This window comes from Scopulibacillus cellulosilyticus (assembly GCF_042665295.1).
Taxonomy (GTDB): domain Bacteria; phylum Bacillota; class Bacilli; order Bacillales; family Sporolactobacillaceae; genus Scopulibacillus_A; species Scopulibacillus_A cellulosilyticus.
This window is the reverse complement of the sequence record NZ_JBHTCO010000044.1, coordinates 1-57128: the sequence shown is the minus strand read 5'-3', so window position 1 is coordinate 57128 and position 57128 is coordinate 1. Positions and strand designations below refer to the sequence as shown.

At 38.6% G+C, this 57128-nt stretch carries 62 protein-coding genes, 1 pseudogene and 2 riboswitches (1 of these 65 running past the window's edge); of the genes and pseudogenes, 38 read left to right on the top strand and 25 right to left on the bottom strand.

Annotation, left to right across the window (positions count from 1 at the left end; translation table 11 throughout):
- The 9 genes from mdcA to ACFQRG_RS20615 all read left to right on the top strand — a co-directional run.
- On the top strand, positions 1–1121 hold the 3' portion of the coding sequence (gene mdcA, locus ACFQRG_RS20655; RefSeq protein ID WP_380969754.1) for a malonate decarboxylase subunit alpha. 526 nt of this gene lie to the left of the window's left edge; the window shows 1121 of its 1647 coding nt (coding positions 527–1647); the start codon falls outside the window, past its left edge; the stop codon is at positions 1119–1121.
- A complete protein-coding gene (locus ACFQRG_RS20650; protein ID WP_380969752.1) occupies positions 1121–1987 on the top strand; it encodes a triphosphoribosyl-dephospho-CoA synthase in 867 nt (288 codons plus the stop codon). Before mdcA ends, ACFQRG_RS20650 begins: the two co-directional genes overlap by 1 nt.
- A 29-nt stretch (positions 1988–2016) precedes the next feature.
- Positions 2017–2322: a malonate decarboxylase subunit delta gene (locus ACFQRG_RS20645; RefSeq protein WP_380969750.1), complete on the top strand. Its 306-nt coding sequence runs from the start codon at positions 2017–2019 to the stop codon at positions 2320–2322.
- The gene (gene mdcD, locus ACFQRG_RS20640) at positions 2306–4003 is read left to right on the top strand and encodes a biotin-independent malonate decarboxylase subunit beta (protein WP_380969749.1); all 1698 of its coding nucleotides are present in this window, start codon (positions 2306–2308) and stop codon (positions 4001–4003) included. Before ACFQRG_RS20645 ends, mdcD begins: the two co-directional genes overlap by 17 nt.
- Entirely contained in the window at positions 3994–4638 is a 645-nt protein-coding gene (locus ACFQRG_RS20635; protein ID WP_380969747.1) for a malonate decarboxylase holo-ACP synthase, read from the top strand. The genes mdcD and ACFQRG_RS20635 overlap by 10 nt, the downstream gene beginning before the upstream one ends.
- 429 nt (positions 4639–5067) lie before the next feature.
- On the top strand, positions 5068–5613 hold the full coding sequence (locus ACFQRG_RS20630) for a hypothetical protein (RefSeq protein WP_380969744.1): 546 nt from the start codon (positions 5068–5070) through the stop codon (positions 5611–5613).
- A 749-nt stretch (positions 5614–6362) separates the two neighbouring features.
- Positions 6363–7340, top strand: a complete 978-nt coding sequence (locus tag ACFQRG_RS20625) for an ABC transporter ATP-binding protein (RefSeq protein WP_380969742.1) — start codon at positions 6363–6365, stop codon at positions 7338–7340.
- A complete protein-coding gene (gene opuFB / locus ACFQRG_RS20620) occupies positions 7337–8854 on the top strand; it encodes an osmoprotectant update ABC transporter permease/substrate-binding subunit OpuFB (protein WP_380969740.1) in 1518 nt (505 codons plus the stop codon). The genes ACFQRG_RS20625 and opuFB overlap by 4 nt, the downstream gene beginning before the upstream one ends.
- A gap of 90 nt (positions 8855–8944) precedes the next feature.
- A complete protein-coding gene (locus ACFQRG_RS20615) occupies positions 8945–10180 on the top strand; it encodes a multidrug effflux MFS transporter (protein ID WP_380969737.1) in 1236 nt (411 codons plus the stop codon).
- Positions 10181–10254: 74 nt separating this feature from the next.
- Here the strand turns inward: ACFQRG_RS20615 and ACFQRG_RS20610 are convergent, their stop codons facing one another.
- Positions 10255–10911: a DUF975 family protein gene (locus tag ACFQRG_RS20610; protein WP_380969734.1), complete on the bottom strand. Its 657-nt coding sequence runs from the start codon at positions 10909–10911 to the stop codon at positions 10255–10257.
- A gap of 423 nt (positions 10912–11334) precedes the next feature.
- On the opposite strand from ACFQRG_RS20610, the gene ACFQRG_RS20605 reads away from it, so the two are divergent.
- Genes ACFQRG_RS20605 through ACFQRG_RS20595 form a run of 3 tightly spaced genes read left to right on the top strand, consistent with a single transcriptional unit; the run spans position 11335 to position 13655 of the window.
- A complete protein-coding gene (locus ACFQRG_RS20605; RefSeq protein WP_380969732.1) occupies positions 11335–12249 on the top strand; it encodes an ABC transporter ATP-binding protein in 915 nt (304 codons plus the stop codon).
- The gene (locus tag ACFQRG_RS20600; protein ID WP_380969730.1) at positions 12246–13196 is read left to right on the top strand and encodes an ABC transporter permease; all 951 of its coding nucleotides are present in this window, start codon (positions 12246–12248) and stop codon (positions 13194–13196) included. Before ACFQRG_RS20605 ends, ACFQRG_RS20600 begins: the two co-directional genes overlap by 4 nt.
- A gap of 39 nt (positions 13197–13235) precedes the next feature.
- Complete coding sequence (locus ACFQRG_RS20595; protein ID WP_380969728.1) at positions 13236–13655, top strand: DUF4064 domain-containing protein; 420 nt, start codon at positions 13236–13238, stop codon at positions 13653–13655.
- 107 nt (positions 13656–13762) lie between these two features.
- Here the strand turns inward: ACFQRG_RS20595 and ACFQRG_RS20590 are convergent, their stop codons facing one another.
- Positions 13763–14518 carry an SDR family NAD(P)-dependent oxidoreductase gene (locus ACFQRG_RS20590; RefSeq protein WP_380969726.1) on the bottom strand — a complete coding sequence of 252 codons (756 nt, stop codon included), beginning with the start codon at positions 14516–14518 and terminating at the stop codon, positions 13763–13765.
- A 6-nt stretch (positions 14519–14524) separates the two neighbouring features.
- Positions 14525–14923, bottom strand: coding sequence for a MarR family transcriptional regulator (locus ACFQRG_RS20585; protein ID WP_380969723.1), 399 nt, complete (start codon positions 14921–14923; stop codon positions 14525–14527).
- Positions 14924–15201: 278 nt separating this feature from the next.
- Between ACFQRG_RS20585 and ACFQRG_RS20580 the strand changes: the two genes are divergently transcribed.
- Entirely contained in the window at positions 15202–15696 is a 495-nt protein-coding gene (locus tag ACFQRG_RS20580) for a DUF1572 family protein (RefSeq protein ID WP_380969721.1), read from the top strand.
- Between the two features lie 71 nt (positions 15697–15767).
- Here the strand turns inward: ACFQRG_RS20580 and ACFQRG_RS20575 are convergent, their stop codons facing one another.
- Positions 15768–16013, bottom strand: coding sequence for a hypothetical protein (locus tag ACFQRG_RS20575; protein WP_380969719.1), 246 nt, complete (start codon positions 16011–16013; stop codon positions 15768–15770).
- 292 nt (positions 16014–16305) lie between these two features.
- Between ACFQRG_RS20575 and ACFQRG_RS20570 the strand changes: the two genes are divergently transcribed.
- Both ACFQRG_RS20570 and ACFQRG_RS20565 read left to right on the top strand, forming a co-directional pair.
- A complete protein-coding gene (locus ACFQRG_RS20570; RefSeq protein WP_380969717.1) occupies positions 16306–16551 on the top strand; it encodes a hypothetical protein in 246 nt (81 codons plus the stop codon).
- Between the two features lie 33 nt (positions 16552–16584).
- Positions 16585–16830 carry a hypothetical protein gene (locus tag ACFQRG_RS20565; protein WP_380969716.1) on the top strand — a complete coding sequence of 82 codons (246 nt, stop codon included), beginning with the start codon at positions 16585–16587 and terminating at the stop codon, positions 16828–16830.
- A 93-nt stretch (positions 16831–16923) separates the two neighbouring features.
- Here the strand turns inward: ACFQRG_RS20565 and ACFQRG_RS20560 are convergent, their stop codons facing one another.
- From ACFQRG_RS20560 to metE, 3 genes are all read right to left on the bottom strand, one after another.
- Complete coding sequence (locus ACFQRG_RS20560) at positions 16924–17439, bottom strand: hypothetical protein (protein WP_380969714.1); 516 nt, start codon at positions 17437–17439, stop codon at positions 16924–16926.
- A 213-nt stretch (positions 17440–17652) separates the two neighbouring features.
- A complete protein-coding gene (gene sspL, locus ACFQRG_RS20555) occupies positions 17653–17796 on the bottom strand; it encodes a small, acid-soluble spore protein L (protein ID WP_380969711.1) in 144 nt (47 codons plus the stop codon).
- A gap of 128 nt (positions 17797–17924) precedes the next feature.
- On the bottom strand, positions 17925–20222 hold the full coding sequence (gene metE / locus ACFQRG_RS20550) for a 5-methyltetrahydropteroyltriglutamate--homocysteine S-methyltransferase (RefSeq protein WP_380969709.1): 2298 nt from the start codon (positions 20220–20222) through the stop codon (positions 17925–17927).
- Between the two features lie 85 nt (positions 20223–20307).
- A riboswitch (SAM riboswitch) is annotated at positions 20308–20448 on the bottom strand.
- A 375-nt stretch (positions 20449–20823) separates the two neighbouring features.
- Between metE and cobA the strand changes: the two genes are divergently transcribed.
- From cobA to ACFQRG_RS20495, 11 genes and pseudogenes are all read left to right on the top strand, one after another.
- Positions 20824–21597, top strand: coding sequence for a uroporphyrinogen-III C-methyltransferase (gene cobA, locus ACFQRG_RS20545; protein WP_380969707.1), 774 nt, complete (start codon positions 20824–20826; stop codon positions 21595–21597).
- A gap of 20 nt (positions 21598–21617) precedes the next feature.
- A complete protein-coding gene (locus ACFQRG_RS20540; RefSeq protein ID WP_380969705.1) occupies positions 21618–22385 on the top strand; it encodes a sirohydrochlorin chelatase in 768 nt (255 codons plus the stop codon).
- Positions 22366–22986, top strand: a complete 621-nt coding sequence (locus ACFQRG_RS20535; RefSeq protein ID WP_380969703.1) for an NAD(P)-binding protein — start codon at positions 22366–22368, stop codon at positions 22984–22986. The genes ACFQRG_RS20540 and ACFQRG_RS20535 overlap by 20 nt, the downstream gene beginning before the upstream one ends.
- A 141-nt stretch (positions 22987–23127) precedes the next feature.
- Positions 23128–23622: an Lrp/AsnC family transcriptional regulator gene (locus tag ACFQRG_RS20530; protein WP_380969700.1), complete on the top strand. Its 495-nt coding sequence runs from the start codon at positions 23128–23130 to the stop codon at positions 23620–23622.
- Between the two features lie 5 nt (positions 23623–23627).
- Positions 23628–24800, top strand: a complete 1173-nt coding sequence (locus tag ACFQRG_RS20525; protein WP_380969948.1) for an aminotransferase — start codon at positions 23628–23630, stop codon at positions 24798–24800.
- A 391-nt stretch (positions 24801–25191) separates the two neighbouring features.
- Positions 25192–26004, top strand: coding sequence for a serine hydrolase (locus ACFQRG_RS20520; RefSeq protein WP_380969698.1), 813 nt, complete (start codon positions 25192–25194; stop codon positions 26002–26004).
- Between the two features lie 159 nt (positions 26005–26163).
- Complete coding sequence (locus tag ACFQRG_RS20515) at positions 26164–27789, top strand: S53 family peptidase (protein ID WP_380969696.1); 1626 nt, start codon at positions 26164–26166, stop codon at positions 27787–27789.
- Positions 27790–27929: 140 nt separating this feature from the next.
- A riboswitch (SAM riboswitch) is annotated at positions 27930–28073 on the top strand.
- A gap of 257 nt (positions 28074–28330) precedes the next feature.
- Positions 28331–29491: a methionine biosynthesis PLP-dependent protein gene (locus ACFQRG_RS20510; RefSeq protein WP_380969693.1), complete on the top strand. Its 1161-nt coding sequence runs from the start codon at positions 28331–28333 to the stop codon at positions 29489–29491.
- Positions 29448–30632: a cystathionine beta-lyase gene (gene metC / locus ACFQRG_RS20505; protein WP_380969691.1), complete on the top strand. Its 1185-nt coding sequence runs from the start codon at positions 29448–29450 to the stop codon at positions 30630–30632. The genes ACFQRG_RS20510 and metC overlap by 44 nt, the downstream gene beginning before the upstream one ends.
- Before the next feature lie 3 nt (positions 30633–30635).
- A complete protein-coding gene (locus ACFQRG_RS20500; RefSeq protein ID WP_380969689.1) occupies positions 30636–32483 on the top strand; it encodes a bifunctional homocysteine S-methyltransferase/methylenetetrahydrofolate reductase in 1848 nt (615 codons plus the stop codon).
- Between the two features lie 274 nt (positions 32484–32757).
- Positions 32758–32835 (top strand): annotated as a pseudogene (locus ACFQRG_RS20495) (YjcZ family sporulation protein); the annotation flags it as partial.
- Positions 32836–32967: 132 nt separating this feature from the next.
- Here ACFQRG_RS20495 and ACFQRG_RS20490 read toward each other — a convergent pair.
- Positions 32968–33213 (bottom strand): hypothetical protein, encoded by a 246-nt coding sequence (locus ACFQRG_RS20490; protein WP_380969687.1) that lies wholly within the window; start codon positions 33211–33213, stop codon positions 32968–32970.
- Positions 33214–33602: 389 nt separating this feature from the next.
- Between ACFQRG_RS20490 and ACFQRG_RS20485 the strand changes: the two genes are divergently transcribed.
- Positions 33603–33881, top strand: coding sequence for a YqhV family protein (locus ACFQRG_RS20485; protein WP_380969685.1), 279 nt, complete (start codon positions 33603–33605; stop codon positions 33879–33881).
- Positions 33882–33908: 27 nt separating this feature from the next.
- On the opposite strand, the gene ACFQRG_RS20480 is transcribed toward ACFQRG_RS20485, so the two are convergent.
- On the bottom strand, positions 33909–35042 hold the full coding sequence (locus ACFQRG_RS20480) for a zinc-dependent alcohol dehydrogenase (RefSeq protein ID WP_380969682.1): 1134 nt from the start codon (positions 35040–35042) through the stop codon (positions 33909–33911).
- Between the two features lie 209 nt (positions 35043–35251).
- On the opposite strand from ACFQRG_RS20480, the gene ACFQRG_RS20475 reads away from it, so the two are divergent.
- Both ACFQRG_RS20475 and ACFQRG_RS20470 read left to right on the top strand, forming a co-directional pair.
- Positions 35252–35458, top strand: a complete 207-nt coding sequence (locus ACFQRG_RS20475; RefSeq protein WP_380969679.1) for a CDGSH iron-sulfur domain-containing protein — start codon at positions 35252–35254, stop codon at positions 35456–35458.
- 165 nt (positions 35459–35623) lie between these two features.
- Positions 35624–36355 (top strand): DUF421 domain-containing protein, encoded by a 732-nt coding sequence (locus ACFQRG_RS20470; RefSeq protein WP_380969677.1) that lies wholly within the window; start codon positions 35624–35626, stop codon positions 36353–36355.
- A 210-nt stretch (positions 36356–36565) separates the two neighbouring features.
- Here the strand turns inward: ACFQRG_RS20470 and ACFQRG_RS20465 are convergent, their stop codons facing one another.
- The 3 genes from ACFQRG_RS20465 to ACFQRG_RS20455 form a co-directional block, all read right to left on the bottom strand.
- Positions 36566–36805, bottom strand: coding sequence for a hypothetical protein (locus tag ACFQRG_RS20465; RefSeq protein WP_380969674.1), 240 nt, complete (start codon positions 36803–36805; stop codon positions 36566–36568).
- A 229-nt stretch (positions 36806–37034) separates the two neighbouring features.
- Positions 37035–38429, bottom strand: a complete 1395-nt coding sequence (locus ACFQRG_RS20460) for an amidase (protein WP_380969672.1) — start codon at positions 38427–38429, stop codon at positions 37035–37037.
- 4 nt (positions 38430–38433) lie between these two features.
- Positions 38434–38604, bottom strand: a complete 171-nt coding sequence (locus ACFQRG_RS20455) for a hypothetical protein (protein WP_380969670.1) — start codon at positions 38602–38604, stop codon at positions 38434–38436.
- A 273-nt stretch (positions 38605–38877) separates the two neighbouring features.
- On the opposite strand from ACFQRG_RS20455, the gene ACFQRG_RS20450 reads away from it, so the two are divergent.
- From ACFQRG_RS20450 to ACFQRG_RS20435, 4 genes are all read left to right on the top strand, one after another.
- Positions 38878–39705 (top strand): GNAT family N-acetyltransferase, encoded by an 828-nt coding sequence (locus ACFQRG_RS20450; RefSeq protein ID WP_380969668.1) that lies wholly within the window; start codon positions 38878–38880, stop codon positions 39703–39705.
- Between the two features lie 14 nt (positions 39706–39719).
- A complete protein-coding gene (gene menC / locus ACFQRG_RS20445; RefSeq protein WP_380969666.1) occupies positions 39720–40829 on the top strand; it encodes an o-succinylbenzoate synthase in 1110 nt (369 codons plus the stop codon).
- A 174-nt stretch (positions 40830–41003) separates the two neighbouring features.
- Positions 41004–41186, top strand: a complete 183-nt coding sequence (locus ACFQRG_RS20440) for a hypothetical protein (protein ID WP_380969664.1) — start codon at positions 41004–41006, stop codon at positions 41184–41186.
- A 131-nt stretch (positions 41187–41317) separates the two neighbouring features.
- The gene (locus ACFQRG_RS20435) at positions 41318–41587 is read left to right on the top strand and encodes a hypothetical protein (RefSeq protein WP_380969662.1); all 270 of its coding nucleotides are present in this window, start codon (positions 41318–41320) and stop codon (positions 41585–41587) included.
- A 67-nt stretch (positions 41588–41654) separates the two neighbouring features.
- Here ACFQRG_RS20435 and ACFQRG_RS20430 read toward each other — a convergent pair whose 3' ends face one another.
- Entirely contained in the window at positions 41655–41801 is a 147-nt protein-coding gene (locus ACFQRG_RS20430) for a hypothetical protein (protein ID WP_380969660.1), read from the bottom strand.
- A gap of 603 nt (positions 41802–42404) precedes the next feature.
- On the opposite strand from ACFQRG_RS20430, the gene ACFQRG_RS20425 reads away from it, so the two are divergent.
- Complete coding sequence (locus ACFQRG_RS20425; RefSeq protein WP_380969946.1) at positions 42405–43028, top strand: sugar transferase; 624 nt, start codon at positions 42405–42407, stop codon at positions 43026–43028.
- A gap of 511 nt (positions 43029–43539) precedes the next feature.
- On the opposite strand, the gene ACFQRG_RS20420 is transcribed toward ACFQRG_RS20425, so the two are convergent.
- The 4 genes from ACFQRG_RS20420 to ACFQRG_RS20405 all read right to left on the bottom strand — a co-directional run bounded on the left by ACFQRG_RS20420 (position 43540) and on the right by ACFQRG_RS20405 (position 45419).
- Positions 43540–43713, bottom strand: coding sequence for a hypothetical protein (locus tag ACFQRG_RS20420; RefSeq protein ID WP_380969658.1), 174 nt, complete (start codon positions 43711–43713; stop codon positions 43540–43542).
- A complete protein-coding gene (locus ACFQRG_RS20415; protein WP_380969656.1) occupies positions 43677–44588 on the bottom strand; it encodes a hypothetical protein in 912 nt (303 codons plus the stop codon). The genes ACFQRG_RS20420 and ACFQRG_RS20415 overlap by 37 nt, the downstream gene beginning before the upstream one ends.
- 140 nt (positions 44589–44728) lie before the next feature.
- Positions 44729–44986, bottom strand: coding sequence for a hypothetical protein (locus ACFQRG_RS20410; RefSeq protein WP_380969653.1), 258 nt, complete (start codon positions 44984–44986; stop codon positions 44729–44731).
- A 247-nt stretch (positions 44987–45233) separates the two neighbouring features.
- Complete coding sequence (locus tag ACFQRG_RS20405; RefSeq protein ID WP_380969650.1) at positions 45234–45419, bottom strand: cold-shock protein; 186 nt, start codon at positions 45417–45419, stop codon at positions 45234–45236.
- Between the two features lie 250 nt (positions 45420–45669).
- Here ACFQRG_RS20405 and ACFQRG_RS20400 point away from each other — a divergent pair, with 250 nt between their 5' ends.
- From ACFQRG_RS20400 to ACFQRG_RS20390, 3 genes are all read left to right on the top strand, one after another.
- Positions 45670–46371 (top strand): response regulator transcription factor, encoded by a 702-nt coding sequence (locus ACFQRG_RS20400; protein WP_380969648.1) that lies wholly within the window; start codon positions 45670–45672, stop codon positions 46369–46371.
- On the top strand, positions 46368–47732 hold the full coding sequence (locus ACFQRG_RS20395) for a sensor histidine kinase (RefSeq protein ID WP_380969646.1): 1365 nt from the start codon (positions 46368–46370) through the stop codon (positions 47730–47732). Before ACFQRG_RS20400 ends, ACFQRG_RS20395 begins: the two co-directional genes overlap by 4 nt.
- Before the next feature lie 92 nt (positions 47733–47824).
- Entirely contained in the window at positions 47825–48388 is a 564-nt protein-coding gene (locus ACFQRG_RS20390) for a hypothetical protein (RefSeq protein ID WP_380969644.1), read from the top strand.
- Between the two features lie 195 nt (positions 48389–48583).
- Here the strand turns inward: ACFQRG_RS20390 and ACFQRG_RS20385 are convergent, their stop codons facing one another.
- From ACFQRG_RS20385 to ACFQRG_RS20350, 8 genes are all read right to left on the bottom strand, one after another.
- Complete coding sequence (locus tag ACFQRG_RS20385) at positions 48584–49027, bottom strand: CBO0543 family protein (protein WP_380969642.1); 444 nt, start codon at positions 49025–49027, stop codon at positions 48584–48586.
- A 16-nt stretch (positions 49028–49043) separates the two neighbouring features.
- A complete protein-coding gene (locus ACFQRG_RS20380; protein ID WP_380969639.1) occupies positions 49044–49493 on the bottom strand; it encodes a hypothetical protein in 450 nt (149 codons plus the stop codon).
- A 5-nt stretch (positions 49494–49498) separates the two neighbouring features.
- Positions 49499–50287, bottom strand: coding sequence for a hypothetical protein (locus tag ACFQRG_RS20375; protein WP_380969637.1), 789 nt, complete (start codon positions 50285–50287; stop codon positions 49499–49501).
- A 289-nt stretch (positions 50288–50576) separates the two neighbouring features.
- On the bottom strand, positions 50577–52001 hold the full coding sequence (locus tag ACFQRG_RS20370; protein ID WP_380969635.1) for an amino acid permease: 1425 nt from the start codon (positions 51999–52001) through the stop codon (positions 50577–50579).
- 97 nt (positions 52002–52098) lie between these two features.
- The gene (locus tag ACFQRG_RS20365) at positions 52099–53220 is read right to left on the bottom strand and encodes a Ger(x)C family spore germination protein (protein ID WP_380969633.1); all 1122 of its coding nucleotides are present in this window, start codon (positions 53218–53220) and stop codon (positions 52099–52101) included.
- Positions 53207–54325: a GerAB/ArcD/ProY family transporter gene (locus ACFQRG_RS20360; protein WP_380969631.1), complete on the bottom strand. Its 1119-nt coding sequence runs from the start codon at positions 54323–54325 to the stop codon at positions 53207–53209. Before ACFQRG_RS20360 ends, ACFQRG_RS20365 begins: the two co-directional genes overlap by 14 nt.
- A 43-nt stretch (positions 54326–54368) precedes the next feature.
- Positions 54369–55880 (bottom strand): spore germination protein, encoded by a 1512-nt coding sequence (locus tag ACFQRG_RS20355; RefSeq protein ID WP_380969629.1) that lies wholly within the window; start codon positions 55878–55880, stop codon positions 54369–54371.
- A 12-nt stretch (positions 55881–55892) separates the two neighbouring features.
- The gene (locus ACFQRG_RS20350) at positions 55893–56135 is read right to left on the bottom strand and encodes a hypothetical protein (protein WP_380969627.1); all 243 of its coding nucleotides are present in this window, start codon (positions 56133–56135) and stop codon (positions 55893–55895) included.
- A gap of 127 nt (positions 56136–56262) precedes the next feature.
- Between ACFQRG_RS20350 and hutP the strand changes: the two genes are divergently transcribed.
- Positions 56263–56703, top strand: a complete 441-nt coding sequence (gene hutP / locus ACFQRG_RS20345; protein ID WP_380969624.1) for a hut operon transcriptional regulator HutP — start codon at positions 56263–56265, stop codon at positions 56701–56703.
- Positions 56704–57128 lie beyond the last annotated feature (425 nt).

The following is a 57128-nucleotide window of genomic DNA, read 5'->3' as shown; positions in this document are numbered from 1 at the left end:
CAGCAGCTTTTAAAGACGGTATTGTCATTGTTCAAGTTAATGAAATTACTGACGAGCTGCCAAGGGTCGATGTCCCGGGGGACTGGGTTGACTTTATCGTGGAGGCGGACAAACCTTATCAGCTTGAACCTTTGTTTACAAGGGATCCCCGGCATATTACCGAGCTGCAGATTTTAATGGCGATGATGGCAATTAGGGGTGTTTATGAGCGCCATAATGTTCAATCATTAAATCATGGCATTGGTTTTAATACGGCAGCTATCGAGCTATTGCTTCCAACGTATGGTGAAAAGCTTGGTTTGAAGGGGAAAATTTGCAAGCACTGGGCGTTAAATCCTCATCCAACACTTATTCCTGCCATTGAAAGCGGCTGGGTTGAAAGTGTCCACTGCTTCGGCGGTGAAGTGGGCATGGAGAAATATGTCGCAGCCCGGCCCGACGTATTTTTTACTGGCCGGGACGGCACCCTGAGGTCAAACCGGGCCATGTGCCAAGTGGCCGGTCAATACGCCGTTGATCTGTTTATTGGATCGACATTACAGATAGACAAATTTGGCAACTCTTCAACTGTCACTTCCGGGCGTTTGTCCGGCTTTGGCGGCGCCCCTAATATGGGACATGATCCAAGAGGCCGCCGTCATTCAACACAGGCTTGGTTAGATATGATGACAGGTGACGATCCGGTTGGCCGCGGCCGCAAGCTGGTTGTACAAATGGTTGAAACTTATCAATCCGGAAATAGACCTGTATTTGTTGAATCCTTGGATGCAATAGATGTCCGAAAAGAAGCAGAATTAGCAACAACACCTGTTATGATCTACGGAGATGATGTGACACACGTTGTCACAGAAGAAGGCGTTGCTTATTTATATAAAGCACAAAGTTTAGAGGAACGCCGTCAAGCGCTGGCTGCTGTTGCAGGTGTAACACCAATAGGCATTCATCATGATTTCCGTGACACAGAAAAACTTCGTAAAAAAGGGATTGTGGCTCTTCCAGAAGATTTAAATATTCGCCGTACAGACGCAAAGCGTTCCCTTTTGGCGGCAAAAAGCGTAGAAGACTTAGTGGAATGGTCCGGCGGATTGTATCATCCACCTGCAAAATTCCGCAGTTGGTAATGAACGCACAGACTTATGAAATATGGAAGGAAGAGGCCGCTTACGGAGAATATATTGCCCAATTAGCTGTCATGTCGCTTGTTGATGAAGCCGATCTAACGCCAAAACCAGGTCTTGTAGATAGAAATAGTTCAGGTTCGCATTCTGATATGACGATAGAAACGATGCATCGTTCCGCTTATGCTTTGAAAGATACATTTGTAAAAATGGCAGAAGTCAGCTTTTATCAAAAGCCAAGTCAACAATTACGGGAACAATTAGCGGAAATCGGACGTTATGGTGAACAAGACATGTTCAAAGCAACCGGAGGCGTTAATACCCATAAAGGGGCTATTTGGTCATTAGGCTTACTAGCATCAGCAGCGGCCATTAATGGTCCGAATGTCACAGCCTGGCAAATCACGCAAACAGCAGGGGCCATTGCCCGTTATCCTGACCGGAAATCACCGAAACAAGCAACAAATGGGAAGAAGGTAAGGCATCGCTATGGCGTTCCCGGTGCAGTTGGAGAAGCACAACAAGGATTTCCTCACATCATGATATATGCGCTTCCTGCTTTAAAAAAAGCACGGGAAAAAGGAGCATCAGAGCGGCATGCCAAGTTAGATGCCTTGCTGTCGCTGATGGCTTCCTTAGATGATACTTGTATTTTGCACCGCGGCGGAAAAGAGGCGCTTAGCATAACGAAAGCAGGTGCCAGAGCTGTTTTAAAAGCCGGCGGTTCATTAACACCAGCGGGAATGAAAGCATTATCTTTTTTAGATGAAAAGCTTGTGTCGATTAATGCCTCGCCTGGGGGAAGCGCGGATTTGCTGGCCGCTGCTATATTTTTGGATAGACTTAGCAATCTTTCAGCATTTAGATAAATGGATAATGTTTGATGGAGGTGCTTATTTTGGAGAAATTAACGTTTGAATATAAAGCAACGAAGACCATTCCGCAACGCTCCCATGTTGGCGTTGTTGGATCAGGGGATTTAGAAGTATTGCTTGAACCAACAAGCGATAATTTAGCAAGTATTTCAGTCAGAACCGGCAGTGAAGGGTTTGGAGAAGTTTGGAAAGCGGTGATGGATCATTTCTTCACAGTTAATAATATTTCGGCCAAAGTAACAATTAATGATTTTGGAGCGACACCGGGCGTTGTCAGTTTAAGACTGGCCCAAGCACTGGAGGTGAGCCTTCATGGCGAGAATAACTAAAGAAAGCTTTATTGAATTAAATGGACGGGAACGGGCGAAATCATTAATAGATAAAGGGACGTTTCGTGAGTTGTTAGGGCCGTTTGAAGGCATTGAATCGCCTCATTTAGAACCGCAGGGTATTGTTCCGGAAAGTGATGATGGCGTTATCATCGCTCGCGGAACAATAAACGGACAATCCTCAGTTGTGATTTCGATAGAGGGGGCTTTCCAAGGCGGCGGAATCGGTGAGGTATCAGGAGCTAAAATCGCAGGCGCATTAGAGCTGGCTCTTTGTGATAATGAAAATGGAACTAAAACATATCCGGTGATGTTATTTGATACCGGCGGTGTTCGATTGCAAGAAGCCAATTATGGTCTTCTTTCTATTTCAGAAATTGGATCAGCTGTTGCAGCTTTACGACAGCATGTACCGGTTATAGGAGTGATTCCGGGTAATGTCGGCTGCTTTGGCGGTATGTCCATTACAGCTGCGTTATTCAGTCATCTGATTATGACAAAAGAGGCACGGTTCGGGTTAAATGGCCCTGAAGTTATTGAACAGGAAGCGGGTATTGAAGAATTTGATTCAAGTGACCGTCAGTTAATTTGGGGTACCATAGGCGGCAAGCAACGTTATGTAACGGGTTTTGCAGATTATTTAGTCAATGATGATATTCAAGAGATTTTACAGGCTATCCAAAAAACTTTTACAGAAGGCAAAAAAGAAATAAACAGAACTGAACAAGTAGAATTATATCGTTCGCTTTTAAACAAAGTAGATCCGAATCAGTCCATAAACCCGGAAGATTTCCGTCAGCTTTGGAAACAGGTCACTCAAGGTGATCAATCAATACAAACAGCAAATGATTCTCAAAAGAAACTGGAAGGTACACCTGAAAGCCGGGGGAAAACGTGGTTTACTGCACTGACAGGCATTGAGAATCCTATGACTGATATACCATCTGTCCTTTATGGTGATACACAGTTTGGAAATGAGCGTGTCCGTTATATATCAGTTGTTCCTAACCCAAACAATCGTTTTCCGCGTGCCAGAAACGGAGAAGTCGGCTTAGACGAAGGATGGGCGATTGCAAAATGTGTTCGCGAAGCCATTGATGAGGATAAAGATGGAAATCGCCGTGCAATTGTAGCCATTGTAGATGTCCCAAGCCAAGCCTACGGTTATTTAGAAGAGTTGTTTGGGATTCATTATGCTTGCGCCGCTGCTGCAGATGCTTATGCCGCAGCCAGGAGGTCCGGACATCCTGTTATTTCATTAATAGTAGGTAAAGCAATCTCGGGTGCTTTCTTAGCACACGGGTATCAAGCCAATCGTATTTTAGCACTTCATGATAAAGGCGTAAATGTACACGCCATGTCAAAAAGTTCGGCAGCCCGTATTACAAAAAGAAGTATCGAAGAATTAGATGAAGCCACTAAGAAAGTGCCTGCCATGGCGTATGATATTGATTCATACGCGACATTGGGCGCACTAAATGATCTCATCAACGGCATTAACGCGGATTCGCCAAGCAGTCAAGATGTTGAAACGATTAAAGACAAGCTAATGAATGCTATTACTGATGTACGTCATGATTCAACTGATTTAAGTATTCGGCTTCGTACTGAGGCAGCATTGGAAGGCGGACGTAAAGCTTCGATTGTTGTTAGAAAGAAGCTAGCAGAACAATGGAGTTAAAAACACATGATCTCCTTCGTTTGAAAGATATAGACAATATCATATCTTATTCCCCCATTCCAGATTGGGTGGCGACCTCGTTAAGGAGAGCGCCGTTTGTTGTAGTCAGAAGAGCTCCCCTTATGAAAGAAACAGTACCAATTGGTATACGCGGGTCAACAAGAAGTGAACGATTTGCGGCGTTTCTTCCTTATAGTAATATTAAGGAACGCTTTTCACCAGAGAAGCTGGTTATTGATCGGGCTTGGAACAGGTGTGAGAGAAGGATTGAAATGCCTGCGCTGCAAGTTCTTCCTCAAGTTGATCATCTTCTTCAGGATTATCCTGATATCACTTGGGGACCGGGCGGAAGTGCCGGTTTCGAGCTGGCAAGCGGGGTTCATACGGTAAAACTTTCTAGCGATTTGGATCTTATATTTAAGCAATCAAGAGGTCTGACTGTGGAAACTGCCAGAGAGATTTTTAAGAAATTGTCTGATCTGCCTGTTCGGGTTGATGTACAAATAGAAACATCTAAAGGAGCTGTTTCTTTACAGGAATATGCAAAAGGCGTTTCACCAATATTGATGAAAACTGAAAACGGGCCGTATCTTGTTCAACTAACTGAAATTTGTACAAAAGACTGCAGTTTTTAAACAAAACTGCAGTCTTTTCTGTTTTATAACGCTGTGCAAAATATTTTTACGAACCACCTTGGCAAAGCAAAGCCACCCTGCTGAAAAACGCCGTCAAATAAGCAGGGTGGCTTTACTTACATGGAATTAAATCAATCTTTTGGAGTTACATATATGAAATGTGATGCTATAGGGAGTCAGGGGTATCCGCTGCATCACTGATAATGTGCCCCGGCTGGCCAGCGATTATTCCAGAAATCCCAGAAAAAACTAATTTTTAAATTTGGCATAGGAAAACCTTGCCAGTACACGGTAACAGGGCAAGTCCATTTTGAATTGGATTATAAACTAATATTAATTGAATTTCATAATATATAACAACAACCAATGTTATCGGAATTCGTCTGCTTTATAATAAATTCTCCATCTGAAAAGGGGGGTTAAAATAAAATGTCAGGGTCTAATCAGAGTTATATTTTATCTAACGATGATATAAAGCAAATAAATTCATGGGTAAATAAAATAAGAATAATGGATCATTTAAGCAGAAAGCAATGGATCGATAAAGCAAAAAATGAATTGAGGCTGAAATATAAAGTAATTGGTGCGGGCCGTAATAGAATTGTCTTTGATGTTAATAATAAATATGCTTTAAAAGTTGTTATTACTAAAAGAGGATTTATAAACAATGAAATTGAGTTTAAAATATATAAACACTGTCCTGATCATTTAAAAAAACACTTTGTTCCCGTAAGAGAGTTTGGATTTGGTTGGATTATCATGGATAAAATGGAGAAAAAGGTTCCTAGAAATAGTTACTACAAAAGAAAAAAAGAAGAATTAAAAGAAAAATTGCGGAAAAACGGTATTGAACCGAAAGACGTTAAATGGGTGAATTCTGCTTTATCAAAGTCAGGTGAAATTACGGTCTTTGATTATGGAAATTTTAGTATGCCTTCGAAGGGCATAATATATAAGAAAAAACGGAAAAAGTAACCTAATTATATTGTTTGAATAATACGTATGGACTCCCCATTTACAGAAATTTCTGCCTATTAATTGAGGGTAAGAACTTAAAGTCATACTATATATTATTAACTTGGCCGGAATGAGGTTTAATGTAATATATTCCAATTATCAGGTTGAAAATATTATTAAACATCGATTCACTTATAGTTTTAAGGAGAAGAACAGCAATTTACCGGGTGACCGGAAATTGCTGCTCTAAGGTAGTTAAGGACTAATTCCTGCGCCAATTGGATTAGTACCAACTGGAACGATGATGGAATTTAGGACCGGGGCTTTGCTGCAGGTTTGTCCCCGGGGAATAGAAAGCTGTAAATTCATAAAAAAACAGCCGTATCGGAACGAGATACGGCTTTTGTAACAAAAAGAGTGAATGGGTAATGTCACAGGAGTGTCCAAGATTGTTACATGGATAAAGAAGGAGAATCTTAGAACAACTGCAAAATCACAATTGAAAATGATATTCATTTTCAATTGTGATTTTAATTTAACATATTAATTTTAAGTTGTAAATAGCTATTAAAAAGGACATCTAGTTTTTAGATTAAAGAGGGTAATATATTAAAATCCTTTTTAATAATATTCGTACAGATGCCTGTTTCGAGAATAAAAGATTATTTATCATCTTATATTAACAATTAAGGAAATTTGGCTGGCGGTAAGCTGGAAATTTTGTTAATCTCAATAGATAAATATAGCTTTTACAAAGGTGGAGTGAGATGATTCGATTTGAAAAGGTGACCAAGAAATACGATGACGGGACAACAGCTGTTAATTCCCTTGATCTGACTATCAATAAAGGAGAATTTTTTGTTTTTATTGGACCAAGCGGCTGCGGTAAGACAACGACATTAAAAATGATTAACCGTTTAATCGAATTAACAGAAGGAACGATTTACATTAATGAGAAAAAAATAAGTGAGTATGATATTAATGAACTGCGGTGGAATATTGGCTATGTCCTTCAGCAAATTGCATTGTTCCCGCACATGACTATTGAAGAAAATATTTCGATTGTCCCGGAATTAAGAAAATGGAAACGTGATAAGATTCGTAAGCGGGTAGATGAACTGTTAGATATGGTTGGATTGGATCCGGATACTTACCGCAACAGGAAACCGGGCGAGCTATCGGGGGGTCAGCAGCAGCGTGTCGGCGTTATTCGCGCTTTGGCAGCTGATCCGGAGATTATTTTAATGGACGAGCCTTTCAGTGCCTTAGACCCAATCAGCCGGGAGAAACTGCAAAAAGACATATTAGATCTGCAAAAGCGGATTAAGAAGACAATTATTTTTGTCACGCATGATATGCAAGAAGCATTAGCACTGGGAGATCGGATATGTTTGATGAGAAAAGGTGAAATTGCCCAGCTGGATACACCGCAGGCGATTATCGAAAACCCGGCAAATGACTTTGTTAATGAGTTTATTGGATTGCGGGCCCGCCATGATAAGATTAACATATTTGATAAACAAGCCACTTTAGAGGATGTTTTGCAAAAAGCACCTTCTGAGGATTTATCTGTTGGACATATCGAACCTCTTTCATCCCATATAACTTTAGAAGAATCACTTGCCCGCTTAGCAGGAGAAGATGCCATACCTGTTGAAAAGGACGGTAAAATCATCGGGACGATTACTAGACAAATAGTCTTTCAATACATGGCTGATAGAGTGGAGAAAGAGGTTAACGTATGAGCACCTTTATAAATGTTCTGAAGCAAAGACAAGGCCAGCTATGGAGTGCGTTATTTGAGCATATTCAGATTTCATTTATTGCACTGCTGTTCGCAGTTATTATTGCTATTCCCCTTGGGATTTACTTAACAAGACACAGAAAAATAGCAGAAGGTGTTATTGGTGTCACAGCTGTTTTACAAACGATCCCCTCTCTGGCATTGCTCGGATTGCTCATTCCTTTAGTCGGGATCGGCATGGTGCCTGCTATTATTGCGCTTGTCATTTACGCATTATTGCCTATCTTAAGAAATACTTATACAGGCATTAAGGAAGTTGACTCATCGCTTATTGAAGCAGCAAGAGCGATGGGGATGAATAGCCGGAAGCGGTTATTTAAAGTGGAACTTCCTCTGGCTTTGCCTGTCATTATGGCTGGAATACGTACCGGAATGGTATTGATTGTTGGTACGGCAACATTGGCAGCCTTAATTGGAGCAGGCGGTTTGGGGGATCTTATCCTGCTCGGCATTGACCGGGATGATAATAGTTTAATAGTTCTTGGTGCTGTTCCTGCTGCTTGTCTTGCCATTTTACTTGATATTATTTTAAGGATTTTGGAACGCACATCTTTTAAGCGGGCGGTAAAAGCCGTAGGTATAGCAATCATTGCGGCTGTCTTGATAGTTGTCATTCCCCTTACCTTCGGACATGAAAAAAAGAATATAGTTATTGCCGGCAAACTTGGCTCGGAGCCGGAAATTTTAATTAATATGTATAAGCTGCTTATTGAGCAGGACACAGATTTAAATGTAGAATTAAAGCCGGGAATGGGAAAGACTTCTTTTGTGTTTAACGCTCTAAAATCAGGCGATATTGATATTTATCCGGAATTTTCAGGGACTGCCATTACAACCTTTTTAAAAGAAAATGCAAATAGTACGGATAAGAAAAAGGTCTACGAGCAGGCAAGAGACGGCATGCTTAAGAAGTTTAATATGGTCATGCTTAAGCCGATGGCGTATAACAATACGTATGCCCTGGCTGTACCGGAAAAAACTGCAAAACAATATCATTTAAATACAATCTCTGATTTGCAAAGGGTACAGCAATATATGAAGCCTGGCTTTACATTGGAGTTTACAGATCGCCAGGATGGTTACAAAGGCATTCAAAAATTGTACGGCATTCATTTTCCAAATGTAAAGACGATGGAGCCGAAACTCCGCTATGACGCTGTAAAAAAAGGTGATATTAATCTTGTTGATGCATACTCAACAGACAGTGAATTAGCGCAATATCATCTGAAGGTGCTTAAAGACGATAAGCATTTGTTCCCGCCATACCAAGGCGTGCCTATCATGAGGAAAGAAACATTAGAAAAATATCCGGAAATCAAAAAGGCACTCAATAAACTCGCAGGGAAAATTACCGATGCCCAGATGCGGGAGATGAATTATAAAGTAAATGTCAAAGGTGAAACAGCGGAAGAAGTCGCAAAAGATTATTTGAAAAAGGAAGGACTGCTTCACTAGCCTGTTCTTAATTGCCCTCTATTTTTAGGGGGTAATTATTTAATATTAATAGAGTGTTTTAGAAATTTTAAGGGTGTAAGGAGGGTATACATGAACCATTCTTTAAATGAACTGGATCCAATTTCGCAGCCGCAGCCGCCGACAAAATACCGCCGATTATGGCTGGCTGCTGTCTTAGGATTACTGACCGCATTTGGGCCATTCTCTATAGATATGTATTTGCCGTCGTTGCCGGCCTTGACTATAGATCTTCATACGAATACTTCACTCGCCCAACTCAGCTTGACGGCTTGTCTTTTGGGGCTGGCATTTGGACAATTATTTGCAGGCCCAATCAGTGATAAAAGAGGACGCAAGAAACCTCTGGTTATAGCGTTAATCATTTATGCAGCTGCATCACTCTTGTGTGCTGTTTGTCCTTCTATCTGGCTGTTAATTGTGCTTCGCATCATTCAAGGGATTGCCGGATCTGCAGGTATCGTTATTTCTCGTGCGATGGTCAGTGACCTTTACTCGGGGACAGAGCTGACGAAGTTTTATTCTCTTTTGATGATGATCAATGGTATTGCGCCGATCATTGCACCGATTATAGGCGGACAGTTATTAAGGGTAACCTCGTGGCACGGTGTATTTGTTGTTTTATGTTTAATAAGTGTCCTGCTGCTTGTTTCCGTTATTTTTGGCTTACCTGAAACTTTGTCGTACGAAAATAGGTCAAATGATGATATAAAGGCCACTTTATCTACATTTGGCAGACTGATCACAGACAGAGTTTTTATGGGGTATACATTGTCGCAAGGGCTGGTGATGGCAGCAATGTTTGCCTATATATCCGGCTCGCCTTTTGTCCTGCAAAATATTTATGACGTATCTCCGCAAGCTTTTAGTATATTTTTTGCTGTTAACGGACTTGGCATTATTATTGCCACTCAAATCACAGGGCGGCTCGCTGGAAGAGTCAGTGAAAAGAAAGTGCTTGTTATGGGTCTTGCCCTTGCCGGCTTTGCCAGTGTTGCTCTGCTCATCACCATTCTAACCGGCGCAAGTATGGTTGCTGTTGTCGTTTCTTTGTTCGTCGTGGTGTCCTGCGTAGGTATCGTTACCACCGTCGGTTTTTCATTGGCAATGCAAAATCAAAGCCGTTCAGCAGGCAGTGCTTCAGCGTTACTCGGACTGCTGCCATTTATTGCCGGCGCAATCGTAGCCCCGCTGGTCGGTATTGCCGGCAGCCATACCGCTATGCCAATGGGAATTATCATATTTATCACTGATGTTGGCTCAATAGTGTGCTTTGCGATCTTAACGAGGCGACGAATGACTAACTAAATTAAGCACATGAACGTTTTTTAATGTAAAAAAAGGATTCCCGCATGTTTGTAGGGAATCCTTTAATAATATTATTACTCTGCTAACTCTGGCTTATCCAATAGATTTTCATAGAATTTAGCCCAAGAAGTAAATATGTACGGCAATAACCATAACAGCCCAATGAATAATGTGAAAATACTTAAGATCCACCAGCCGATAAAGCTTAATAATAGTAAGAAAAAGTGCCACTTATGGCCGTTCATTAGTTTTCTGCTCGCTGTTATAGCTTCAGTTATAGAATAATCCGGGTTATCCTTCATAATGAAATATGCTTGAGAATAAGCAAGGGCTTTAATAATTCCTGGAATAATAAATAATAAGCTCCACAAAAAGGTGAAAATAGATATTAAAATAATGAGACCGAGCGATTTAAAATATAACGCCACGCTTGAAAAGGCATCAAATAAACTTTTTACCTTTATGTTCTCTCCCCTGGAAATGCCAAGAAATGCCCAATATTGCCCGACCATTATTGGGAGGAGACCTATTGAAAGAATTAAAGATACTATGACGGCGGAGAAAGGTTCTTCAGGCGTATCAACCTTATCAAAGCCGCCGCTTAATATAGCTTCAATAATGTTTGGAATAACTCCATAAATAATGAATCCAATAAGTATGATTAATAGCGAACGCCACCAGCGATGCCGCAGTGATGATCTTGCAGCCCTCTTGATTTCTCCTATTTTCATTGTTTATCCCCCCTTTTAAAATTTGGATATACTTTTAGCATGTTACAAATTACCCAATCATTTACTAACGTACCACATTATTTTTATGTTAGCAAAGAGAATTTTGTCGTTTACTGAAAGAATAATAGAAAAAGGAAGGATAATTTGATAGGAATTGTCAATCTTTGTGTAAATATACTTAGATACGAGCTGCCCTTTAAAAGTGGGGGAGCTAGCTTATCCCTAAAATATCAAATTTATGAAATTTTTTCTTGAAAATTTCCATATTTGCTTTATCATAGAAACTGAACTTTTGCTCCAAAAGTTACACTACCATATTTCCAATTCCTGCACAATAAGACATCATGATTTCTACTAAAAAATAGTAGATTATTTTTATGCCCTTCTTTAGCAAAGTGAAAATTGAATAACAGAGGTGAAACAATGGCGGAACCAGTTGCAAAAATTCGTCACTTAACGAAACGAATAAGAAACAAGGACATTGTAAAGGATTTAAATTTTGACATTAATAGGGGAGAAATTTTAGGATTTCTTGGTCCAAATGGCGCCGGGAAGACAACAACAATGCGGATGATGGTCGGCCTGATGTCAATTACTGATGGCGATATTCAAATTAACGGCCATAGTGTGAAAAAGGATAAAGAATCAGCGCTGAAACAAGTTGGAGGAATTATTGAAAATCCGGAAATGTATAAGTTCTTGTCCGGATACGATAATTTGACGCATTTTCAAAGTATGATGGGGCCTGTTGATAAACAGAGAATTCAAGAGGTTACCCATTTAGTAGGGCTGGAGAAAGCAATTAAAAATAAAGTAAAAACCTACTCATTGGGCATGAGGCAAAGACTTGGCATTGCCCAAGCCTTATTAAATTCTCCAGATTTGTTAATTCTTGATGAACCAACAAATGGATTAGATCCATCAGGCATCCGGGAAATACGGGATTACTTAAGGCGTTTATCAAGGGAAGAGAACATTGCTATTTTTGTTTCAAGCCATTTGTTATCAGAAATGGAACTTTTATGCGATCGAATTATTATTATACAAAACGGCGTGATCACTGATACTGAGAATGTCCATCAAGATAATGATGGGAATGAAACTTTGTCGATTGCCTTACATGTCACACCACTGGATAGGGCGATTGATCTTCTTGAAGAATTAAATATTGCTGTCAAGGTTGAAGGCAATCAGCTGTTAATAAACATCGGCTACAGCCAAATTCCAAAACTCAATAAAGAACTGGTAAAAAATCAATTGGACGTTTATTCGATTGAACCGCTGAAGCAATCACTTGAAGAACGCTTCCTGGCAAAAACGGGAGGGGGACAGCTATGATACAATTTTTACGGTTAGTAAAAAATGAGAATATGAAACTTTATAAGCGTAAAATGTTGTGGGTTATGGTTTTAGTTTTAGCCGCTATTGTCGCGTTATCCTTAGTCATTACTTTAAAAACCGCTGATAAGCACCCAAAAGATTGGAAGGGCCATTTAAAAACGGAAATTATAAGTAAAGAAGCTGAACTAGCCAGTAAGAAAACACCTAAGGAATTAAAACCGGAGATTAAACAAGAAATAAAAATGGACCAATACCGGATTAACCGCAATATTCCGCCTATGTATGATGATACAGCTGTTGGATTTGTCCAATCGACACTGGGATATTCAGGCCTGATCACATTGTTCATTATTATTATTGCTTCGAGTATTGTTTCTCAAGAGTATTCGTGGGGGACGATCAAATTAGTGTTAATGCGGCCGTTAAAACGATGGAAAGTTCTTTTATCTAAGTATGTATCGGTTATTTTCAATGCGTTTGTTATATTTCTTTTATTAATGGTCGTCTCTTTTATTGTTGGTGCAATTGTTTTCGGATTTGACGACACATCCTCGCGCTATGTCTTTGCAGAGAGGGGACATATAAAGGATGTTTCGATTTTCGTCCATTTCCTTCAATACTTTGGATCAAAATTTGTCGGACTGATTATGATTGCCGCATTTGCCTTTATGCTTTCGACGATCTTTAAAAATAATGCATTAGCTATTGCATTAAGTATTTTTATTCAATTTGCCGGTTCCATTATCAGCAGTCTTTTATCTGTTTTTGATAAAAACTATGCTAAATTTATCTTTTTTAACAATACTGATCTTTATCAATATGTTGAGGGATCTCCTGCAAAAGGCATGTCTTTAGATTTTTCTATAGTCATATTAATAGTTTACTTTATCATATTTATGGGTATTGCCATTGTAATATTTGAAAAAAGAGATGTGACGAGTTAATTAAGTGAAAATTTTCCAATTAGAAAGGGGGGGACGGGTTTGAAACGTACCGGTGAGATCGCTTTAGGTGTTATAGGTATTATTCTGAGTGCATTAATGTTAGTGTTTGGAATCTTCATCATATCGTTAAGAGGTAACGACAAATTTCAACAGAGTCTGCAGCAAATTAATACCGACAATGCCTTATCTGCAAGCGATATCGACAAAATGAATCATTTCATCACGAGCGGAGGATGGGTTCTTACAATTGCTTCAATTGTAGGGCTTGTCCTGGGATTAATTGCTGTTTTTTGTATTAAGGGGAATAACAAACCGAAAACCGCAGGTGTTTTATTTATTGCAGGCGGTGTTTTAATAGGTGTTATTTCTACTGGTGTCGGCTTAGTACCGGCAGTTCTTTATCTAATTGCGGGTATCATGAGCCTGATACGAAAGCCTAAGATTGATGCAGCGATGTAATGAATTCATGAGCGCTTTAAAACCTTAAGTAAGCAAAAAACATGGAAAACCTTTTGGGGATTCCATGTTTTTTGTTTTTATGTCATAAGAAGCAGGCTGCTTTCTTATTATAAAGTTAATCCGCCGTCAACAGCGATGATAGATCCGGTCATATAGCTTGCGCCGGGAGATGCAAGGAAAGCGACAACTTCAGCGATTTCATCTGAATCTGCCATGCGTCCAATGATTGGGAAGTCAATTTTTGGCGTGTTTCCAGTTTCTTCCCACGTTTTTTGGAATCCGGCGACCAAGCTGGTTTCAACGCCTCCCGGGCAAATAGCATTGACACGAATGCCTTTATCAGCGTATTCCTTTGCTGCTGCTTTTGTTATACCGACAACCGCGTGCTTGCTTGCAGAATAAACAGCCAGGCTGTGTTCTACGCGAATTCCTGAGCTTGAAGAAGTATTAATAATAACACCTGAGCCTTGTTTTTCCATTACTTTAATAACATATTTCATACCAAAGAAAACACCTTTAAAGTTAACAGAAACGATGCGGTCGAATTCATCATCAGGGATATCAGCTAATAAATATGGTTTTTGGATAACACCGGCATTATTGAAGAAAACATCAATACGGCCGTAAGTATCGACAGCTTTGTTTACGTAATTTTGCACATCTTCACTTTTAGAAACATCCGCTTTAACAAAGATACCTTCTCCGCCTTTTTCTTTTACAAGGCTAAGAGTTTCTTCCCCCGTTTGTTGATTAAAGTCAACTAATACTAACTTCATTCCCGCTTCAGCCAATTTTAAGCTGGATGCGCGGCCCATACCGCTTCCGGCACCAGTAATTACTGCGACTTGTTCAGTTTGAGACATAACCAATCACTCCTTATCTAATTTATAATCTTTAAGGTTGTCCACCATTTTTTTGTAATAAATATGAAGATTCTTTAATTCCTTGTCAGAAAAGCCTGACCACAATGAATCGGTTAAAGAAAAATATTTTTCATTAATTTGGTCAAGTACTTCTGAGCCCAAAGAGGTTATTTGTAAAAGGGTTATTCGCCGGTCATTTTCCGGTTTTTTACGCTCAATATAACCTTTTCGGACTAACTTGTTAGTAAGGTTCGTAACAGCGGGTAAACTGATTTCCAACCTTTCTGCAAGCTCAGTGCTTTTCTTAGCACCTTCCTCATTTAAAATTTCAAGAATATAAACTTGAGATCCCGAAATATCACTATCAAGAATTTTGCCATAAGCAATAATAAATTTATGAACCATTATTGATAGCAGCTTGGAAAGCTCATTCTTATCTTCCTCGTAAATGACGTATCACCTCTAATACTTTAAACCTTTAATAGTTAAAACTATTAACTAATTTGATTGTATCCCTATTTATCCACATTGTCAATTGTCACGGGGTCTGACCCTGTGAACTGTGGATAACCGGGAGCTGGCTATACATATCATTTACTTATCTAATGGAGGGAATAAACAACGTATATCGAATATTAAAGGGAATTTACAATATTGTTATTAAAATAGAGGGAGGAGATTCAATGGATAAAATAGCAAAAGAGTATTTACGCGTTATTATTGAAAGGTTTACGGATATGAAGAAGACAGCTGAAAAAACGATCGAGCAGTTAAATGATGAACAATTAAATTGGTACCCAAACGAAGAGTCCAATAGTATAACGGTTATTATGAAGCATATGTCAGGTAACATGATTTCGCGTTGGACTAATTTTTTTACAACAGATGGTGAAAAAGCAAATCGGCAAAGAGACGAGGAATTTATTAACGATATTAATCGTAAAGAGCTTATGAATAAATGGGAAATGGGGTGGGCTTGTTTATTTAATGTTATTAATCAATTAAATGCAGAAGACCTTCTCAGAACCATTTTTATAAGAAATGAACCGCATACGGTAATTGAGGCGATTGAACGTCAAATGTATCATTATTCTTATCATATCGGTCAAATTGTTTATATTGCCAAGCAAATTAAAGACAGTGAATGGAGGACGCTGACGATTCCAAGAAAGAAATAATCTTATTAAATGCTGCCCTGCTTTTATAAAAAGTCAAGTTATATCTAAAAACTAAAATTAAAAACGGGGGATCATCTAAAAAAGTTCATTGCTCCATAGTTTACATCCTCATCGTTTATAGACGAGTCAATGACATCATTATCAAAGATAAGATTGATGTTGCACGGGGCGTCATCTCTGTATCCAGTGACAATGACACTATTGTTTCTTTTGGAATGAGAGCCCCATCCAAATCCTTCATTTTCCCCATTAAAGAAACCGGTGTTTCCCCATCCTCTATCAATCGACGCATTATTGTATTGAATAGCGATATCCAAAGTTATACCCCCTTATAAATTCGAACATGGCCTTTGTCCGATAATGAGGAAATCAGTTTCAGTAATTAAAAATAGTTTATGCGGAATTATTTTTTAGGTGATTAGATTTAAATTTTCAATCTTGACAATCCATTCACGATGAAGGTATCCAAACATATAATAATTTGAAATAATATGGTTAAAAAATGTTGGATTTTTTCCTGAATGATCATATCAATAAAAAAAGTTGGTCATAGTTTGTAATAAAGCTGAATTAGAATTGTATATTAATGTTGTGAAAGGGGCTAGTTGGATGCCTATTGAAATCATTTATAATGCAACAAATCTTAATAGCGTGGCTGATAATGTAGGTATTTTTAATGGACAAAATCAAGGATTTGGCTGGGATAACCATTTTAAGCAAAATAACAGCAACTTTCCGGCTGGATTATTAATTACTTCACCCGCAAACGCTAATATTATCATTGATAATGATGTCATAGATGCAACGATTAATGATCAAGACTTTAATCCGGGGACAATTTTACAAGGATTATAAAAGCGGATCTTTCATCAAAAAGGTGGTGAGGTCGTGGCGATAGTTATTACGTTTAATACGAACAATATTAATAGTGCCGTTTATAATTTTGGCGCTTTTAACGGTGAAAACCAAGTTTTTGGCTGGCACACTCATTATAAACAAAATAATAATTATTTTCCGATTGGAATAGCGATGTCAAACCCCGCTAATCTGAATTTTATTTCCGATATCGATGTTATTGATACAACAATTAATGATCAGGATGCCAACATAGGAAGTGCTTATCAGCAGACATAAAAATAAATAAATGGAAGTTATTAAATGGGCTATCTTATATGAAGATAGCCTCTATTTTTGACTTAATGAACTATTATTCAAAATGATCCCAGATTAAAAATCGTGTTCTAAGCTGGTTAAAGTGTCAATAATGGATGCTAAAAATTCCTTAACCTCACTGATGTGTGATTCATTAATGGATTCATTGAGAGAGATATTGATGGCATCTTGGAATTCTCCATTGTATTCACCATAAATGTAAGACAAATGCTGAGTAACAGAAGGCCGGTATTTCCTCCAGTGTTTATTGATTAAAAATAAAATAGCTTCACAATCCGTTTCTGGATGCTGTACATTAACATAAAAAGTGATTTTCAACTGACATCCCAAATTTGCTGTATCGGCATCAAGGATTTCTGCGGAAAGAGTTTGCGTGTTTGCACTAAGTGTGAGTTTGGCTGATACAGTCCCGTCTCTTTTTGTGAAAGTTAACGAGAAATCCCTGCTCATTTTTGCCAAATCAATGTTGTCAACACGATCAATGACTGATAAATTGCCATTTAAGTCCAGTTCATATACCGCACCTTCGATAACCACTTTTAAATTTTCATATATTGTCGGGTCGAACATAGTGGACTCCTTTGATTGCTTTGCTTGAATAATGGATAATAACACCATTTTATATTAAATGTCTCTTAAATAAAAATAAATAACTTATCCGTGGATACTCTTCATGATCCAATAACATCATTTTGAAGGGATTAACAAGCCCTTATTGACGAAAGTTTTTCTTTATTATTGAAATGGACAGAATAGAAAATCCACAGGTTCAATCCTGTGGATTTAAATTTTAGTATTTTTCTTCTTAGCTCTTTGTTCAAGCTGGGATTTCGGCTGTTGATCAGCAGTATCTTCAGATAAGCCTTGGGGATTAACTGAAGATGCAACTTTTCCTCGATGTGTACGGTTTTCTTCTCTATGTGTCATTAAAACACCTCCAGTAGTTATTTTTCCTAACTGGAGGTGTTTTTATCCGAGATTATTATGGTCGCATAGCTTCAAGGAAGCATATTCAGACAGCTGCTTTGTTCCCTTTACGAAAAGTACTTTAATTTTTATGCTTTAGAAACAGCCGCTTGCTCTCTTATTTTTTTGGCAGCTTCAACCATTGCCTTCAATGCGCCGACCACTTCATCTTTCTTTCTGGTTTTTAAGCCGCAGTCAGGGTTAATCCAGAATAATTCAGGATCAAGAACTTGAAGAGCGCGGTTTGAAATATCTTCAATTTCCTTAACTTCAGGTATACGCGGGCTATGGATGTCATATACGCCAAGGCCAATGCCTTTATCGTAACCTTTTTCTTCAAAAGTACGGATGATTTCTCCGTGGCTTCTGGCTGCCTCAATTGAAATAACATCGGCATCAAGAGCGCTGATTGCGTCAATGATGTCATCAAATTCCGAATAACACATATGTGTATGAATTTGTGTGCTGTCTTGAACTGAAGATGTTGACAGTCTAAAGGCATATACAGCCTTTTCAAGATATGCTTCCCATTTGTTTTGTTTTAAAGGAAGCCCTTCACGAAGCGCAGGTTCATCCACTTGAATCATCTTAATGCCTTCAGCCTCTAATGTTTCAACTTCTTTTCTTAGTGCTAAGGCAATTTGATAAGCGACTTCATAGCGCGGAATATCATCACGGACAAATGACCAATTTAATATTGTTTGCGGTCCAGTTAACATGCCTTTTACCGGTTTGTCAGTTAATGATTGCGCATAGACGCTTTCTTTAACAGTCATTGGCTCAATGAAATGGACATCTCCGTAAATTAACGGCGGTTTAACGCAGCGTGAGCCGTAAGATTGTACCCAGCCGTTAGAGGATGTATCAAAACCGCCCAGCTTTTCACCAAAATATTCAACCATGTCATTTCGTTCAAACTCGCCGTGAACGAAGACATCCAAACCGATTTCCTCTTGAAGGGCAATGGCTTCATCCATTTGTTCTTTAACGAAACGATCATATTCCTCATTGGTCCATTCACCATTTTTCCAAGCTCTTCTTGCCTTTCTGACTTCCGGTGTTTGCGGCAGGCTTCCGATTGTTGTTGTCGGTAAAAGCGGAAGCTGGAACTCTTGTTGCTGGATTTTATAACGTTCTTTGAACGATGAATTCCGATCGCTTGAAAAACCGGAGAGATTTCGAATGGCATCACGTACTTGAGTATTATTACGGCTGATTGATTGATTTAACGCTTCAATGGCTGTCGCACTTTGAGTGATTTCTGTTTCAACAGCGCTTTTGCCTTGGCTAAGCCCCTTAGTAAGCAAGGAGATTTCTTCAAGTTTTTCATCGGCGAAAGATAGTGCTTTTACTAATGTAGAATTAAGTTTAGTTTCATTCTTTACAGTAACAGGCACATGAAGCAAGCTTGAAGACGGTTGGACGAAAAGCGTTTCAATTCTTGTACTTTCAATGATATCTTCAAGCAATTCAAGCTTTGCTTGAAGGTTGGAACGCCAAATGTTTCGGCCGTCAATAATCCCTGCAGCAAGAACTTTATCCTTTGGAAAACCATATTTTTTAATTGAAGCAAGGTTCTCTCCTTCATCATGTACAAAGTCAAGTCCGACACCTTGTACAGGGAGATTTACAACTTCTTGATAATAATCTAATCCTTCAAAGTAAGTTTGCAGTAAAATATTTAGTTTAGTTAAAGAAGAAGAGAGTTTTTCATATACTTCTTTAAAAATTTCGATGTCTTCAGCTTGCAATGATGTCGCTAGAATAGGTTCATCAATTTGTACCCATTCAGCACCTTCCTTTTCAAGCTCTTGCAGAACTGTAATATAAAGCGGTACAAATTTATCAAGCAACGTCTTGAATTCTTCAGGCTTGTATCCTTTGGAAAGCTTTAAGTAAGTGATAGGGCCGAGTATGACCGGTTTTCCGTTGATGCCAAGCTTTTCTTTTGCTTCACGGAAAAACTTCAGCGGCCGGTTTTCTGTGATTTTTGGTTCAGCCTGATTAAGTTCAGGAACTATGTAGTGATAGTTTGTATTGAACCATTTAGTCATTTCTGATGCAACAGCCTTTTGATTGCCGCGTGCGATTGCGAAATAAGTATCAAGCGAAACCGGACCATCGCTGTATTCGAAGCGTTCTGGTATTACGCCGAACATAACAGATGTATCAAGGACGTGGTCATATAATGAAAAATCACCGACAGGAATAAGGTCAATGCCTTGATCCTTTTGTTTTTGCAGGTGATTAAGACGCAGCTTTTGAATATCTTCCAGAAAAGTTTCTTTGTCAATTTTACCTGACCAAAACTTTTCAAGTGTTCTTTTCCATTCCCTGTTTTCCCCAATCCTTGGATAGCCTAAATTAGAACTGATTACTGTTGTCATTTTCTCCCCAACTCCTTTTTTATTATGTCTCTTAAGTGTTAAAAGGGCCCCGCTACAAAGTAGAGAGGCCCCAATAAGATTAAACATCTTATTTTTCAAAGCAATCGCTTTGCAGGAATTGGCACCTTGTCCGGGACTCAGGTAAGCAAAAATAAGATGCTATTCTGAGTGCCGGACAGGTTGCCGGGCGTCAAAGGGCCAGTCCCTCAGCCTCTCTCAATAAGATGGGATATTCAAATCATTTAACTTAAAATGGAGTTTATCATGACAGTTTCCAATTGTCAAACTAATATTGAAACTTTTTATGCCTTATTAGTCCAATTGTACATAATAAAAGGATTGGCTTGTCGTAAAGAAGCTCAGATGTAAATAAAGGCTTGGCGTAAATCGCAAAACCAAGTTTTTCAAATAAAAAATCAAGAGATTTAAATTATGTAATTGACAATTAACTATTAACTGTCTACAATGAAAATCAAATTAAACCCAGTAAATAAGTTGGAAAACATGGTTTTGTTCTCTGATTGAAATAAAGAAAATTTAAAAAATAAAGGTAATGGAATTTATTGAGTACTTTCAAAAATGCTTGAGGGAGAGGTTCACGGTGGGTAAAGTTTATCTTGTTGGCGCAGGGCCTGGAGATCCTGATTTAATTACGGTAAAAGGGATGAATTGTATTAAAAAGGCCGATGTCATTTTATATGATCATTTGATTAATAAAGATTTACTGAATTATGCAGATCAGGCAGCTGATCTCATTTATTGCGGGAAATTGCCGAATTACCATACGATGAAACAAGAGACAATTAATCATTGGTTAGTGAAACTCGCTAAGGCCGGAAAGACTGTCACAAGATTAAAGGGCGGGGATCCTTTTGTTTTTGGCAGGGGCGGTGAAGAAGCTGAAATACTGGCTAAAAATAGCATTGATTTTGAGGTTGTTCCGGGTATTACCTCGGGGATAGCGGCATCTGCTTATGCGGGCATTCCGGTGACTCACCGGGACTTTAGCTCATCGGTCGCATTTGTAACGGGCCACCGCAGGGATGAGGAAGACGCGGAACACTATTGGCAGTGCCTGGCTAAAGGCATTGACACATTGGCCATTTATATGGGAGTCGGTCAGCTGCCTGACATTGCACAAAAGCTAATCGCTTATGGACGTCAAAAAACAACACCGGTCGCGCTCATCCACTGGGGTACAACAGAAGAACAGGAAACTGTTACAGGAACATTGGAAAATATTGTTGATAAGGCAAAACAATATCAAATAAAAAATCCGACAATGATAGTTGTCGGGGAAGTTGTACATCTCCGGGAAAAGATACAATGGTTTGAAAAAATTAATAAAAATGAAGCAGAGCGTTTGTCATCTTAACTCAGGAAAGTTGTGAGATTATGCAGGCGATTTTATACATTGGACATGGAAGCCGTGTTCCAGAAGCAACCAGGCAGGCAAGAGATTTTATCGAACAGTGCATAAAGCAAATTTCAGTGCCGATTCAGGAAATATGCTTTTTGGAACTGGCGGAACCAAACATTCTTGAGGGCATTGAGCGCTGTGTTAATAAAGGGGCGACAAATATTGCTGTTCAGCCGGTGCTTCTTCTTGCGGCAAAACATATCAAAAGAGACATCCCGTTAGAACTGGAAAAAGCTAAACAGCGTTTTCCGAATATATCAATACATTACGGCGGTCCGTTGGGTGTTCATGAGAATATTGTTGATATCTTAGCGGAAAGAATTCGCGAAAAAAGCCCGGATAAATCAAAGGATGCCATGGTACTGCTTGTGGGCAGAGGAAGCAGCGACCCTGATATTAAGAAACGTATGGCACAGGTAGCGCAAATGCTGCAAAATAAATATCGTTTTCAGTCTGTAAAGGTATGCTATTTAACAGCGGCCCGGCCATCTTTTAAAGAAGGGCTTGAACAGGCTGGGAGTTCTGGATACAGCGAAGTTTTTGTCGTTCCATATCTTCTTTTTACCGGTATCTTGATGAAAGATATCCAGAAGGAAATAGACAATTTAAAGTCATATCAGCCAAATTTCACGCTATGTCAATATCTTGGTTACCATTCAAAGTTGAAAGATGTTTTATTAGAGCGTGTCAAGGAGCTCATTCCCGAACTTGGAGGAAAGGTTCATGACCCACTATCCAATTAATCTGGATTTAACTGGTAAAAAGGCTGTCGTTGTCGGCGGGGGACACGTTGCATCAAGAAGAATAGCTTTTCTTCTTCAATCTAACGCATGTGTATCAGTTGTGAGTCCTGATGTTTCCAATGCGATAAATCAGTTTATTGAAAACCGTCAAGTTACCTGGTACCGAAAGAATTTTGAGCCGGAGGACATTATTGATGCGTTTATTGTCATTGCTGCTACAAATGATAAGGACGTGAACCGGCAAATTGCTGACAGTGCGGGCAGCCGGCAGCTCGTTAATGTCGTGAGCCAGCCTGAATTAGGGAATTTTGAAGTCCCGGCTGTTTTAAAAAGAGGAAAGCTGACAATTAGTGTTTCTACAAATGGGGCAAGTCCCAGTTTAGCGAAAAAAATCAGAGACAATCTTTCTGATAGATTTGATGAATCTTATGACGATTATCTTGAGTTTCTCTTTACATGCCGCAAAAAGATTCAGGAAAGCTCTTTACCCATCGAAGATAAAAAAACAATTTTAAATAAATTACTGGATCCTGTCTATCAAAACCCACAAATACAAGATGAAATATTAGCTTCATTTGAAGCATTTATTGAAGATTATTAGCTTAGTAGAGATAAAGCAATATTAGTTGGAAAACCTTTCACTTAGATTGAAAGGTTTTTTTGATTTACAAAAAATCCTTCTGTCCGTCGAATAGTTTGCTATAATGTTGATTGACTAATTGTAAACAGGTGGGTGAACCCTATGGAAACAAAAGAATTAGAAATTCTGCAAATACTGGAGAAAAACAGCCGTTTAGATATTGATACAATAGCAAAAATGACTCAGCTTACAGTTGAAGAGGCTAAAAATATTATTAATAAGCTTGAAAAGGATAAGGTGATTCTTGGATATTCAACGCTGATTGATTGGCATAAAGTTTCAGATAACCATGGGGTGACCGCGATGATCGATGTTAAAGTAACCCCTGCGCGCGGTGTCGGGTTCAGTAAAATTGCCGAGCGAATTTACAAATTTCCTGAAGTTAAGGCAGTTTATTTAATGTCCGGCACTTATGATTTGTCTGTTTCGATTGAAGAAAAGACAATGGCAGAGGTTGCCGAATTTGTTTCTGAAAAACTGTCAGCGTTAGACTCTGTCGTTTCAACGACCACTCATTTTATTTTGAAAAAATATAAACATGATGGTGTTGTTATTGACGGGGAACAAGAAGATAAAAGGATAGTGGTGTCACCGTGACTCTAATGGAATTAAAGACGAAGCAGGATTATTTATCAGATACAGTCAAAAAAATGAAGCCTTCAGGCATTCGCCGCTTCTTTGATTTGGCATCTCAAATGGATAATGTGATTTCGCTCGGTGTTGGTGAACCGGATTTTGTCACCCCGTGGCATGTCATTGAAGCAAGTTTTCATTCTTTAGAGAAAGGTTATACCGCATATACAGCAAACGCGGGATTACCAGCTTTACGCGAAGAAATTTCAGGTTATTTAGAGAATAATTTTGGTGTCAGCTATAACCCTGAAGAAGAGGTTATTGTTACTGTTGGTGCAAGCCAAGCGATCGATATAGCTTTGCGTGCGATTGTAAACCCTGGAGACGAGGTTATTGTTGTTGAACCTTGCTTTGTTTCATATGCCCCTTCGGTTGAACTTGCCGGCGGTGTACCTGTCTCGGTTCATACGAAGAGTGAAGACAATTTTAAATTACAGCCTGAACAATTAGAAAGAGCGATTACGCCAAAAACGAAGGCTGTCATCTTCTGTAATCCGAATAACCCGACTGGAACGGCATTAACAAAGCAGGAGTTGGCATCTATTGCTGAAATTATTGAAAAGCATGATCTGATCCTTTTATCTGATGAAATTTACGCTGAGCTTACTTTTGATCAAAAGCCAATCAGCTTAACGTCTATTTCTGAAATGAAAGAGCGAACCATATTAATTTCCGGATTTTCAAAAGCTTTCGCTATGACAGGCTGGCGGTTAGGCTATGTTGCCGGGCCGAAAGAGATTATTAAAGGGATGCTGAAAATTCATCAATACACGATTATGTGTGCACCAACTATGGCGCAATACGGGGCGCTTGAAGCGCTTCAAAACGGCAGGGAAAATGTCAGCCACATGGTGCAAAGTTACCGTCAACGCCGCCATTTTATCGTTGACTCCTTAAATGAAATCGGACTCGATTGCTACCTGCCCGGCGGAGCCTTTTACGCATTTCCTTCGATTAAGAGCACCGGCTTAACATCAGAAGAATTTGCAGAAAAATTATTACTTGCCGAAGGTGTGGCAGTTGTCCCAGGAAATGTGTTTGGTGACAGCGGTGAGGGGCATGTCCGCTGTTCTTATGCAACATCCATTGAACAACTCCAGGAAGCTGTAACAAGAATGGGACGTTTTATGAAAAGTTTATAGGTATAAAAAGAGGCATCATTCAGTCTGAATGATGCCTTTTGGTTTGTATATTCAGTAAATTATTTAATGTCAGCTTTTAAAGATTGTTTGTCAATATGGCGGTTCGCTTGTTTTCTCAAGATTTAAGAGAGATATTCAGGGATTAAGAGCGAAATTGAGAGATTATGAGCGACGTTCAGGAATTAAGAGCGAAATTAAGATTATGAGCGTTATTCAGAAATTAAGAGCGAAATTAGGAGTTTTAAGAGCGACATTCGAAATTAATAAGTAATTTTTTAAGGTTACATGTCTAAAGGTATCTTATATTTTGGCAGAGAATGAATTAAGAAAAGGCTATAAGATTATGCTTCAAGATTATGACGACTAACAGCCATATTGGAGGTTAGCAGATATGGAAAAACTCAAAGAGGATATATTGACAATGATTGAGAAAGCAGGAGGCACTTGGGGGATTGTTATTGAGGATTTAGATCGAAACTTACGATGGGGAATAAATGAGCACGTCCAATTCCCGGCAGAAAGCGTCATTAAGATTCCTATTATGGCAGCTGTTTTTTCGGCAGTAGAGAAGCAGCAAATCAGTTTAAGCGAGGAGATTGTTTTAAAACGTGAAAATCTTGTTGGCGGATCAGGCATCTTACAGCATTTAACGCCAGGTATCAGGCTGCCGGTATTCGATTTGTTGACTCTTATGATCGTTCAAAGTGATAACACGGCGACAAACATGCTTATTGATCTTGCCGGTATTAAGCATATACAACAGACATTAAGGGACATAGGTATGGAAGAAAGTTCATTTCAGCGTAAATTGATCATTTACCCGGCGGATACAAATAAGAGAAATGTTATAACAGCCTCTGATATATCTGTATTATTAAACGCATTGGCAACCGGGAAAATAGTTTCCCGACATTCTTGCCAGCAAATGATCAATATTATGAAAAAACAGCAAATACGCAATGGTTTGCCGGCTTATTTACCGGACCCTGATCCGGAGATGATTGGCGGCATGCCAAAGTGGGAATTAGCGAACAAAACAGGCTGGTCCGGTGACCGCCAACACGATGTCGGTATTCTTTATGCAGGTGATCGGACAGTAACAATCACAGCATTATCTCAAGGCGTTAATTCCGCTATTGCCTTAGATACATTGGCGAAGATTGGAAAAGGAATCTATTTGAACATAGGCTCTGATTGTGGATAACTTCAATTTTCGGGGTCTGACCCCAAAACTGTGGATAACAACATTAAATAATAGTTCCTGATATATAAGACTAAAATACGAGTTAATATTTCGAATTTTTCGGGTAAAGGTATATATCAACATTCTATCAATATATCCTTTAAAGGAGATGAATGAGAAATGGGGAATTATATTCGTATTGAAGGCAGTGAACGCATTCTGCCAAAAAATGCACGTAAAATTGATACGCTGGATCCTAATGAGCAGATGTCAGTAACGATATATTTGCGCCGCGGAAGCACAAAATCGAAATTAGAGAAAATGGTCAATGAAATGGCTGAGCGTCCGTTTTCCAAACGACAGCACCTATCACATGATGAATTTGCTGACGCTTATGGTGCAGATCCTGAAGATGTTAAGAAAATAGAAGAATTTGCCGATGAATATGATCTTAAAGTAGACGAAATAAATACTTCATCGGGAATTGTGGTTTTATCAGGAAAAGCCTCTTCTTTTAACCAAGCTTTTAATGTTGAGCTGGCAAACTATGAACATCCGGACTTTAATTACCGCGGTCATACAGGACATGTTTACATTCCTGAGAATCTTAATGATGTTGTCCAAGGGGTTTTTGGATTAGATAACCGGCCGCAGGCAAAACCCCACTTTCGCCTCCTAAAGGAGGATAATGCGGTATTAGATTCCCGTTCATCCGGCGTTTCCTATAAACCGACAGAAGTGGCAAAAATGTATAACTATCCTTCTGATATAGACTGCAGCAGCCAATGTATCGGGATTATTGAGCTGGGCGGCGGTTATCGGCAAGAAGATATCAAAACCTATTTTAAAGATCTTGGAGTATCGGAACCGCAATTGATCGATGTAAATGTTGACGGGGGAAAAAACAAGCCGACAGGTGATCCAAATGGTCCTGATGGAGAAGTTGTTCTGGATATTGAGATAGCCGCTGCAGTTGCCTCCGGGGTTAAAGTGGCAGTATATTTTGCACCAAATACTGATGCTGGTTTCTTAAAAGCAATCACGACAGCTATTCACGATAAAAAGAATAAACCATCGGTCCTTTCTATCAGCTGGGGAGCAGCTGAAAGTAATTGGACGAATCAGTCAATAAAAGCCATGAATCAAGCTTTTCACGATGCTGCAGCTCTTGGTGTGACAGTTTGCTGCGCATCAGGAGATAATGGTGCCTCTGATGGGGTAAACGATGGAAAGGCACATGTTGATTTTCCGGCTTCAAGCCCAAATGTTTTGGCATGCGGCGGAACGAAGCTTGAAGGTAACAACGGAGCAATTTCGCAAGAAGTAGTATGGAATGAAGGTAACAACGGTGCTACCGGAGGCGGGGTAAGCGACGTCTTTGAACTGCCGAAGTGGCAAGATAACGCTCATGTACCCACCTCTATTAATCCAGGCGGCAAAAAAGGAAGAGGGGTTCCAGATGTAGCCGGTGATGCGGACCCGGCGACAGGCTACAAAATTCTCGCCGATGGAAAACAATTTGTGGTTGGCGGAACAAGCGCTGTTGCACCGCTTTGGGCGGGATTGATTGCTAACATTAACCAAAAACTTGGAAAGCCGGTTGGCTTTATAAATCCGGCCCTCTATCAACTGTCTTCTGAGGACGGGGCTTTTCATGACATTACAAGCGGAAACAATGACAGCACAGATGAACATGGTTCATATAAAGCGAGTCAAGGATGGGATGCCTGCACAGGTCTCGGAAGTCCCGACGGTGCTAAATTGCTGAAAGCTTTAACCGATTCTGCACATAATTTATCAAAATAAGTAAAGAAAACTTGCCAATTGATACTTAAAGTTCAAAAAAGCCAATAAATTTTTTGAATAAGTATTGACATGAATTATATTTGGTGGTAACTTTTTATTTATACTTTCAGAAACTTCACTTTTAAATATTATTTTCAAAACTCTTATCAAGAGTGGCTGAGGGACTGGCCCTTTGACGCCCGGCAACCTGCCCGGCACTCAGGAAAGATTGACTTAGGTTAATGCTGAGTGTTGGGCAAGGTGCCAATTCCTGCAAAGCATCGATATGCTTTGGTAGATAAGATGTCGTTTGAGCGGACGGCAGGCCACTTCTTGATGGTCTGCCTTTTTTTATTTTTAGAGGATGTTCAAAAAGTCCGGGAAAAATAGCTGTCGAGACTGTAAGGTAAAGTGCTCCTGCGCCGGCGCTTCCTTGAACTTCCGACGCACAGGACGTGCTAGTACTGGCGTTGTCACATGGACGTGACGTTTTTAGCCAGTGTCGGCTCTTTTTGTCCTCCTTTTTGAACACACACTATTGGATAATGTGGAGGGGATTTCATTGACAAAGGAAAAAATTGAAACTGTATTAGCTCAAATTGGTAATTATAGCTGTCAGAGAACCGGGGCAATTAGTCCGCCTGTCTATTTTTCAACGGCTTATAGACATAAGGGTATCGGAGAGTCTACAGGATATGACTACACGAGAACCAAAAATCCGACCAGGGATGAATTAGAATCAGCAATTGCCAAACTTGAAGGCGGCGACCGGGGATTTGCGTTTAGTTCAGGCATGGCTGCCATACAAGCGATTATATCTTTGTTTGAAAGCGGGGATGAAGCCATCGTTTCTGCGGATCTTTACGGCGGAACATACCGTTTATTTGAAGATTGTGCCAGAAAATGGGGGATGAAGTTTCACTATAATGACCTTCAATGTCCGGATGAAGTAGAAAAACTTATTAATGATCGGACAAAGGCTATTTTTGTTGAAACACCAACCAATCCGCTTATGCAGGAAACGGATATTTCTTTACTTGCAAAAATCGCCAGAAAACATGAGTTAATTCTCATTGTCGATAATACCTTTTATACTCCGCTTTTGCAGCGGCCAATTGAGGAAGGCGCCGATCTTGTTATACACAGCGCGACAAAATATCTCGGCGGACATAATGATGTGTTGGCAGGGTTAATCGTAACCAAAGGCGAGGAGCTGTCTGAGAAAATTGGAAACTACCAAAATGCGGCAGGCGGCGTGTTGTCCCCTTTTGATTCATATCTTGTTATGAGAGGTATGAAGACACTCAGCCTTAGAATGAAACAGCATGATGAAAATGCCCGTAAGTTAGCTGAATATTTACAGAATCATCAAGCTGTTACTGATGTCTTATATCCCGGCCGGGGCGGCATGTTAAGTTTTCGGATTTTAAAAGAAGATTGGGTTAATCCTTTCTTGAAAAATTTACGGTTAATCGCTTTTGCAGAAAGTTTAGGAGGATTGGAAAGTTTTATCACCTATCCGGCTACACAAACCCATGCAGATGTTCCTGAAGAGATTCGCATTAAACAAGGCGTATGCAATCGTCTGCTTCGCTTTTCTGTAGGGATTGAACATACTGATGACTTAATTAGCGACCTGGATCAAGCATTTAAACATGCAGAAGAGGAGGCAGCGGAAAATGGAAAAACAGCCGTTTCAACTACAAACGAAACTCTTGCATAATACACAAAAGGTGGATCCTATAACAGGGGCGGTAAGCGTTCCGCTCAACCGCACATCAACATATCATCAATTTGATTTTGATAATTATGGAAAATATGATTACAGTCGTTCGGGAAATCCAACAAGGGATTCTCTTGAACAGGTGATTGCTGAACTTGACGGGGGCTATAAGGGTTTTGCCTTCGCTTCAGGGATGGCAGCCATATCAACAGCGCTAATGATCCTGTCTAAAGGTGACCATCTATTAATTTCTGAAGATGTTTATGGGGGAACATACCGGTTTGTCACTAAGGTGCTTCCGCGTTTCGGCGTTGATCATACGTTTGTTGACATGACGCAATTAGAGAATGTAGCAGCGAACATTCAGGACAATACAAAGGTTATCTATATAGAAACGCCGTCAAATCCGCTGATGAAAATTGCCGACATTCAGGGAATTGCCAAACTGGCTAAAGAAAATGATTGTTTAACCTTTGTTGATAATACTTTTATGACGCCGATTTTACAAAAGCCATTGGAACTTGGGGCAGATGTCGTTTTGTACAGTGCGACAAAATTTATTTCCGGACATAGTGATTGTATTGCCGGTCTCGCCGTAGCCGGGAATAAAGAATTAGCTGAACAAATCTACTTTTTACAAAATACGATCGGCGCTGTCCTTGGTCCGGATGATTCGTGGCTTGTCTTAAGAGGTTTAAAGACACTTTACGTCCGGATGGCGCAATCTTCCCGTTCAGCACAGCAAATTGCTGAATTTTTATCTAACCATCCAGCTGTTAAAGAAGTCTACTATCCCGGCTTAAATAATCATCCGGGCTGGGCTGTTCACAGAGCGCAAAGTCATGGACCCGGCGCTGTTCTATCATTTTCATTGACAGATGAACAGGCGGTTCGCAGCTTTACTCAACATGCCGAGATTACTGTCTTTTCCGTAAGCCTTGGTGCGGTTGAATCAATTTTATCTTATCCGGCAAAAATGTCGCACGCGGCAATGCCAAAGGAAGAACGGGAAAAAAGAGGAATTACAGACGGTCTTCTTCGTTTATCTGTCGGGTTAGAAAATCCGGATGATATTATAAAAGATTTTGAGGCGGCGCTTCATGCGGCAGGGAGATCAAGTGAAATAGAAATAGGAGGCTAAGACATGGGCTTTTTGGAAGAATTAAAGACCGGTATTTTAATAGCGGACGGTGCAATGGGGACGATGCTGTATGCTAACGGCATCGACCGTTGCTTTGAAGAATTAAATCTCTCTGAGCCGGAACAAGTACTAAATGTACATAAGGCTTATATCGAAGCGGGCGCCCGGGTTATTCAAACAAATACTTACGCGGCCAATGCTTTGAAACTGGCCCGCTACGGCCTCGAAGCAAATGTGAAAGCCATAAATAAAGAAGCTGTCCGGATTGCACGTACTGCAGCGGAAAATCATTCATATATATTAGGGACGATCGGTGCGATTCGCGGTGTTGAGAAAGATAGGGCGGTCTTAAATGAAATAAAAATGAGCTTTCTGGAACAGCTTTCTGTTTTACTGGAAGCCGGTGTTGATGGTATTTTACTGGAAACTTACTATGACTTTGAGGAATTGACAGAAGTACTTGATATCGCCCGAAAAGAGACTGAATTGCCAATCATTGCGCAATTATCAGTCCATGAACCGGGGGTATTACAAAACGGATTGCTGCTTTCCGATGCCTTTGAAAAGCTTGAAGATAACGGGGCTGATATTGTCGGTTTAAACTGCCGGCTTGGTCCCCATTATATGGTTAAATCCTTCGAGAGTGTTCCAATACCAAAAAAATCATATCTCTCGGCTTATCCTAACGGCGGCCTTTTGGAATATCATGATGGCCATCTGATGTACCGGACAGAGCCGGATTATTTTGCTAAGAATGCTGAGGCACTTGCTGAACAGGGCGTACGATTAATTGGCGGCTGCTGCGGAACAACGCCTGAACATATAAAGGCGATCACCAGTGCTCTGTCAAACTATTCACCTGTCAATGAAAAAGTCATAAAATCAGAGACAGAGGAAATAGATGTCAGAGAATCCGATATTAAAAAGCGCGAACCAGGTCTTAATGAAATCGTTCGACAACGTACATCGGTGATTGTTGAGTTAGATACGCCGAAAAAATTGAATTTCGGAAAGTTTATGGAAGGGGCCAAAGCCCTAAAGGAAGCAGGTATTGACGCGTTAACAATGGCGGATAATTCGTTGGCGACACCAAGAATTTCTAATCTTGCGGCAGCCGTTAATATTAAAAACGAATTGAATATACGCCCGCTTGTCCATATTACTTGCCGCGACCGTAATCTTGTCGGACTGCAATCGCATTTGATGGGACTTCACACATTAGGGATTGATCAGGTTCTGGCGATTACCGGTGACCCTACTAAAATTGGTGATTTTCCAGGCGCTACATCGGTATACGATTGTTCTTCGTTTGGCTTAATCGAACTTTGTAAGCAATTTAATCAAGGGATATCTTATTCAGGACAGCCATTAGGAGAAAAAACGTCTTTTTCCGTGGGAGCTGCTTTTAACCCTAATGTTCACAATTTATCTAAGGCTGTTCGCCGTCTTGAACGAAAAATTAAAGCGGGCGCCGATTATTTTATGACCCAGCCAATTTATTCTGAACAGCAAATCGAAGATATCTATGAAGCAACAAAACATCTCGACACGCCAATTTATATCGGGATCATGCCTTTAGTCAGTACCAGGAATGCCGAGTTTCTTCATCATGAAGTTCCAGGTATTCAATTGCCGGTATCAGTACGCGAGAAAATGGCGCAATGGGGAAATGACCGTGAAAATGCTGTCAGAGAAGGTATTGCCATTGCAAAAGGTTTAATTGATACAGCTGTTCAATATTTCAATGGGGTTTATCTCATTACACCATTTATGAGATATGATATAAGCGTCGAACTTGTTGAATACATCAATAAGAAAACGGCCCATTTGCATGTTTTATCAAAAAATTAACTGTTGTCATGAAACATCAGTCATTAGTTTTCCAGATCTTAAAAATTCCTCTTTTTATTTAAATCTGCCGCTGTACAAAGTAAACACTTTGTACAGCGGCAGATTATTTTACGTCTGCTAAGAAGTCCCCTTAAGGTTTGGCAATCAGACTTTTTAAATCAAGATTTTCATGTCAAAGTTGCCCAAAGTTCCATAGGATATATTGTATCTTTTTCTAGGAGTTGATTTTATGGGATTTACAGGAGGATATGGCGGCTACGGATACGGCGGATGCGGATATGGCGGAGGCTTTGCGTTAATCGTTGTTTTATTCATTTTGTTAATCATTGTTGGGGTGGCTTGTATTTACTGAAGATTAAGTTACCCCTTTAAGCAACCGAGATGAATTGTATAAAATTTCCTTGCTTTCTTTAAAAGGTCACCTGAAAAAGTGACCTTTTAAAAATGAAAATTTTACAGAGTTACTTATTTAATGGATTATTAATTATAATCCTTCATTTTGCACACTCGGATCATTAATCGCTGTGCTGATTGGATTATCAATACCATCCATATCATTAACATTGCCGAATACAAATTGTGATTTAACTAATCCAATATAAAAACCGATGCCATAAGCACTTTTACCATAATAGGTCCACCCCGGCTGGTTGCTTTCCCCAATAGAAACCGTTGAATTACGGGCTTGAGAATTAACATTTATTGCTCCAAAACTAAGATTAACAGTCATTCAATACACCGCCTTTTTACTACCAATAGTATATGGCCAGGCCGCTTTTTCGAACTAAATAGCTGTCATATGAAAACGTTTATTTTATGTAAATTGGTCATTATTCACTATACTTTTTTCACTTAACTGGTCATCCTCTGCTTCTCCTTAAGAAACAGCTTGAATAAATGACCATTGGACTTTTCAAGATATATAAGTTTGTTACTTAAAAAAAACCGGGGTCACCGGTTTTTTAGGTTCATTAACGTAAAATCCAGTTTCGGTATTTGAATCGAGAGCATAAAAAGGACAAACTTTAGCCATAAAAGCATAGACTATATAGTGAAACCTTTTAATTATAATTTGAGTCCGAATTTAAAAAATAGAGAAGTGATATGGAGGATTAACGCATGCGGACATTTATTGAAAATGCGGTTGTGATCATGGCTTCATTTAGGATTTTATCCGGATTAATAGAGATAACCGCGGCCATTTTAATACTTAAATTCAATTCAATTGAAAAAGGATTAATGATTAATAGTGCCCTTGCTTTGGTTGGTCCGGCTATTCTTATCATCACAACTACTGTCGGCCTTTTAGGCTTGACTGACCGCATTTCTTACCAGCGGATAATTTGGGTCATGGTAGGAGTGACGTGCATTCTATTTAGGGTTAAAGGGCAAACATAGACAGCCCTATATTTTTTGAAATTTGTATTAAGGCTTCAAAACAACTTTTATACAGTCATCTTCACGATTGTTAAAAATTTTGTAACCATGACTGGCTTCATCAAGAGGCATTTTGTGTGTGATAATGGCCTTCGGGTCAAACTCGCCATCGACAATTTTTTGATAAAGTTCCGGCATAAAATGAATGACCGGTGCCTGTCCCATTTTGAGTGTAATATTTCTAACCCAAAATGCCCCTAATGGAAACGCATTATAGTTGCTGCCATAGACGCCTGTCATTTGGACAGTACCGAATTTCCGAACGGCCTTTGTAGAAATTTGAATAGGACCAATCGTTCCGCCTTGCAGCTTTAACTTTTGTTCAAGAAATTCAAGTGTTGATTTCTTACCATCCATACCGACACAATCAATTACAATATCAGCACCGCCATGAGTCATTTCCTTCAAATGTTCTCCCATATCATCGTATTGGGTAAAATCAAATACCTCAACATTGTTGATTTGCTTAGCGCGATTGATGCGGTAGTTCAAATAATCTACGGCAATCACACGTTTTGCACCCTTCATCCAAGCAAACTTTTGCGCCATTAATCCAACTGGACCGCAGCCCAGAACAACTACCGTATCCCCTGATTTGACACCAGCGTTTTCTACACTCCAATAGGCGGTGGGTAAGACATCAGATAAAAAGAGAAGTGATTCATCTTCTAGTTCGCATGATTTAGGGATGACAAACGGTGTAAAGTTTCCAAATGGTACTTTAAGGTATTCTGCTTGTCCCCCAGGATAGTTTCCAAATTTTTCTGTATAGCCAAAGTAGCCTCCCGAATCATAATGGGGATTGGCATTGTCGCATTGACTTTCCATATGATGCTCACAATAAAAACACCGGCCGCAGGCAACGGTAAAAGGGATGACGACCCGATCACCTTTTTTAACCTTAGTGACTTCAGAACCAACTTCTTCAACAATTCCCATTGGCTCATGTCCAATAATATATCCTTTGGGCAAAGGCATATTTCCTTGGTAAAGATGCAGATCTGATCCGCAAATAGCAGTTGAAGTGATTTTTACAATAACTTCATCTTTTTTTTCTATTTTTGGTTCTTCAACTTGGTTAACTTGAACAGAATTCGGTCCCTGATAAGTTACGGCTTTCATAATAAGCAAGCCCTCCAAAAATGCTAATGTCTTTTTAACTATGTTTCGCTAAAAAGAGAAAATTATAACACATTTTTTATACGTTAGGCCTATAAAATGGCAGCAATGCAGCCAATTCGATGCAGAGGACAATTTTTAGATTTTAAGGTAAACGTTATTTTGTTTATCTAAGTTATATAAAGCATAAAATATCTTGAGGAGGTGCTATTATGGCAGAAGCGAATATTAAAGTAAACGACAATGGCCCTTTAGTCGTCACCGGGTCATTTGAACTGACAGATGCAGAAGGCAATGCATTTGAAACAAAGAAGGCGGTTTCTCTTTGCAGGTGCGGGCGTTCCTCTAACAAGCCGTTTTGCGACGGCACGCACAGAGAGATTGGCTTCGACAGTGCTCCTCGTGCTGATGAAAAGTAATCGAAATGAACCCTCGTACATAGTGCGGGGGTTTCGCAATATAAAATGAATAAAAGTTTCCTTATATTTTTAAAGAAGGATCGCTATGACAAATTACCTCCTAAAATACTGGCATTCCAAATAAACACAAAACAAATGGGAAAAATGTAATCAGGAGGGATAAATGTGTTAGATTTTTTATTTAGATATATTTGGACACCAATTGCCGTCTTTGTTTTAGGTTATATTCTCTTAAGATTAATGGGAAAAAAAGCAGTATCAGAAATGACGGGTTTTGAATTGTTATCCGTGTTAATTTTAGGTACGGCTATCACGGAGCCGATTGTCACAAAAAGGCTTGGCATTGCCTCTTACTATTCGGTTGCAATTGCTGTCCTGTATCTTATCTTTACAAGGTTAGGCCTTGTCAATCGCTTAAAAGGGATATTAAGTCCCAGTCCAACTGTTTTGATTCGAGGCGGGGAGATTGATGAAAAGGGGCTTAAAAAAGAAAAACTAACCGTTCAAGAGTTATTAGAAAATCTAAGAATACAGGGATATTCACAAACTAGCGATATTGAGATGGCAACTATGGAGACAGTTGGCAGAATTAGTTTCTTGCCTAAGTCAAATGTAAGACCTGTCCAACCAAATGATTTCCCTTTAGTAACCAAACCAACCTTTATAAATATTCCTATTGTTATTGATGGAACGATTATTGATCATAATTTAAAGTATTTGGATTTGGATCGTAACTGGTTATTATCCCAGTTAAACATCCACAATTTGGGGGAAGATGATATAAAAGACATTACCTTAGCTACATATAACCAAGAGGGGACTCTGGACATTGATACAAATCATGGTCCTAATCAAAATAAGGGGTCCTATAATTATAAGCCTGGAAAAGAAAATTAGCTTTTGATTGAAAAGAAAAAAGGACATGATCATGTCCTTTTTCCCTAGGTGAAAAACATTCTTCTGAAGGACTAATCAACAGCGGAAGGTCATACAAAATCATTTTATTTATAAACAAGAAAAATATATCTTGTTTATCTGAATTCCCATAAATTACAATTTACTTAACAAATTTTTGTTTTTAACTTTTTGCAAATCATCCTGTTATCCTTAATTTGAATTGGACTTTCTATTTAAATAGCCTTGTTCCGTTCCCAGTTCCCTATTTATTAATATTCCCATCTTATCTAAATCCGCTTTTGTTACAATACGGTCATCCTTTGACCAATCGATAGTATAAACGAAATAAAAGTGGTTTATCAATCGAAAAATAACCACCGAATTCGGGAATTCATCAAATATTGCCTTGATCCCGCGCCGCCTTGTAAATTGCCAATCAAGTAATTTCATTATTCGCCACCAACCATTTTTTAAACAAAAAGTGCCTTTCTAAGCTTATTATTTTAATAGAATGATAATCTGTTAACAACTGGGTATTATTAACATAAGGAATAAAGGAAGGCTAACTTTTTGTAAAGTTAAATGCTGATCGAAAGGAACAAATTAATGACTTAAGAGCGAGATGGCTTAGAATGATTAATTGTTATCTGTAATCCGACAGATATTTGACGGGTTAGGTTTAATCAATCGGAACTAAGTTCTTAAATGGAGAAATCTTTTGATATGCGTGCCCGATTTGTAACATTTGCCCTTCTGCGAAAGGCCTTCCGATAATCTGTATGCCAACCGGCAGGCCATTTGACAAACCAACTGGGATCGACAGAGAAGGAAGCCCGGTTACATCAGCGGGACAGGTATAGGGCGTGCATCTCATCCACACTTCAAGATTTTGGTCTATCGGATCAGCGGTGAAATGCGGTGCCGTTATCGGTACAGTAGGTGCCGCTACCACATCTACATCCCTAAACGTTCGGTAAAACGCGTGACGTATAACACGTCTTGCCTTTTGTGCTTTCTCATATTCCATGCCTGTTGTTAATTCCCCTGCTTCCAATGTAATGCGGGTATAATCCTGATAAAGTGTTTTTTTCTGGGTAGTCAGATTTTCGTGATGGTAAGCAGCTGCCTCAGGCCCTTCAGTTACAACATCCGCAACTAATGACATTGATAGTTCAGGCATTGATACCTCTTTAATCACGGCCCCTAATCTTTCCAGGTCCCGAATGGCATACATGACATGGCTTTCTACCCCTGGATCCAGATCTTTGAAAAAATAATTTGGCAGTCCAATCTTAATACCCTTAATGCTTTTACCTAAATAAAAATAGTAGTTTTCCGGCGGCACCTTTTCACTAGTATTATCCTTAGGATCATATCCGGCAATACTTTGCAGTACAATTGCCATATCTTCGATGCTTCGAGCCATGGGTCCGGCACCGACAAGCGACTTAGTCAAAACGGGAATCCCATACAGACTAACAAGTCCGTATGAGGGTTTCAAACCGTATACACCACAAAAACCGGAGGGGACCCGAATAGATCCGGCGCTGTCAGTCGCGACGGAAAAGAAGGAAAGACCCGCCGACACGGCTGCCCCGCTGCCGCCGCTGGAACCTCCGGACATGCAGTCGGTGTTCCATGGATTCTGAACATTACCAAAATGCGTATTTATATTAGTTTCACCGACTGCGAATTCATTAAGGTTTAATTTACCGGTTAAGATACAGCCTGCGTCTTCAAGCCGATTTATGACTGTCGCATTATAGTCCGGGATGAAATTCTCCAAAAGAGCTGATCCGGATGTCGTTCTTATTCCCTTTGTGTAGTATATATCTTTCGGAGCATACGGAATCCCGTGAAGAGGCCCTCTATATTTACCGGATATAATTTCAGTTTCAGCCCGTCTTGCCCGTTCAAGTGCTTGTTCAGGAAGAAAGGTGATATAACAGTTCAAAGTTGGTTGAAGTTGATAAGCTCTTTCAAGTACGGCTTTCGTCAGTTCGACTGGTGACAGTTGTTTTGCTTTAATCAAGGGAGCGAGTTCACTTATAGTGCGATAATAAATAGGTTTCACGCTTTTACCTCCATGAATAAAGTTTAATTCCATCAACATTTTTTAAAAGATGCGGGTTTAAGCGTGGTGCTGCGGGTGATACATTGTTCAATAATTTTTGAATGTAGGGGATATCTTTCTCGGGGACATCAATGCCGACTTGCTTTAACGCCTCTTTTATATAACTGGCTTCCATTTTCATTCCCCCAAACTGTTCTGCTGATGACGAAAGGCAGTTATGCGGCTTTACTTTTGTTTAGATTTAGATGCTAACAATAAAAAGGTTAAAATCCAAATGACGATCAAATAACCATCATTTATGTATATAGATATTAGTTCAAAAATATTCATGATCTTATTTCCATTTTGATGAATAATGATGAAAAGGATTATAATGGTTGTGGTATTAAATTAAAAAAGAAGGTGTTTTTAACGGTTCTATTACTTATGAAAAGGAATGTGATGCCAAATGACATCCATCAAAATTAAGGAATTAACGAGCCTTGATGAGTTAAACAAAATGTCGGAGTTAGAGGAGCAAGTTTGGAAAACTCCGCCGTTACCGACACATCAAACATTAACCGTCGCAAAAAACGGCGGTATTATATTAGGCGCCTATCATGAAAATACAATGGTCGGATTTAATTACGGTTTCCCGGGTTTTCGGAATCAACAGGTTTATCTTTGTTCACATATGACAGGTATCCATCCTGATTACCAGAAAAAGGGGATAGGATTTTCATTAAAAAGAAAACAGCGGGAAGCAGCTATAGAAAAAGGATATACTCTAGTGAACTGGACTTATGATCCGCTTGAGAGCTTAAATGCTTATTTAAATCTATCAAAATGCCATGGTATTGCTGCAGAGTATATTGAACATTTATATGGCGATATGGACGACGCTTTAAATGGCAACCTTCCGAGTGACCGTTTCCGGGTTGAATGGTGGATTAACAGCGATCATGTTAAAAAAGGTTATCCTGAAAACCAATCTAAAGAGACGCCGCAATTAGTAGGAATTAAAGAGAACAGTGAATTTCCCGGGCTCCATGACTTCGAAAGCGGTACACTTAATATCATAGAAGAAAGTGACACTTGGCTTGTTCCCGTACCAAAGACATTCCAGCAAATTAAAAAGAATGATCTGGGCCTTGCCCTCGATTGGCGCTTAAAAACGAGAAAAATTTTCAAGGCGCTTTTATCAAAAGGTTATGTCGGGGCGCAAGTATTAAAAAGTTCCGATAATCAATCGTCTCATCAATATTTGTTTGTGAAAAAGCAGCTTTTAGATTTGTGAAAGGGGTAAAATTTATGGATCTTGACCATATCATCTTGAGAAAGTTAAAAATGACGTTACGGGACCCTTTTACGACAAGCTTTGGCAGTTTTATTGATAAAGAATTTTTTGTGATCGAGCTTGTTAATGTGTCGGGCATCAGCGGCTGGGGGGAATCAGTTGCCTTTTCATCTCCTTGGTATACTGAAGAAACGGTTCAAACAACTGAGCATATGATGAAGGATTTTTTAATTCCGTTATTAGGCCAAAAGCCTATTCATCATCCCGATGAAATATTAGAGAGATTTGCGCCGATCAGACGTAATAATATGGCTAAAGCAGCAATAGAGGGGGCGGTTTGGGATCTATACGCCCGGGAGCATAATCAGCCGCTCTATAAGTCTTTGGGCGGTGAAAAGAACAAAATTGATGTCGGTATCAGTATTGGCATTCAATCAAGTCCTGATGAACTGATTAAAAAAATTGGTGCCTTTTTGGATCAAGGTTATAAAAGGATTAAAATTAAAATAAAACCCGGCAAGGATATTGATGTTGTAAAAGCTGTCCGTGATCATTATCCTGACGTCCCGTTAATGGTTGATGCCAATTCTGCTTATACTTTGGAAGATAGTCAACATTTAAAGCAACTGGATGACTATAACTTATTAATGATTGAACAGCCGCTTAGTCATGATGACATGATTGATCACGCCGTTCTGCAAAAGCAAATCAAAACACCGATTTGTCTTGATGAGAGCATCAATTCATTTGAAGATGCACGGAAAGCAATTGATATTGGCGCATGTAAAATCATTAATATTAAAATAGGCAGGGTTGGCGGACTTACGGTATCAAAGAAAATTCATGACTACTGTGCGAAAAGGGCTATTCCGGTCTGGTGCGGCGGCATGTTAGAAGCAGGTATTGGACGGGCTCATAATATCGCTTTGACAACCCTCTCCCAATTTACGCTTCCCGGTGATACAGCGGGATCCTCGCGTTATTGGACGCAGGATATTATTACTCCTGAAGTAACAGTGAAAAATGGTGAAATTAAAGTCCCGGAAGAGCCGGGGATAGGTTATAAAATTAATTGGGATGCTCTTGAAAAATTCACCGTCTCTGAAGAAAAAATTAAGTTATAAACTATAAACAATTGGTCAAAACAGCCGGTTCATCAGTATTCAACTTTTTGTCCATAAAGCTTTAAATGAATTTTTTTAGTCATTAAGTTAAAAAACAGGGAATTATGGGTATAGTATTAAATAGATCGAAACATCTAATATAAATGGATTTTACTGAGTAAGGAGAGGACTTTAATGGACAAAGAAAAAGAATACGGATTAGAAAAAGCTGTCATGGACAGATTGATTGACGGGTATATTCTGAACTCAGGCGGAACAATTGATGTTGAACGGCTTCGTGAAGGCATAGAGATCATCATCAGGGAGAACAATAAAGCATTGATGAAGGATGTTGAACAGTTAATAAATCAAAAATAAGGATTTTCTAAAAGCGCCAATATGAGGCGCTTTTAAGTTTATTTAATGGCAGTAAAATAATTAATTTCACACAAAAATGGGCTCTTGCGCATAAGATATTGAGAAATAACATAAGGAAGGTGCTATTTACTATGCCTAAAACACTTGATCCGGAATTGAAAATATCTTTTAAGTCGCTAAGTGTAGGGTCAATGAGTGCTTCAAGCGGCGTTTTTAACGGTACGAATCGTCAATTCGGATGGAGTTCACATAGTAAAGCAAATTCCGGATTAGGCAGCATTGGCGGAGAGAAACACCAAATCGTACGGAATATCAATATGGTTATGGATAATGATAATCTGGATACACCTATTGACGACAGAGATATTATGTGGGATCAGCCTGGATTGCCAAGAAATTAAAATAGTTCCCGTATATGACGGAAACCATTTTAGTTTATATTGAGATTTACATATGACATCGTACTTCTTACTTTTTAGCTGTTCCTTTAGGCTGCTTTTGAGTCATCGAAGCTTGCGTGTTAACAGCACTCGTTGCCGGTGTTTGGCTTGTTGCTTGGCTAGGCTGAACCGGTCCTGCTTTCGGCATTTGAGTTTTTCCTTTATCTTGTCCCATACTGACACCTCCAAAAAAATTAATTCATTCCTTAACATTTGCAAAAGCGGTATTTTTATTCTTTTTTAAATGGACAAACAAGTTTTTTACGACTTATTTCGCGGCTATTCAAGGAAACAAGCAATATTTTAATGGTTATGTATAATTGTCCGTTTCATCAATTTAATCTCTTTCATAAATTGAAAGTACAATATATGAAGGGATAGAAAAGTATAGACGGCGGATACGGCGGTGGATTTTATTAATCCAAGTACGGCACGCAAGAAGTGAATGGAAGTAATATTATTAATTGGCCAATCCAAGTGTTATCTATTTAACCAATACAAGCCTATCTTTTCGAGCTGTCTAGAAGGACTTAGACAGCCTGGGTTTTTCCTGAGTGTTTAAGCCGTTTCCAGCCTTCTTTCTTTTCCATAAAATATCCAATTATTGCTTTATTCCTCCAGTGTTTCTCTTGTTAAAACCAGACAAGCCATTTAGTAAAGCGAACGGGATGCCAGTTTGTTGATCATTATACTTAATTATATGGTTTTAAAAGGGGGAAAAAGGTTGGAAAGTTCAGCTGTAGTTTATGATGCCGATAATAAACGGAATACTGGTACTATCTTTATCGAAAAAAATAAAAGTTATTTGTTTGCTAAGCGATTAATCGATATTGTTGGTGCCCTAATGGGTATGATATTTCTTTCATGGTTATTTTTGATTGCAGCCATTTTTATAAAGATTGAAGACCCTAAAGGATCTATTTTCTTTAAACAGGTTCGTGTTGGTAAAAGTGGAAAACTGTTTTTTATGTATAAGTTTCGCTCAATGGTGCCGGATGCGGAGGGGAAATTAAAGGAATTACTTGAGAATAATGAAGCATCCGGAGCAATGTTTAAAATAAAAAAGGATCCCCGAATAACAAAGGTAGGGAAATTTATTCGCAGAACGAGTATTGATGAATTTCCGCAGCTTTTGAATGTCTTAAAAGGCGATATGAGTCTTGTTGGTCCCAGACCGCCTTTACCAAGAGAAGTTAAGTCATATAATTATTACGAAAAGCAACGATTGCTTGTGAATCCGGGCTGTACAGGGTTATGGCAAATAAATGGCAGAAGTAATGTCGGTTTTAAAAAAATGGTGGAGTTAGATTTGAATTATATTAATAACAGATCGATTGTAAATGATATAAAAATTATTTTTAAATCTATTTCATTGTTATTTCGTTCTAAAGGGGCCTATTAAAAAAAGGTCACTTCAAAATGAGGTGACCTATAAAAGGGTGAAAATGAAAAAGGCTAAATGGTGTTAATCTTTTTTATACTTTCCGAAAGGATATCTTGGCAACAGCCAAGTTTTCTTTACAAATCTCTCTGATAAAGCTTGTACTAACTAGTAATCTTCGATGTTCACTTTTTATTTTTGTGCCAACGCTGAAAGAATATAAAAAACGCTGCCTAGGAGATAGAAAATACCAGAAATTACAGCTAGTGCCCTACTTGTTTTAACTCCCCCTGTGGTATTATTTTCTTGGTTATACATACTGCGGTTTCCCCATTCTTAATTTATGTACTTTATTCTATGATTTTTTAAATTAAACGTAATAGTGAGGTGTAACGGCAAACACAAAATTGATATAATTAGCGCTAATCAATAAGTTTAACCTTTTATAAATGATAAAAAGCCTTTCTTGTTTGAGTGTGTAGAATCCCCATCGTTTTCTACACACTCAAACAAGATCATTTTTTGATTCAAGCTAGAAACAGTACCCGTTATTAAAATCTGTACAGCCGTCAGCAATGGCCTTTGAATCTTTTGGATCATCAAAGTAGGAAGAAATAAACTTCCATTCTGATGTCCCGGAATATACTTGATACATTCCTGCAGCGCTCTTCAATACAGTACAACTGAAACCGGCGGCTCTTCCCATATATCCAAAATGGTGATTTCCGATATATTCACCTGTTTTTTTTGTCCCTTAAATCTGTATTTAGTTTTTTCCCCAATGGTTTGTTTCAAATCCCAAATGCCATTTGTTCGTGTCAGAAGGTAAAAAACCCCTAATCTATAAGTATTGGCAAATGCTGAACCCCTCGATTTAACATAATTTTTATAGTTTTGATTTATTTTATTGGCGATGTTTAGATTTGCTTGGTACGTTCGAACTATATGATATGAAGTCGGTTCTGAGGATGAATTTGTATGAAGTATATTTGTTTTTTGCGAAATGACTGATTGCGCTTTAGTCAATTGTTCTTCTGCCTCTTTTTCAATTTCTTTTACTTGTTCTGTTATTAATTTTTCTAATTCTTCTTTATCCTTTTTTGTTAATGATTTTTTAAAGGTTATAAGGATAGAAATTAAGTAACAAAGAAGTGGACAGTATATAGAAAGGGGATGTAAGCCGACAAATAAAATAATAGGTAAACTTATTAAGGCAGCTAAATACATTAAGTAAGTTTTATTAAATAAAACGGAAATTAAGGCAATTGAACTTGGGATAAATAGAAAAATTGTATAATCTAATCCTTGGATATGTTTTAAACTGGTCATGTCATCCCCATAAAATTGCGGCAAACGGCTTAGCCATATATAGATACCAATAGATGTACCAAGTATCCCAAAGAATAGACTGATATATTTTTTTGGCCCCTTATTTGGGTAATAACGGAAGAGGAACACAAGGCGATTTAATTTCAACGCAATCACCTCAAACGGTTCTTTGTCAATTGTTATCGTCATTTTGTTACGATTTGTATGATCTGCAATAAGACGGCATGACTCAGTTAATAAATTAATTCTCATAAGTGGTACAGCTGCGCCAATAACAAGGCTAGTTCCCTTGAAATTAAAAACCCGCAACTCAGGAATTTCTTTAATATCAATTAAAAATTTTACTAAGATGGGTCGGGTTATTATATTATTTTTCACTTATGAGCCGGAAGCTATTTTACACTCCACATGATATCTTGATCGTTAATGGTCGTATCAATCTTATCGTTATCCCATAAAATATTAATATTATAAGGCAAAGGGTTATGATGCCCGCCTATTGTGCCCAGACCTGAATTAGTTTTCGCATGTGAGGACCAGCCAAATTGGTTATTGGCGCCATTGAATACACCTGCTCCGCTGGCTGCACTATTAATGGCAATATTATCAAACTGAATACCGATATTGACTTGCTCAAGATTATCGACCATAAACGAACACCTCTTCTATGTGATTCAACATAGTTTATTCATTAATAATCAGAATGTGCGAAAGCCTACATCAAACATCTTCACGCCCAATGACGCCTAAGCCCGCTTTAAAAACAGTGTATGCGGGAAGGCCTCTTGGTGCTAATCAATCCCGGAGAACCTTCCGCATAAAATACGAAAAGCCGTGCATATGATGCACGACTTCTTGTATCTAATCCCCTTAAGATTTGATTTTATAGGGGCAGGGCTAATCTTTAATGACAGGTAAAACTTTTGTTGCTTTGACCATTTCTGACTGACATAAAGGACAAACAGGTTCTGAATCAAATGAAAAAGCATCTCTCATCCAACCCGAACAATCTTCATTCGTACAGCTCCAAATGTCAGTTTCAACTTCAGGGATGGGTTCTTGCGGTCCTTTATTAAACGCCATGATATATCCTCCCCTTTTCTCTTAATAGAAGATGTTCAAAAAGTTTTAGCGAAAAACATTAATATGTATAGTATATCCTAAATTTCCAGAAAAATAAATGGAATCGCTTTATAACGGGTGTTTGACTTAGCATTTAGAATGTTCATTTCGACTAGTGTACCATATAAAGTATGTGGAATTTACCACAATTTTAACTTTATATATTTTTTATGAGAAAATAGCTAAAAAGCATGGTGGAGGCATTGATTTTATGGAAACAGCAACGATTGGAATTGTTGATGATGATGCTAATATCAGGCGTGTTTTGGAAGCTTATTTACAAAAAGAAGGTTATAAAACCATCGGAATGGGATCGGCTGAAGAAGGTCAGCAATATTTAAAAGGGAATACACCGGAATTATGGGTGTTAGATATCATGCTGCCCGGTATGGATGGTTATGATTTTTGCAAGGAAATAAGAAAAAACAGTGATGCACCGATTATTTTTATCTCGGCGAAGGATGAAGAAGTTGATAAAGTGCTGGGTCTGGAACTGGGCAGTGACGATTACTTAACGAAACCTTTCAGTCCAAGGGAGCTCGTTGCCAGGGTTAAACGTCATCTGCACCGTTGGTATGCGCTAAAAGAAGCGAAAAATGACCCTTCCGTTAACACGTTCTATATTGATCATTTAGAAATTGATATAAGAAAGAGACTAGTATACTGGAGAGGCCAAGAGGTTCAAGTAACAAACAAAGAATATCAGTTTATTCATTTACTGACAAAAAACGTCGATCAGGCGATGTCCCGTGAAAGTATTCTAAATCATGTATGGGGGAACGATTATTTTGGAAGTGATCGGGCAGTTGATGACCTTGTTAAAAGGATCAGGGGAAAAATGAAAGGTTTTCCGCTAGAAACAGTTCGGGGGTATGGATATCGGCTGAGGTCAGATCGAAGTGTTGAAAAATGAAACTAAAGCATCAGCTGAACATTTCGTTCATAACCCTTATGTTTATTATTCTTGGTTTAGCAGCCTATGTCTTCTATTCTTTGCTTTTAAATATGCTTATTGAAGATCAGTTTAAAGAGCTAAGGCTGAAAGGTCAAGCATTCGTTAATTATGCTAAAGGTCAAAATGATTATTTATTTGATGAAGAATTAAACAGGTTAACGAAAGTTCCGGAGCAGGCCGGGAAAATTGAAGTTTTACTTGTTAATATGAATGATCGGCAGTTAATGTTTTCGTCATTACCGTCCGATGTGACTAGCACCTTTTTGAACAAGCTGCAATATGAGCCCCCAAGAGTTTTAAGAGGTGTATGGAATACCGGACAGGGGAAATATGTTGTTGAAACTTTTCGGGTAAGAATGAATAAACAAAAGCTTGCTTTAGTATTGGCAACACCACTAACCGGCATTAAGGATTTACAATGGGATATTGCCAAAAAGTTATTTCTGATACTTGCTTTTGGAGGTATTTTAGCGCTTATTTTAAGTACCATTATTACAAGGAGACTGGTGACTCCTTTATCACAGGTGAATAAAGCTTTGAAAAAAATAACGAAAAGGCAATTTGATGATATCGAAAAGGTTAAAGCCGCCGGGGAAATTGGCGAGGTGGCGCGTTCCGTTTCTCAAATGTCAGGAGAGCTTAAGCAATATATTAATACCCAAAAACACTTTTTTCAAAACGCTTCACATGAGCTGAAATCACCATTAATGACGATTCGAGGTTATGCAGAAGGGATAAAAGACGGTGTTTTTTCCGGTCAAGAAGCCCAAGATGGATTAAATTTAATTATTAATGAAAGTGACCGTATGAAATCATTGGTTACAGAAATGGTACTCCTCGCAAAATTAGAGACTGATGAAAATATTTTTCACTTTAAGCAAGTCTCTGTAAAAGAGGTTATGAACGAAGCCATCGAACGGTTAATGCCATTAATTAATGAAAAACAGAAAAAAATCAATATCCATGATGGTTTGGGTGATAAGGCATCTGATTTGGTTCAAGCAGATAACGATAAATTGATGCAAGCTTTCATCAATATTCTTTCTAATGCGTTAAGGTATGCTAAAGATACTATTAATATCACATATCTTACAGATAAAAATAATATCAAAGTAGAAATTGTTGATGATGGTCCAGGCATTTCTCATGATGTATTACCTTATATCTTTCACAGGTTTATTAAAGGTGATAAAGGACAATCAGGCCTGGGCTTAGCCATTTCCAGAGCTATCGTTGAAGGCTGTAATGGTGAAATTCATGCTTGTAATCAAGAAAAGGGCGGAGCTGTCTTTACTATAAGCTTCGCAAAAAACAAATAAAATTTCATGCAAAAACTACCATAGCTCCACAGTTTTGCCACAAATGATGGGTAAACTGTTCATACAACCATTTAAGGAGTGTGAGTAGAAGAATGAAAAAGAAAATAGGAACGTCTTTAGTCATAGCATCAACCCTTGTTATTGGCGGTTTCTCAGGCATTTCTGCAACGGCTCATGCCCAAGATCAAACGAAGAGCAGTTCATCGGTCACTGTTCATCATGAAAAGCCGATCAATCATGATAAACTGATCGAAAAGGCAAAGAAATTTGGTATCAGCACTAAAGGCAAATCAGATAAACAGATAAAAAAAGATGTCAAACAGGAAAAGAAAAAACGGATGACAGAACGCTTAACAAAACGGGCCGAAAAGCTGGGGATAGAAACAAAGGGTAAAAGCAATCAACAATTAAGGCATGAAATTAAAGCCAAAATACAAGAACACCATAAAGAGAAATTGATGAAAAAAGCTGAGAGACTTAATATTGATACAAAAGGTAAATCAACAAAAGAATTAAGACAAGCTGTGAAAGATAAAATTCATGAAAAATTAGTTGATAAAGCAAAGAAACTCGGTATTTCCCAAGAAGGTAAAACGAATCAGCAGCTAAGAAAGGCGATTAAGGAAAAAATAAAAGAAAACCAGAAAAATAATTAAGGAAAAACCAATTAACATGAAATATCCCGGTATGGCAGACATGGCGTCCATCCGGGGTATTTTATTTTACGTAAGGAAAAAATAAATTGGCAGCGACGCAGCCATTCGATGTAGGAGCCAATTTTAAGATCCTAGTATAAGGGCAACTAAGCAGTTGCCTGCGCCTTTTAAGGCTTGGCACCAGCCAAGTTTTCTTTATTGAAGCTTTTGAGTGAACTTTAAATTTCCTAAAAGAATTAAATATAAAATGGGGTAAATTGGTACTGAATACCAAAGCTTCCACCCGCTATGATAAAATAAGCCTGCTTTGACTGCTAACCATTCATACCCGATTGCAAACAGTGACCATAAAATAATATATACAGCCTTAAGCCAAACCCTTTTTTTAAAAGGAAAGTAATTCAGAAACAGCATGTTTATAGCAGGATAAATGCCCAAAATGACGATAAAATCACTATAAGTGACACCCGGTTTAAAATAACCGTAAAGTTGGTATTTTCCTCCTAAAATAAAATCCACAGTGTAAGATAAAATCACTGCAAAAAGAGAGGTCGTGTATAAATCTACTTTTGTTATTCGTTTTTTTGAAATAGCGACTAAAATAATAAAAACGATTAAGGATGCGATGGCTAGAACCACGGATGCGTCCCCCTTTTTAATCTAACTTTCCTATACCGAAAGATTGGTTCTCCCAAAAGATCTTTTCTATTGTTTTAACTTGATGACTTTGGCAATGAACAATGAGAATAACCTCAGTGTTTTTTTTACGTCCGCTTTTCTTTTTTTTACGGGTAATAAATAAATCAATGATGAATCCTATCATAAAACCTATTGCAGCCCCAATTAGTCCCCATATGATCGGTCCCCATTTAAGTTGAAAGCCAATACTTGCCCCTACCACCGATAAAGCGGTTGCTGCAGCCGCCCCTAAGTCAAAAAGACTTGTACCGTCCGAGCGGTGAATATTATCAAACAATTGTATATTATGATCACGATTTTCCAGCGGGATAGCAAGAATATCTTGTTTTTTAATCCCGATCTCTTCCAGTAGAGACAGGGCTAATTCTAAATAAATTGAATGGTCAAAGGTTGCAACAATAAACATTTTTTTCACCTGTTTTTTAGAGTTATCATAAATGGTAAAATCCATTTAGACTTTTGATATCTTTTTTTAAAAAAACCTTTCTGCTCATTATCAAATAACTTATTATTTTCAACAGTATTAACATAGGCATCATAAATAGCGAAAAAATAAATGGAAGGTAAATACAATAACCATTCGCTGCGCAGTACATTGTTTGAGTTAGTTAACTCACCAAGTAAAAGGAAATGTATTCCCTCAAGAGCTCTTGAAAAATAAATAGTGGAAATCCACCAAGTAAGAATAAAAAATGCTGTAATAATCCTATGTATATAAAGCTGGCCGGCTCCCGGCATACATGCTGACCACATGACAGCAACCCAAGGCTTTCTTTTATCCAAATAATTTATTTCAAGAGCGGTTATTTGAAAACTGGGAAAATCCGCATTTTCTCTATTTGCTAAAACATAAATTTTGTTTAAATCAACGGCTGTTCGGTAGCTGTCCCAAATTGCATAAAAGTACATAGGAATGTATAAAAGCATCCATCTGGGCTCAAGGATCTGCTTAGCCATTTCAAAACGTCCGGTAAAGGAGTATATCATAGCGTTATTTATATTGGCATTAACGTTAATGATAATTTCCCAAAAAACGAGTACAAACCCTCTAAGGTATTTTGAAAGAAGAAGATGACCAAAGCCCGGAAGAGCAGCAGACCACCAAGCTATTACTATAGGAGACCTTAGATGAATTTGTGTTGTTCCCAGAGAACTAACGTAGGCCTTATAGCGCCTGGCACCATTAGGTTTATTTTTCAAAACTTATATCTCCTTTATGATTTTTAAAGAATTGGGTAAAAAAGCTGCCATTATTCAGGCAGCCTTTTAATTAGTATTTGCAATTGGCTAAGTATCATGCTAATCAAATACAAAGGAAACTACTTCTTTTTTTAATTGTTCTCAGTTCGGCGCCCCCGGCGGTTGTTCTACCCAAGGATTCTTTATGGCGATGTCCACGCCGCCTTTGGTGAATTGGCCGATTCTGTTTTAAAAGGATAATTTTAACTATTTGTTAGATCGATTGATTTTGGAAGCTCTTCTAACCAGCCTAACTGTTTGGCTGCGGCTGTTTTCCTTTTTGTAATCCTCCCGCCAAAATACGGTGATATATCCAGGAGACAATGGTAATTATAACGATAATACCAATAGCAACCAGTACGCCAATTCTTTCTTTTGCAGTAAATAAACCGCCGACAATCGCAAAGACAATAATCATCAAGGTGATGATATTTGAAAACGGATGTAACGGCATTTTAAACTTATCCCCATGATAGCTCTTACGATTTTTCCATTCAGAAAGGTTGATAGCCATCCAATTGAACAGAAGCATAACACTCGCCGCTGTCGTTAAATATTCATAAACTGATTTTGGTAAAAAGTAGGATAAGACAATAATGACGGCCAGAATACAAGCTGTTAACACAAGACCGGCAATCGGGACGCCGCGTTTATTTGTTTTACCAAGAATTTCTGGAGCGTCATGGTCTTTTGCCAATGAGACTAAAATATTTGTTATAGAATACAGCGCGCCAACCATTGTCGAGAATGAGGCAGTAATAATAATAATGTTAAAGATGGTTCCAAGAAAAGGAATATTTAATGAACCTAATGCTGTTAAAAACGGACTTTTCGATTCATTGATAGCCGTCCATTTTGCAAGACTTAAAACAACGAGCAAAGATAAAATGTATACTCCTGTTAAGGAAATAACAAGGACATAACCTGCCTTTGGAACATCAGATTTGTTCCGTAATTGGCTTGCTGTTACACCGACAACACCAATCCCTCCAAACGAAAAAAGAACAAAAAGAATGCCCGTAAAAAAGCCGAAAAACCCATTTGTAAAAATACCGTTGTAAAAAGGTGAATGAATATGGGCGGCAGTATGAAGTGCGGAAGGTGTCCAGCCGAAAATAACAAGCGCGCCAAAAATAATAATGATAACTAATGTTGCAAGCTTGATGACCGCAAATAGCGACTCGATTTTACCAAAATCACTGACACCTAATAGAATCACAAAAATCCCAAGACATGAAAAAATAATAGAAAAGATCCATAGAGGTATACTGTGGAACCAATATTGTGCGAAGGTTGAAAGGGCGGTGATTTCACTGGACATAATCAAGACCCCTGAAAACCAATAGCCCCAGCCGCTGATAAATCCAAACATATCACCGTAAGCTTTTTTCGCATAAGTTCGAAACGATCCCTTTTCCGGGTCGTTAACAGTCATTTCGGCTAACGCCGCAAATGTAAAAAATGCTGCAATCCCCGCAAGAAAATAGCCAATAATGACTGAAGGTCCGGCTGTTTTAATGGATAGACCAGCCCCTAAGAAGAATCCGGCACCCATAATCGAACCGATCCCGATCAGGCTTAATTGCCACCATTCGATAACGGCGGGTTTTCCTTTCTTTTTATTCTCCTTAATTTTATGATTGGCCATATGTTGAATGATGTGATGAAAGCGCATATGAAATTCCTCCATTAAAAATTTGATTAATTATTATCGTAGAATTTCCAATAGACAATGTCTCCATTCCAGTTTCTTTTAGAGGTAAGAGACAAGATCAATCTACAATACCGGTTTGGGTAATATTAACATCAACATTCAGTTTAATTTTTGCATGCGGATAATGCTTGTACCATTGTTTTTCGTTCCAGTTATACGTATAACTGCGAACCTGGTCGCCTAAACCAAGAGGATCTGTATTCTTTCTTTGCAATAATTTAATCACTTTAGTTCCTTTATTTTTAAGATCCTTTTCTAATGTTGAAGAGACAGTATTAATATATTTTTGCGGATTACCTTGAACGGAAGCCTCAGTGATAACACCATTCAATTTTACGTTGATCCAGATTTTCGGCTGTCTGCTGTTCCCGTCTTTAACTTTATATTTAACTTTTGATCCAATATTTTTAACTGTTACGAATTTATGAGGGCTTAAATTAAGTGCATATGTTCCTTGATTAAAAGGTTCACGCAGCATTTTAAAAATAAACACATATTTAAATGGCAGCAGCCCAATATACCGGTTGTTTTTAATAAGTCCAATGCCCTCCATTTCAATGTGATCCTTATGTTTTTTTAGAACGGGCAAAAATGCATTAATGCCCTTGCCGTAATATTCATAAAAATACTCATGAAGATTAGTGTTTGGAAAGTTTTCCTCAATATTTTGCTGAATTAAATCGAATAGATAACGGGATACATCCGGGTTAGAAGCATACTGCCCATTCAAGAGCCTTCTTGTGCTTCCATCGACAATGGCTACGTACACATCCCGTCCGATATCCGGATTTCTGTTAAAGTAATCAAGATACTTTTCAATCCCTTTTTTAGCTAAAGCATCGTTTATAAGGGCAACTGTTAATTTACCCAGCTTAATTTTTTGCTCTGATTCCGTTTGTAATTTTTCTACAACTTCTTTATCTGTATGTGACACTGTAGAAAATGTATCTGTGGTCGACGGCCCTTGTTGAGCGCCGCCCTGCTGACTGCCTCCTCCTTGAGATTGGGCGTAAATCGGAGCCACAACAGTGCCAAGAATTTCATGATTGCCGGCATAGTCAAAACCAATCGTTTGAACGGTATAAATATCGTCAACGATATCGGTTGGCAAACAACCGGTTAAAACGGTGCAAAATAATAAAATTAACAAGGCTTTCATCCGTTTTTTAATGTTTTTCATATTTTTTCACCTTTTGAAACAGCCATTGATAAATAAACAAAAATGGTATATAACAATAAACAAAATATAACCCGGCAATTGATACTGTTGAATTTAATTTATCAATGGCGGTGCGATTTTTAAATAATCCTGTAATAATCAGAATAACAATCAGTACGAAAGGCAGGACAGTTCTTTGTCTTATAGGGAATTGCAGCTTCAGCCCTCTTGTAACCGTCCATACGCCAAGACAAATATTAGGTAAAATGATAAATATCCAAATGGAAACGCCGACATATTCAAACCGCTCTATAATCGGCAATTTAGCAATTTTCCATAATGATAATGTCGACCAAATGGTATGACTAAGCTGCCTTTCACTAAAATAAACAAATATAACCAGCACGATAACGACATAAATAAAAGTGGTATACATTGTGGCGGCATGCGCCCATTTTTTTGATTGATCCGGTCGTTTAATAAATGGATAATAAATGAAAATAAGTTCAAAGCCCAGAAAGCTTAATATCATTTGTTTTGTTGCCATTAATAGAGACGGCACGGAATGATCAAAAAACGGAAGAAGGTTGCTGAAATGTGCGTATTCCAAAGGGAAGTAAACAATAAGCATCAAAAATCCTCCATACACGATGCTTAAAAAGCTCATGCCTGCCACCGTTCGAAAGCCGCCGACAACAAATGTATAGGCCAACAGTAAAATAAGAAAGGCCAGCTCCCATGTAGAAAATTGGGGAAACAGCCAAATTTGGATGACTTCAATATAACTTCTAATGATCGTCACGACATATATAAAAAAATAGCTGAGAATGCCTAAACTTAACAGTCCGCCAAGCCACTTTCCGAAAAGTTCCCTGTGGATCGTTATGATATCATTGCCGTTTCCGTGTTCGATAATTTTGTAAATCAACCATAAAATGATATTGGTGCTTAACCCGGAAAGTAAAACTGAAATCCAGGCATCGTAGCCTGCGAATCCTGTTATATAACGCGCAAAGCCCAGGATTCCGACGCCAAATTGCATTGCAGTAATAAGGAAAAAGACAAGAAAGGGCGATACTTGACTATTCTCATTTATTTTTGTTTTTGTCGGCGTTGACGTCGGCATGATCCAAATCCTTTCTTTTTAAGCAGGATTTTAAATTGGTAAATTATTCATCAATATCCTTTTTCTTTTGAGATCGGCTTTTATTCATGCGCATTGGATCCTCCGGCCGTAAAAATAAAGGCCGTGTTATTTGCTTATTAATTGGCAAACGGATAAAAGTATCCTTCAGATCATTAAAGCGCGGCGGAAAAAACGGTTCAATGTAAGGCCGCCCCAAAGACGTTAATTTAAGCAAATGTGATAAATAAAAACCAAAGCAAAGGGAAATACCGATTAACCCCCATAATTGTGCGGCCAATAAAAATGGAAAACGAATTAAACGAATCGTATTACCCATTCGATAATTCGGTGTTGTAAAGGAAGCGAGTGCAGCCATAGCGCAAATGATCAGTAAAACATTACTGGCAACCCCTGCTTGCACTGAAGCGGTTCCGATAACGAGACCGCCGACAATACCAATCGTTTGACCGACTTTTGTCGGGAGCCTGGCACCGGCTTCCCGGAGCATCTCAATGGTTAATTCCATAATAAGCGCCTCAAAAATAGGCGGAAAAGGAATAATAGCTCTTGAAGAAACGAGAGTTGCTAAAAGATCCCTTGGTATCACTTCATAATGATAAGTTAAAATGGCAACGTATAATGGTGATGAAAACACTGAAAAAGTAACAGCAACAAGACGTATCAGGCGGAAACAAGAAGCAATATGCCAAGGCATAAAATAGTCATCAAAAGATATAAAGAAGTCAACAATTGTAGTTGGAACAATCACGGCATGGGGCGAACCATCGACCAGTACAGCAATTTTTCCTTCAGCAATTGTTGAAGCTGTACGATCCGGACGTTCAGTATCAATAAATTGCGGAAAAGGCGAATGCTGGTTGTCAGTAATGATTTGTGAGATCATTGAGCTGTCAACAATTTGGTCAAATTCAATATCTTTGATTCTTTGCCAGATAGTGTTAACGTTTTCTTGATTGGCAATCCCTTTTATATAAATGATAGCGACCCGGGTTTTAGATAACTTCCCAACCTTCGTTTCTTTCAAATAAAGATTTGGAAGCGGCAATCTTTTACGTACAAGGTCAATGTTTGTATCAAGCGATTCAACAAAGCCTTCTTTAGGACCGACAATGCTTGTTTCTGTTTCTGGATTAGTGACTTGTCGATTTTCTGTTGAAGGGGCGGGAATAAGCAAGCATTCAGGGTCGTCCTCTTTCATTTGAATAGCAACATGACCTTGCATCATTTTGTCCTGAATTTGCCTGATATCCCTTGTTAATAATGGATCTTCAATGGGTAAATTCCCCATAATATCCTTAATGCTTTTAACGTCCTTTTTAAAAACATAAGGGAGAATTTCCTCATGGACAGCCTTTAGTCCGACAATTGTTTTATAAAAAGATACCCAGCATGACATGGAATCTTGATGGTGTTTAAAATGCGAAAAGTCATCAGACTCCTCCATATTCTTAAAAAGTTCTTTAATATCTTGAGGCTTTTGCTCCAGCATCTCCGTCTTTAATTTTCTATTGTTTTTTTTCCAAGGCCATATCATCTGTATCCCTCATTAACTTTTGTTAGGTTTAGACTTAGATTTTGTGTTTTTCTCCTTTTTAGAATCATCAATGAAAATAGCCGCAAAAGGCATAGTCATTAACCAAAGAACTAACAGAAACAAACTTGTCTTTGCCCACTGATCCATCCGAAGGGCAACAAAAATAAAAAAGACAAACAACCACGGGTAGAAACTTAAAAAAATAAGAATGGTAGTCATGTCGATATTTTTACCAATGATCGCTTCTTTATCCACATTTTTGGGGTCTGACCCCGTGAACTGTGGATAATTTCCAAAAGAAAAATAAAACAAAAGATTGACACTTGAAATGTAAACGAATACAATAAAGTCAGTGATTAGTTATTAGAAGAGAGTGAAAGTTATGCCGCTGGATCGTGACCATCTGATTGGAAAACAAGCACTTATGCTGCTTCTCCAGCCCGAATATAAGCTGCCCAAGGAATTAGCTGATTTAGGATGGCGCTGTTGCAAAGGGAAGGTAGGTTCAATGGATGCACAGAAAGTGGTGGCAGCCGTTGAAACAGCGGCAAAAAATCAAGGCATGATTGAACATCAATTATATCGGGAAGCCCATGCTTTGTATCATGGCATTCTGGAAGCACTCAGTGGTGTAACGCGAGGCAATAATCAATTAGGCACTGTTTTACGGACAGTCGGTTTGACATTTTCTATTGTCCGCGGAAATCCTTACAAAGATAAGCGTGAGGGAGAATGGCTTGCAGTAGCTTTATATGGTACAATTGGCGCTCCGGTCAAAGGCCTTGAGCACGAAACAATTGGACTTGGTATCAATCATATTTAGACTTTTTGAACATCAATAAGTTCAAAAAGGAGGACAAATAGGGACGAGAAGTTCGAGGCGCGGAAGGAAAGAGGACCGGAGCGTAGACAGCTACGTGAGGACCGGAGTTCCAACGCAACGAAGAAATTCGAAGTCAATATTTCCCGGACTTTTTGAACATCATCTTAAATATAGGATATAGCCCATAGCTATCAGTTTACAAGGGGGCGTTCAGCGATTGATAAATCGCTGTGCGGCCCCTTTTTGCCTTTTTTAAGATACCATTTCCAATTAATATTATCCTAGACTATTTTATAAGGGCTCTATAATATTTGTTGGGGTATGAGAAAAATTAAAACAAAAAAATACACGCAAGCTCCTTAATCCTTTACACTTGAATTGTCCAGAAACAAGAGAAGGATAGGAGTTACGTGTATATGCATTTT

Bases quoted from the DNA above. Each gene is read 5' to 3' on its own strand.
- ACFQRG_RS20650 (WP_380969752.1), top strand. From the start codon at position 1,121: ATGAACGCACAGACTTATGAAATATGGAAGGAAGAGGCCGCTTACGGA.
- mdcD (WP_380969749.1), top strand. From the start codon at position 2,306: ATGGCGAGAATAACTAAAGAAAGCTTTATTGAATTAAATGGACGGGAA.
- ACFQRG_RS20635 (WP_380969747.1), top strand. From the start codon at position 3,994: ATGGAGTTAAAAACACATGATCTCCTTCGTTTGAAAGATATAGACAAT.
- ACFQRG_RS20630 (WP_380969744.1), top strand. From the start codon at position 5,068: ATGTCAGGGTCTAATCAGAGTTATATTTTATCTAACGATGATATAAAG.
- ACFQRG_RS20625 (WP_380969742.1), top strand. From the start codon at position 6,363: ATGATTCGATTTGAAAAGGTGACCAAGAAATACGATGACGGGACAACA.
- opuFB (WP_380969740.1), top strand. From the start codon at position 7,337: ATGAGCACCTTTATAAATGTTCTGAAGCAAAGACAAGGCCAGCTATGG.
- ACFQRG_RS20615 (WP_380969737.1), top strand. From the start codon at position 8,945: ATGAACCATTCTTTAAATGAACTGGATCCAATTTCGCAGCCGCAGCCG.
- ACFQRG_RS20610 (WP_380969734.1), bottom strand. From the start codon at position 10,911: ATGAAAATAGGAGAAATCAAGAGGGCTGCAAGATCATCACTGCGGCAT.
- ACFQRG_RS20605 (WP_380969732.1), top strand. From the start codon at position 11,335: ATGGCGGAACCAGTTGCAAAAATTCGTCACTTAACGAAACGAATAAGA.
- ACFQRG_RS20600 (WP_380969730.1), top strand. From the start codon at position 12,246: ATGATACAATTTTTACGGTTAGTAAAAAATGAGAATATGAAACTTTAT.
- ACFQRG_RS20590 (WP_380969726.1), bottom strand. From the start codon at position 14,518: ATGTCTCAAACTGAACAAGTCGCAGTAATTACTGGTGCCGGAAGCGGT.
- ACFQRG_RS20585 (WP_380969723.1), bottom strand. From the start codon at position 14,923: ATGGTTCATAAATTTATTATTGCTTATGGCAAAATTCTTGATAGTGAT.
- ACFQRG_RS20580 (WP_380969721.1), top strand. From the start codon at position 15,202: ATGGATAAAATAGCAAAAGAGTATTTACGCGTTATTATTGAAAGGTTT.
- ACFQRG_RS20570 (WP_380969717.1), top strand. From the start codon at position 16,306: ATGCCTATTGAAATCATTTATAATGCAACAAATCTTAATAGCGTGGCT.
- ACFQRG_RS20560 (WP_380969714.1), bottom strand. From the start codon at position 17,439: ATGTTCGACCCGACAATATATGAAAATTTAAAAGTGGTTATCGAAGGT.
- sspL (WP_380969711.1), bottom strand. From the start codon at position 17,796: ATGACACATAGAGAAGAAAACCGTACACATCGAGGAAAAGTTGCATCT.
- metE (WP_380969709.1), bottom strand. From the start codon at position 20,222: ATGACAACAGTAATCAGTTCTAATTTAGGCTATCCAAGGATTGGGGAA.
- ACFQRG_RS20540 (WP_380969705.1), top strand. From the start codon at position 21,618: ATGCAGGCGATTTTATACATTGGACATGGAAGCCGTGTTCCAGAAGCA.
- ACFQRG_RS20535 (WP_380969703.1), top strand. From the start codon at position 22,366: ATGACCCACTATCCAATTAATCTGGATTTAACTGGTAAAAAGGCTGTC.
- ACFQRG_RS20530 (WP_380969700.1), top strand. From the start codon at position 23,128: ATGGAAACAAAAGAATTAGAAATTCTGCAAATACTGGAGAAAAACAGC.
- ACFQRG_RS20525 (WP_380969948.1), top strand. From the start codon at position 23,628: ATGGAATTAAAGACGAAGCAGGATTATTTATCAGATACAGTCAAAAAA.
- ACFQRG_RS20520 (WP_380969698.1), top strand. From the start codon at position 25,192: ATGGAAAAACTCAAAGAGGATATATTGACAATGATTGAGAAAGCAGGA.
- ACFQRG_RS20515 (WP_380969696.1), top strand. From the start codon at position 26,164: ATGGGGAATTATATTCGTATTGAAGGCAGTGAACGCATTCTGCCAAAA.
- metC (WP_380969691.1), top strand. From the start codon at position 29,448: ATGGAAAAACAGCCGTTTCAACTACAAACGAAACTCTTGCATAATACA.
- ACFQRG_RS20500 (WP_380969689.1), top strand. From the start codon at position 30,636: ATGGGCTTTTTGGAAGAATTAAAGACCGGTATTTTAATAGCGGACGGT.
- ACFQRG_RS20490 (WP_380969687.1), bottom strand. From the start codon at position 33,213: ATGACTGTTAATCTTAGTTTTGGAGCAATAAATGTTAATTCTCAAGCC.
- ACFQRG_RS20485 (WP_380969685.1), top strand. From the start codon at position 33,603: ATGCGGACATTTATTGAAAATGCGGTTGTGATCATGGCTTCATTTAGG.
- ACFQRG_RS20480 (WP_380969682.1), bottom strand. From the start codon at position 35,042: ATGAAAGCCGTAACTTATCAGGGACCGAATTCTGTTCAAGTTAACCAA.
- ACFQRG_RS20475 (WP_380969679.1), top strand. From the start codon at position 35,252: ATGGCAGAAGCGAATATTAAAGTAAACGACAATGGCCCTTTAGTCGTC.
- ACFQRG_RS20465 (WP_380969674.1), bottom strand. From the start codon at position 36,805: ATGAAATTACTTGATTGGCAATTTACAAGGCGGCGCGGGATCAAGGCA.
- ACFQRG_RS20455 (WP_380969670.1), bottom strand. From the start codon at position 38,604: ATGGAAGCCAGTTATATAAAAGAGGCGTTAAAGCAAGTCGGCATTGAT.
- ACFQRG_RS20450 (WP_380969668.1), top strand. From the start codon at position 38,878: ATGACATCCATCAAAATTAAGGAATTAACGAGCCTTGATGAGTTAAAC.
- menC (WP_380969666.1), top strand. From the start codon at position 39,720: ATGGATCTTGACCATATCATCTTGAGAAAGTTAAAAATGACGTTACGG.
- ACFQRG_RS20440 (WP_380969664.1), top strand. From the start codon at position 41,004: ATGGACAAAGAAAAAGAATACGGATTAGAAAAAGCTGTCATGGACAGA.
- ACFQRG_RS20435 (WP_380969662.1), top strand. From the start codon at position 41,318: ATGCCTAAAACACTTGATCCGGAATTGAAAATATCTTTTAAGTCGCTA.
- ACFQRG_RS20430 (WP_380969660.1), bottom strand. From the start codon at position 41,801: ATGGGACAAGATAAAGGAAAAACTCAAATGCCGAAAGCAGGACCGGTT.
- ACFQRG_RS20420 (WP_380969658.1), bottom strand. From the start codon at position 43,713: ATGGGAAGAGCCGCCGGTTTCAGTTGTACTGTATTGAAGAGCGCTGCA.
- ACFQRG_RS20415 (WP_380969656.1), bottom strand. From the start codon at position 44,588: ATGAGAATTAATTTATTAACTGAGTCATGCCGTCTTATTGCAGATCAT.
- ACFQRG_RS20410 (WP_380969653.1), bottom strand. From the start codon at position 44,986: ATGGTCGATAATCTTGAGCAAGTCAATATCGGTATTCAGTTTGATAAT.
- ACFQRG_RS20405 (WP_380969650.1), bottom strand. From the start codon at position 45,419: ATGGCGTTTAATAAAGGACCGCAAGAACCCATCCCTGAAGTTGAAACT.
- ACFQRG_RS20400 (WP_380969648.1), top strand. From the start codon at position 45,670: ATGGAAACAGCAACGATTGGAATTGTTGATGATGATGCTAATATCAGG.
- ACFQRG_RS20395 (WP_380969646.1), top strand. From the start codon at position 46,368: ATGAAACTAAAGCATCAGCTGAACATTTCGTTCATAACCCTTATGTTT.
- ACFQRG_RS20390 (WP_380969644.1), top strand. From the start codon at position 47,825: ATGAAAAAGAAAATAGGAACGTCTTTAGTCATAGCATCAACCCTTGTT.
- ACFQRG_RS20380 (WP_380969639.1), bottom strand. From the start codon at position 49,493: ATGTTTATTGTTGCAACCTTTGACCATTCAATTTATTTAGAATTAGCC.
- ACFQRG_RS20370 (WP_380969635.1), bottom strand. From the start codon at position 52,001: ATGCGCTTTCATCACATCATTCAACATATGGCCAATCATAAAATTAAG.
- ACFQRG_RS20365 (WP_380969633.1), bottom strand. From the start codon at position 53,220: ATGAAAAACATTAAAAAACGGATGAAAGCCTTGTTAATTTTATTATTT.
- ACFQRG_RS20360 (WP_380969631.1), bottom strand. From the start codon at position 54,325: ATGCCGACGTCAACGCCGACAAAAACAAAAATAAATGAGAATAGTCAA.
- ACFQRG_RS20355 (WP_380969629.1), bottom strand. From the start codon at position 55,880: ATGATATGGCCTTGGAAAAAAAACAATAGAAAATTAAAGACGGAGATG.
- hutP (WP_380969624.1), top strand. From the start codon at position 56,263: ATGCCGCTGGATCGTGACCATCTGATTGGAAAACAAGCACTTATGCTG.